Origin of the sequence: Pseudanabaena sp. lw0831 (genome assembly GCF_016584665.1) — a bacterium.
Lineage (GTDB): Bacteria > Cyanobacteriota > Cyanobacteriia > Pseudanabaenales > Pseudanabaenaceae > Pseudanabaena.
This window is the reverse complement of the sequence record NZ_BBJB01000044.1, coordinates 1-57,671: the sequence shown is the minus strand read 5'-3', so window position 1 is coordinate 57,671 and position 57,671 is coordinate 1. Positions and strand designations below refer to the sequence as shown.

The 57,671-nt window shown below is 43.2% G+C and carries 46 protein-coding genes and 1 pseudogene (1 of these 47 running past the window's edge); 27 read left to right on the top strand and 20 right to left on the bottom strand.

The features are described from left to right. The 3 genes from APA_RS07545 to APA_RS07535 all read left to right on the top strand — a co-directional run. Positions 1 to 905: the 3' portion of an aspartate carbamoyltransferase catalytic subunit gene (locus APA_RS07545; protein WP_201321675.1), read on the top strand. Its footprint begins 64 nt before the window's first position; only the last 905 of its 969 coding nucleotides appear in the window; the start codon falls outside the window, past its left edge; its stop codon occupies positions 903 to 905. 29 nt (positions 906 to 934) lie between these two features. After that, positions 935 to 1,726, top strand: coding sequence for an RNA methyltransferase (locus APA_RS07540; protein WP_236579446.1), 792 nt, complete (start codon positions 935 to 937; stop codon positions 1,724 to 1,726). Between the two features lie 67 nt (positions 1,727 to 1,793). After that, the gene (locus tag APA_RS07535) at positions 1,794 to 3,368 is read left to right on the top strand and encodes a serine hydrolase (RefSeq protein ID WP_201321674.1); all 1,575 of its coding nucleotides are present in this window, start codon (positions 1,794 to 1,796) and stop codon (positions 3,366 to 3,368) included. 119 nt (positions 3,369 to 3,487) lie between these two features. On the opposite strand, the gene APA_RS07530 is transcribed toward APA_RS07535, so the two are convergent. Further along, positions 3,488 to 4,048 (bottom strand): thioredoxin domain-containing protein, encoded by a 561-nt coding sequence (locus APA_RS07530; protein ID WP_201321673.1) that lies wholly within the window; start codon positions 4,046 to 4,048, stop codon positions 3,488 to 3,490. Positions 4,049 to 4,277: 229 nt separating this feature from the next. On the opposite strand from APA_RS07530, the gene APA_RS07525 reads away from it, so the two are divergent. Further along, positions 4,278 to 5,759 (top strand): MFS transporter, encoded by a 1,482-nt coding sequence (locus APA_RS07525; RefSeq protein WP_201321672.1) that lies wholly within the window; start codon positions 4,278 to 4,280, stop codon positions 5,757 to 5,759. Positions 5,760 to 5,830: 71 nt separating this feature from the next. Here the strand turns inward: APA_RS07525 and APA_RS07520 are convergent, their stop codons facing one another. The 8 genes from APA_RS07520 to APA_RS07485 all read right to left on the bottom strand — a co-directional run bounded on the left by APA_RS07520 (position 5,831) and on the right by APA_RS07485 (position 14,249). Next, entirely contained in the window at positions 5,831 to 7,909 is a 2,079-nt protein-coding gene (locus tag APA_RS07520) for a ribonuclease catalytic domain-containing protein (protein WP_201321671.1), read from the bottom strand. Positions 7,910 to 8,070: 161 nt separating this feature from the next. Beyond that, positions 8,071 to 8,250, bottom strand: a complete 180-nt coding sequence (locus APA_RS07515) for a hypothetical protein (protein ID WP_201321670.1) — start codon at positions 8,248 to 8,250, stop codon at positions 8,071 to 8,073. 339 nt (positions 8,251 to 8,589) lie between these two features. Beyond that, the gene (locus tag APA_RS07510) at positions 8,590 to 9,456 is read right to left on the bottom strand and encodes a hypothetical protein (RefSeq protein ID WP_201321669.1); all 867 of its coding nucleotides are present in this window, start codon (positions 9,454 to 9,456) and stop codon (positions 8,590 to 8,592) included. A gap of 61 nt (positions 9,457 to 9,517) precedes the next feature. Then, on the bottom strand, positions 9,518 to 11,551 hold the full coding sequence (locus APA_RS07505) for a ribulose bisphosphate carboxylase small subunit (protein ID WP_201321668.1): 2,034 nt from the start codon (positions 11,549 to 11,551) through the stop codon (positions 9,518 to 9,520). A gap of 195 nt (positions 11,552 to 11,746) precedes the next feature. Next, complete coding sequence (locus APA_RS07500) at positions 11,747 to 12,055, bottom strand: EutN/CcmL family microcompartment protein (RefSeq protein ID WP_103669540.1); 309 nt, start codon at positions 12,053 to 12,055, stop codon at positions 11,747 to 11,749. Between the two features lie 118 nt (positions 12,056 to 12,173). Next, positions 12,174 to 12,515, bottom strand: a complete 342-nt coding sequence (locus tag APA_RS07495) for a carbon dioxide-concentrating mechanism protein CcmK (protein WP_009625736.1) — start codon at positions 12,513 to 12,515, stop codon at positions 12,174 to 12,176. A gap of 115 nt (positions 12,516 to 12,630) precedes the next feature. Further along, positions 12,631 to 12,939, bottom strand: coding sequence for a carbon dioxide-concentrating mechanism protein CcmK (locus tag APA_RS07490; protein WP_009625737.1), 309 nt, complete (start codon positions 12,937 to 12,939; stop codon positions 12,631 to 12,633). A 563-nt stretch (positions 12,940 to 13,502) separates the two neighbouring features. Further along, positions 13,503 to 14,249 carry a carbon dioxide-concentrating mechanism protein gene (locus APA_RS07485; protein WP_236579445.1) on the bottom strand — a complete coding sequence of 249 codons (747 nt, stop codon included), beginning with the start codon at positions 14,247 to 14,249 and terminating at the stop codon, positions 13,503 to 13,505. A 352-nt stretch (positions 14,250 to 14,601) separates the two neighbouring features. Between APA_RS07485 and APA_RS07480 the strand changes: the two genes are divergently transcribed. Further along, positions 14,602 to 15,609: a PleD family two-component system response regulator gene (locus APA_RS07480; RefSeq protein ID WP_201321667.1), complete on the top strand. Its 1,008-nt coding sequence runs from the start codon at positions 14,602 to 14,604 to the stop codon at positions 15,607 to 15,609. A 30-nt stretch (positions 15,610 to 15,639) separates the two neighbouring features. Here APA_RS07480 and APA_RS07475 read toward each other — a convergent pair whose 3' ends face one another. After that, entirely contained in the window at positions 15,640 to 16,416 is a 777-nt protein-coding gene (locus APA_RS07475; RefSeq protein ID WP_236579444.1) for an ATP-binding cassette domain-containing protein, read from the bottom strand. A gap of 97 nt (positions 16,417 to 16,513) precedes the next feature. On the opposite strand from APA_RS07475, the gene APA_RS07470 reads away from it, so the two are divergent. Then, complete coding sequence (locus APA_RS07470; RefSeq protein ID WP_201321666.1) at positions 16,514 to 17,563, top strand: FecR domain-containing protein; 1,050 nt, start codon at positions 16,514 to 16,516, stop codon at positions 17,561 to 17,563. 126 nt (positions 17,564 to 17,689) lie between these two features. Further along, complete coding sequence (gene lipB / locus APA_RS07465) at positions 17,690 to 18,376, top strand: lipoyl(octanoyl) transferase LipB (RefSeq protein ID WP_201321665.1); 687 nt, start codon at positions 17,690 to 17,692, stop codon at positions 18,374 to 18,376. Between the two features lie 46 nt (positions 18,377 to 18,422). Here the strand turns inward: lipB and APA_RS07460 are convergent, their stop codons facing one another. Both APA_RS07460 and APA_RS07455 read right to left on the bottom strand, forming a co-directional pair. After that, positions 18,423 to 19,043 carry a PIN domain-containing protein gene (locus tag APA_RS07460; protein ID WP_201321664.1) on the bottom strand — a complete coding sequence of 207 codons (621 nt, stop codon included), beginning with the start codon at positions 19,041 to 19,043 and terminating at the stop codon, positions 18,423 to 18,425. After that, positions 19,036 to 19,389 (bottom strand): STAS-like domain-containing protein, encoded by a 354-nt coding sequence (locus tag APA_RS07455; protein ID WP_201321663.1) that lies wholly within the window; start codon positions 19,387 to 19,389, stop codon positions 19,036 to 19,038. The genes APA_RS07460 and APA_RS07455 overlap by 8 nt, the downstream gene beginning before the upstream one ends. A gap of 158 nt (positions 19,390 to 19,547) precedes the next feature. On the opposite strand from APA_RS07455, the gene APA_RS07450 reads away from it, so the two are divergent. Next, positions 19,548 to 20,414, top strand: a complete 867-nt coding sequence (locus tag APA_RS07450) for a hypothetical protein (RefSeq protein ID WP_201321662.1) — start codon at positions 19,548 to 19,550, stop codon at positions 20,412 to 20,414. A 71-nt stretch (positions 20,415 to 20,485) separates the two neighbouring features. On the opposite strand, the gene infB is transcribed toward APA_RS07450, so the two are convergent. After that, the gene (gene infB / locus APA_RS07445) at positions 20,486 to 23,917 is read right to left on the bottom strand and encodes a translation initiation factor IF-2 (RefSeq protein WP_201321661.1); all 3,432 of its coding nucleotides are present in this window, start codon (positions 23,915 to 23,917) and stop codon (positions 20,486 to 20,488) included. Between the two features lie 521 nt (positions 23,918 to 24,438). Here infB and lepA point away from each other — a divergent pair. Then, positions 24,439 to 26,250: a translation elongation factor 4 gene (gene lepA, locus APA_RS07440; protein WP_201321660.1), complete on the top strand. Its 1,812-nt coding sequence runs from the start codon at positions 24,439 to 24,441 to the stop codon at positions 26,248 to 26,250. Positions 26,251 to 26,300: 50 nt separating this feature from the next. On the opposite strand, the gene APA_RS07435 is transcribed toward lepA, so the two are convergent. Continuing rightward, positions 26,301 to 28,724 (bottom strand): CHASE2 domain-containing protein, encoded by a 2,424-nt coding sequence (locus tag APA_RS07435; RefSeq protein ID WP_201321659.1) that lies wholly within the window; start codon positions 28,722 to 28,724, stop codon positions 26,301 to 26,303. A gap of 128 nt (positions 28,725 to 28,852) precedes the next feature. On the opposite strand from APA_RS07435, the gene APA_RS07430 reads away from it, so the two are divergent. From APA_RS07430 to APA_RS07355, 16 genes are all read left to right on the top strand, one after another. After that, positions 28,853 to 32,668 (top strand): filamentous hemagglutinin N-terminal domain-containing protein, encoded by a 3,816-nt coding sequence (locus APA_RS07430; protein WP_201321658.1) that lies wholly within the window; start codon positions 28,853 to 28,855, stop codon positions 32,666 to 32,668. Between the two features lie 95 nt (positions 32,669 to 32,763). After that, positions 32,764 to 33,345 (top strand): Uma2 family endonuclease, encoded by a 582-nt coding sequence (locus APA_RS07425; RefSeq protein ID WP_201321657.1) that lies wholly within the window; start codon positions 32,764 to 32,766, stop codon positions 33,343 to 33,345. A 34-nt stretch (positions 33,346 to 33,379) separates the two neighbouring features. After that, entirely contained in the window at positions 33,380 to 35,992 is a 2,613-nt protein-coding gene (locus APA_RS07420) for a CHAT domain-containing protein (RefSeq protein WP_236579443.1), read from the top strand. 344 nt (positions 35,993 to 36,336) lie between these two features. After that, the gene (locus tag APA_RS07415; protein WP_201321656.1) at positions 36,337 to 37,086 is read left to right on the top strand and encodes a DUF928 domain-containing protein; all 750 of its coding nucleotides are present in this window, start codon (positions 36,337 to 36,339) and stop codon (positions 37,084 to 37,086) included. Positions 37,087 to 37,119: 33 nt separating this feature from the next. Continuing rightward, positions 37,120 to 39,240 (top strand): ATP-binding protein, encoded by a 2,121-nt coding sequence (locus tag APA_RS07410; protein ID WP_201321655.1) that lies wholly within the window; start codon positions 37,120 to 37,122, stop codon positions 39,238 to 39,240. A 428-nt stretch (positions 39,241 to 39,668) separates the two neighbouring features. Continuing rightward, positions 39,669 to 41,000, top strand: coding sequence for a DEAD/DEAH box helicase (locus tag APA_RS07405; protein WP_201321654.1), 1,332 nt, complete (start codon positions 39,669 to 39,671; stop codon positions 40,998 to 41,000). Positions 41,001 to 41,137: 137 nt separating this feature from the next. Then, positions 41,138 to 43,363, top strand: coding sequence for a PAS domain S-box protein (locus tag APA_RS07400; protein ID WP_201321653.1), 2,226 nt, complete (start codon positions 41,138 to 41,140; stop codon positions 43,361 to 43,363). Between the two features lie 271 nt (positions 43,364 to 43,634). After that, a complete protein-coding gene (locus tag APA_RS07395) occupies positions 43,635 to 43,886 on the top strand; it encodes a hypothetical protein (protein WP_201321652.1) in 252 nt (83 codons plus the stop codon). Beyond that, positions 43,877 to 44,314 carry a putative toxin-antitoxin system toxin component, PIN family gene (locus APA_RS07390; RefSeq protein WP_201321651.1) on the top strand — a complete coding sequence of 146 codons (438 nt, stop codon included), beginning with the start codon at positions 43,877 to 43,879 and terminating at the stop codon, positions 44,312 to 44,314. Before APA_RS07395 ends, APA_RS07390 begins: the two co-directional genes overlap by 10 nt. A 287-nt stretch (positions 44,315 to 44,601) precedes the next feature. Next, on the top strand, positions 44,602 to 44,793 hold the full coding sequence (locus APA_RS07385) for a hypothetical protein (protein WP_201321650.1): 192 nt from the start codon (positions 44,602 to 44,604) through the stop codon (positions 44,791 to 44,793). A gap of 369 nt (positions 44,794 to 45,162) precedes the next feature. Then, positions 45,163 to 48,078, top strand: coding sequence for a tetratricopeptide repeat protein (locus APA_RS07380; RefSeq protein WP_201321649.1), 2,916 nt, complete (start codon positions 45,163 to 45,165; stop codon positions 48,076 to 48,078). A 91-nt stretch (positions 48,079 to 48,169) separates the two neighbouring features. Continuing rightward, a complete protein-coding gene (locus APA_RS07375; RefSeq protein ID WP_201321648.1) occupies positions 48,170 to 49,132 on the top strand; it encodes a protochlorophyllide reductase in 963 nt (320 codons plus the stop codon). 165 nt (positions 49,133 to 49,297) lie between these two features. Then, positions 49,298 to 50,122 carry a hypothetical protein gene (locus APA_RS07370; protein WP_201321647.1) on the top strand — a complete coding sequence of 275 codons (825 nt, stop codon included), beginning with the start codon at positions 49,298 to 49,300 and terminating at the stop codon, positions 50,120 to 50,122. Between the two features lie 288 nt (positions 50,123 to 50,410). Next, positions 50,411 to 51,349 carry an Hsp33 family molecular chaperone HslO gene (hslO, locus tag APA_RS07365; protein ID WP_201321646.1) on the top strand — a complete coding sequence of 313 codons (939 nt, stop codon included), beginning with the start codon at positions 50,411 to 50,413 and terminating at the stop codon, positions 51,347 to 51,349. Positions 51,350 to 51,448: 99 nt separating this feature from the next. Next, positions 51,449 to 52,324 (top strand): S-methyl-5'-thioadenosine phosphorylase, encoded by an 876-nt coding sequence (locus tag APA_RS07360; RefSeq protein ID WP_201321645.1) that lies wholly within the window; start codon positions 51,449 to 51,451, stop codon positions 52,322 to 52,324. Positions 52,325 to 52,345: 21 nt separating this feature from the next. Continuing rightward, positions 52,346 to 52,957, top strand: coding sequence for a hypothetical protein (locus APA_RS07355; protein ID WP_201321644.1), 612 nt, complete (start codon positions 52,346 to 52,348; stop codon positions 52,955 to 52,957). 74 nt (positions 52,958 to 53,031) lie between these two features. On the opposite strand, the gene hemE is transcribed toward APA_RS07355, so the two are convergent. Continuing rightward, on the bottom strand, positions 53,032 to 54,069 hold the full coding sequence (gene hemE / locus APA_RS07350; RefSeq protein WP_201321643.1) for a uroporphyrinogen decarboxylase: 1,038 nt from the start codon (positions 54,067 to 54,069) through the stop codon (positions 53,032 to 53,034). Positions 54,070 to 54,424: 355 nt separating this feature from the next. On the opposite strand from hemE, the gene APA_RS07345 reads away from it, so the two are divergent. Continuing rightward, positions 54,425 to 54,856 carry a cytochrome c gene (locus APA_RS07345; protein ID WP_236579442.1) on the top strand — a complete coding sequence of 144 codons (432 nt, stop codon included), beginning with the start codon at positions 54,425 to 54,427 and terminating at the stop codon, positions 54,854 to 54,856. 27 nt (positions 54,857 to 54,883) lie between these two features. Here APA_RS07345 and rph read toward each other — a convergent pair whose 3' ends face one another. Continuing rightward, complete coding sequence (gene rph, locus APA_RS07340; protein WP_201321642.1) at positions 54,884 to 55,600, bottom strand: ribonuclease PH; 717 nt, start codon at positions 55,598 to 55,600, stop codon at positions 54,884 to 54,886. A 207-nt stretch (positions 55,601 to 55,807) separates the two neighbouring features. On the opposite strand from rph, the gene APA_RS07335 reads away from it, so the two are divergent. Beyond that, positions 55,808 to 56,476 carry a hypothetical protein gene (locus tag APA_RS07335; protein ID WP_236579441.1) on the top strand — a complete coding sequence of 223 codons (669 nt, stop codon included), beginning with the start codon at positions 55,808 to 55,810 and terminating at the stop codon, positions 56,474 to 56,476. A gap of 6 nt (positions 56,477 to 56,482) precedes the next feature. Here the strand turns inward: APA_RS07335 and APA_RS07330 are convergent, their stop codons facing one another. From APA_RS07330 to APA_RS25730, 4 genes and pseudogenes are all read right to left on the bottom strand, one after another. Further along, positions 56,483 to 56,743 (bottom strand): Txe/YoeB family addiction module toxin, encoded by a 261-nt coding sequence (locus tag APA_RS07330; RefSeq protein WP_142656287.1) that lies wholly within the window; start codon positions 56,741 to 56,743, stop codon positions 56,483 to 56,485. Further along, positions 56,743 to 56,961, bottom strand: coding sequence for a hypothetical protein (locus APA_RS07325; protein WP_201321641.1), 219 nt, complete (start codon positions 56,959 to 56,961; stop codon positions 56,743 to 56,745). Before APA_RS07325 ends, APA_RS07330 begins: the two co-directional genes overlap by 1 nt. Positions 56,962 to 57,079: 118 nt before the next feature. Then, the gene (locus APA_RS07320) at positions 57,080 to 57,400 is read right to left on the bottom strand and encodes a helix-turn-helix domain-containing protein (RefSeq protein WP_190352400.1); all 321 of its coding nucleotides are present in this window, start codon (positions 57,398 to 57,400) and stop codon (positions 57,080 to 57,082) included. Further along, positions 57,397 to 57,671 (bottom strand): annotated as a pseudogene (locus tag APA_RS25730) (type II toxin-antitoxin system RelE/ParE family toxin); the annotation flags it as partial. The pseudogene APA_RS25730 and the gene APA_RS07320, both read right to left, overlap by 4 nt.

Sequence of the window (57,671 nt, the reverse complement as noted above, 5' to 3'; positions counted from 1 at the left end):
ATGAAACAGTCTTACAAACTGCCGTTAGCTTCTTAGAAGTGTTATCACGCCGCAATAAAAAAGTGCCAACCTTGCAGAGCAAAGTTGTCGCCAATTTGTTTTTTGAATCTTCGACTCGTACTCGCAACAGTTTTGAGCTTGCCGCCAAGCGCCTCTCAGCCGACACCTTAAATTTTGCTCCAGGTACATCTGCACTCACCAAGGGCGAAACGATCCTCGATACGGCGCGGACTTTTCTTGCCATGGGGACGGACATTATGGTGATTCGCCATCAGTCAGCAGGTGTGCCTTTAGCGATCGCCCGCGATATGGATGCCCTCAGTGGCAAAGTGGCGATCCTCAATGCTGGTGATGGTAAGCATGAACATCCATCTCAAGCATTGCTCGATCTGTTAACTCTCTGCATGTATCTCAATCCCAAAGCTCCGACCGCTAAAGATCTAAAGGGCAAAAAAGTAGCGATCGTTGGCGATATTTTGCATTCACGGGTAGCGCGATCGAATCTCTGGAGCTTGCTTACCAATGGTGCAGATGTGCATCTAGCAGCACCGCCAACATTATTACCACCAGAATTTGCCGAATATGGCGCAAAAATTCATTATTCCCTTGAGCCTGCTCTTGAGGATGCTGATTTTGTGATGACTTTGCGCTTGCAAATGGAGAGGATGGGACAGTTCTTAATCCCCAGTTTGCGGGAATATCATGCGCGTTATGGCATTACTCGCGATCGCCTAGCCAAATGTGCACCGAATGTCCAAGTGTTGCACCCTGGTCCCGTTAATCGTGGGGTGGAGATTAGCTCTGACCTGATGGATGATCCCCGCTTGAGCTTGATCGATAAACAAGTAACTAATGGTGTCGCGATCAGGATGAGCTTGTTGTATTTACTTGGCACAGCAATCTAGTCATGAAAGCATCGCTTTGCGGAGCTTTCATGAGTTTGAGTAATGTAGAACTTGAGGCTATGTCAAATATCAGAATTGTGTTAGTCGAGACGGCGGGAGCGCGGAACCTTGGCTCAGTGGCAAGGGTGATGAAAAACTTTGGACTTACGGATCTGTGGTTAGTAAATCCGCAATGCGATCGCTTTAGTGATGAAGCACAACACATGGCAGTCCATGCCCCAGAAATTTTAGAAAATGTAAGGATTGTTGATAGTTTGCCATCTGCATTAGTTGGTTGTCATCGGGCGATCGCCACCGCAGGTCGCATTGACGAGGGCGAAATGAAAGTGACTGATCCCAAGCAAGGTTTGGGTTGGTTAATGCAAGCTAAAGTCAGTGCGATCGTCTTTGGTGCAGAGGATCGTGGTTTGAGCAATGCCGAAATCCAGCATTGCCAGCAAGTGATGCGAATCCCCGTCAATCCCGAATATCCTTCGCTGAATTTGGCGCAGGCAGTTGGTATTTGTTGCTACCAACTACAACTGATCAAAGAAAGTATCAAGGAACATTCCCCATGTCATGAAAATTTGACTAGCCAAATCGCGCAAGATTTGATAGAGTCAGCACCCATAGACCTTGCTACACGCGCAGACCTAGAAGCTTGCTATCAGCAACTTGAAGCAGTATTACTGAAGATCGGCTATGTTTATCCACATACCGCCGTTCATCGATTGCGAAAGTTTCGGCATATCTTTGATCGGGCAAATCTTAGTCCATCGGAAGTAGCCATGCTGCGAGGAATTTTGCGCCAAGTTAATTGGGCTACGGCTCATCTGGATTAACTAGTCTGTAGCGAAAAAAAGTTAATCGGTTAGTAGAGACATTTTTGTATCGGAGTTATAAATAGCAGTGGAACCAAGAAACTTTTCATCGCCTGACGCTACCGAAAAAAGTCGAGAAGCGCGTTTAAATAAGTTGCGTGAGCGTCGCGCCAAGGCTGTGACAAGCAATAGTGACTCTGTTCTTCGCCCAATTAATTCTGAATCCAAAAGTCGTCTTGGGCGATCGCCTGAACCAACGAGATCGCCTGAACCAATCATAGACAATCGATTAAACAATCGCTCAGATCGTCACTACGAAGGGCGGATACCTGAGAATAAGGTCAAGCCATTGCCAAGCCGCCAAGGATTCGTCGAGGCTCGCACAGAGCTACGTCTCGATCATCGCCCTGACAATAGAACTGAGCTAAGAACACGCAAGAAATCTAATGGGAGCAATAATCGGACGATCCCGATTAAGTCACCTATCAAGTCTTTTGGGTGGCAAGTCTTACGTCTCGCGATCGCTGGAATTGGACTGAGCGTGATCGCAGGGACAGCCATCTCTTTCTGGCAAAATCAGCAATCTATTGCCGCAAAGACTAATCCGACAGAATTGTTAGCCAAAGATGATCCAAATAAATCTCAAGATCTTGTTCCCCTTGACCTCAAAACTGAGGCAACGCCATTGCTGAGTAAAATCAAGGACTTAGCAGCTAAAGAAAAAGATCTTTCCATGCAAATGATGGTGGTCGATCTCGACTCTGGAGCATATGTACAAGTTGGGGCTAATCAGTCGATCGCGTCGGCTAGTACCATCAAAACCCCAATTTTAGTTGCTTTTTTCCAAGATGTTGATGCGGGGAAAATTAAGCTAGATGAGCAGCTAGAGATCACTGCCGATGTCAAGGTGGGGGAAGCGGGTGATTTTCAACTTTTACCAACAGGCACAAAAATCTCGGCTTTAGAGACAGCGACACAAATGATCGTGATCAGTGACAATACTGCGACCAACATGATCATCAAACGATTAGGTGGGTTTGCAGCTCTTAATCAGCGCTTCAAATCTTGGGGGCTAAATAACTTAGTGGTGAATAACCAACTGCCAGATCTAGAAGGGACGAATTCAATTAGTACCCAAGATATGGTGTCGTTATTAGCGATGCTGGATAAAGGTAAATTGATCGAGCCACGCAGTCGCGATCGCTTCATGGATATCATGCGTCGGCCTGTTACTAACACTCTCTTGCCTAAGGGTATTGGCGCAGAGGCAAGAATCATCCATAAAACAGGGGATATTGGCTCAGCCGTTGGAGACGCGGGCATTGTTGATATGCCTAATGGTAAGCGCTATGCGATCGCGGTGATGGTCAAGCGTCCAGACAACGATCAACGAGCTAATGAGTTGATTCGTCAAGTTTCTCGCGCAACCTATGACTATTTCCTTGGTGGTGGCAAGTTACCCGCAAACAATAGTAATTCTGCTCCTAGTAATTCACCCGCGAATTCTACAGAGTCGGCTAGTCCTAGCAACAATGGTAATAGCGTTATTGAAAATATTACTATTCCTCTACCAAATGCCGCTCCTAATTCCTCTCCAACAAATACCCCAAGGACATCACCCAGTTTGAACAACCCATCCGAATTAACTCGCCAAAACCCATAATTTATAAAAAGAAGGCAAAAAGCGCCTTCTTTTTATAAATTCAAACGAATAGCGGCGCTTCGCGCCGCTATTCGTTTATTGGGCATAAAAAAGAAGACACGCTTTGCATGTCTTCTTTTTTATGCATGGTCTCGTGGTTGAGAAATATCTGCGGCTTTAGGTTCAGAGACGGGCGAAGTGCGATCGCTACTAATACTATTGTGAGGCAAAGGCTGTTTGGCGATCGCCGCTTCGATATTCTCCGCCATAATTGCGCGAGGAACTGCGCCCGTAGTATCACCGATCGCTTGATTGGCACGATCTAAAAAAATAAATCTGGGAATCCCATCAACGCGATATTTGGTGACCTCTGGCAACCATTTCGTGTTGTCCACATTTAACATCACAAAATTCATGCGATCGCGATATTCCTTTTCCAGAGACAAATTATCTGCCGCCATTGACTGACAACTGGAACACCAATCCGCATAAAACTCGATTGTGGTGGGCTTGTCATTTGCCAAAGCTTCATCAATGGGAAGCGCCGCTGCCGCCACTGCATCCAATGATGTACTACTATGCTGGGCTTGAAACCCAAAAAATAGGGCTGTGGTCAGCAGGATAGCGGCGATCGCTACTAATAAATTTCGCAATTGATTAGAACTAGCAGGCGTTGAACTACTTGGATTTTCTGGATTCATAACAATAACTTACGAAAATTACTATTCCCATTATGCCGAGCAAGGTTTGAACCCTGCGATTAATAAGGAACCAGTTTTTGTGGCGCGGTTTCGCCGCGCCACAAAAACTGGTTCCTTATTTTACTGCTAGTCCCTTTGCTCTATGCTATAGCAATTCTAAATGAGTTATGAGAGGCTCACCCACAGGGTGAGCCTCTCATAATTTAAACTTGAAATTAAGCAATCAAACATGAGTAATTCTGAGAATTCTTTTGATTCATCGCAATATGACCTCACGCAAGCCAAACTAACTTTTAGTGAAAAGCTCGCCTATGGTGCGGGAGATCTCGGTACTTCGATCACCACCAATCTGCTCTCATTCTTTTTATTATTCTTTTTTACCAACGTTGCAGGACTCGATCCCGCCCTCGCAGGATTGGTGTTATTAATCGGCAAAATTTTTGATGCGATTAACGATCCGATTATCGGTGTACTTAGCGATCGCACCAAATCAAAAATGGGAAGGCGATTGCCTTGGATGATCTACGCAGCGATTCCTTTTGGCTTGTCATTTTTGGCGCAGTGGCTAGTGCCTAGCACCGACAAAATGGTTCTTTTTTGGTACTACGTAGTCGTAGGTATCGTGTTTAACACCTTCTTCACGGCTGTTAACCTTCCCTATACCGCCCTCACGCCCGAAATCACCCAAGATTACAATGAACGGACTAGTCTGAATACCTTTCGGTTTACCTTCTCGATTGGCGGCAGTATTGTTTCTCTTTTTATTGCCCAATTGATCTTTGCATTCTTTAAAGATCCAGCCCGTCAAGCTGGCAGTTGTAATGCGGGTGGGATGCAATATATTGTGCTGGGTGCAGTCTGTGCGGTTATTTCCAGCGTCTCGATTTATTGGTGTGTTTGGGGAATTAAAAGAAGAGCGATCGCTAGCGATCGGCATCGACTCCATAATGAATCTCTTGATGCAGATACCGAAGAACTGAGCTTCTTTGAGCAATTAAAAATAGTCTTCAACAATCGTCCATTTTTATTCGTGATTGGAATTTACTTTTGCTCATGGCTATCGTTACAGATCACGGCTTCGATCATTCCCTATTTCGTCGTGAATTGGATGAAGATGCAAGAGAGTGATTTTATTCTCGTAACGATCGCAGTTCAAGGTACAGCGCTGTTAATGTTGCCAGTATGGAGCGGAATCAGCAAAAGATTTGGCAAAAAAGCTGCCTATTTCATGGGTTCAGGAATCTGGATTATTGCGCAAGCAGGACTATTTTTCTTGCAAGAAGGGCAAGTTGTGCTGCTATATATCCTAGCGGTTATGGCGGGCTGTGGCGTTTCCACCGCCTATCTCATTCCTTGGTCGATGATTCCCGATGTCACGGATCTTGATGAACTAGAAACAGGTCAGCGCCGCGAGGGGATTTTCTACGCCTTCATGGTACTGTTGCAAAAGTTTGGACTAGCAGGTGGTTTATTTCTACTAGGGCTTGGTTTGTCATGGGCAAAATTTCAAGAGAGTGTGCCTTGTCAGCCTTTGCCAACTCAGCCAGATTCAGCTCTATTTGCGATCAGAATTGCGATCGGACCCTTGCCAACAATCGCCTTGGTAATTGGCTTAGGCTTGGCATATTTCTATCCGATTACTCATGAAGTGCATACAGAGATATTGATGCGTCTTGCGGAAAGGAGAAGACAGCAATCCGAACAACAATAAATTTTTAAAGGTGTTGCAGAGCAACACCTTTAAAAATTTATTGTTGTTCGGGTTTGAGCGCAAAGCGATTTTTAAGTTGCATACTCAGATTCAAGGCGATCGCTATCTCGCTCCATTTCCATTTCTAAAACTGAGGTGGATTGCTGCGCCTCTAGAAAATAAATAATGTCTTTACGAGGATCAACTTCACCAGTTTTGATCCGCAGATTATCTCCAACTTGAATCTGGCGAGTAATTCGCATCGGTAACTTCAAACCTAAGTCTTCGATTAAGACAAGAGCCAACTTCTCATTTTCGCGCAACCAGTCCAGCATCAAGGCTTCCCATACTACATCCTTGTTACGGCGCAAATACTCTAAGCTCCAATAACGCACCGACTGCTTCTCAACCTGATTTGCATCCCAAATTGCAGGTTCGATCGCCTGCAAAATTGCCGTGAGCATTTCCGCCGTAAAGGGCAAAGGCTCTTCGAGTAAGAAAGCTTTGATTTGCCAATGGGCGAGTAAATCGCTGTAACGACGGATCGGGGAAGTTACTTGTGCATAGGCATCAAGTCCCAAACCTGAATGGCGCGAGGCATATAGTCCTAGGGAACCTTTAGTCATACAGCGACAAATCGCAAATTCACGCACGGGGCCTGAAGGTAATTGCATCAATGTATCGAGGGGTGGCAATTCTGGCTGCTCTTGGTAGCGATAGGGGATCGGAATATTATTAGTTTGCGCGAATTTGGCGGCAACCTCACCTGCAAGGATCATCATCTCAGCAACCAGTTGACGCGAGAAGGTATCCTCCATCAGTTCCAAGGTCAGGCGATCGCCGTCTTTAGAATCAACCTTAACGCTGGTATCGGGCAAATGAATCTCGATCGCACCCTGCTCAACTCGCCATTTTTTACGAAGACGGGCAAAATCAGCAAGGCGTTCAAGATCGTCTTCCACTCCCAGTTGCAGCATTTCTTCGACATCTTCATAGGTGAGCCGATAGTTCGGCTTCACCAAACTCGCTACAATCTCGTAATTTGCGATCGCGCCCACTGCATCAAGATCAACGGCGAAGGAGATCGCATGACACACTTTACTCTCGATTAAGCTCATTGGTCCCGTGGCTAATTCCATCGGAAACATCGGGATCACACCCGTTGGCAAATAAACACTTGTACCGCGCTTACGAGCATCTTTGTCCAAAGCACTTTCAGGATCAAGCCATCTCGTCGGATCGGCAATATGAACCCAGATACGTTTACTACCATCTGCTAGCGTCTCAATGCTCAGTCCATCATCAATTTCCGTGGTGCTGATATCGTCAATCGTATAAACATGCAGATGTGTGAGATCTCGCCGCAAATGCTGCATGTTATCGGGAATTGGATCGGTGAAGCATTCTTGGGCGGCAACAATTAATTCATTTGCAAACCGAATCGGAATTTGGCTACGCAGTAGATTTAGATTTTCATGTTCGCTCCAAATGCCGAGATCGACGAGCATTTGAAATGCAGACTGTTCATTCTTAGAGCGCTTAGCAAAGCTCAGTAGTTCTTGGGCAGCAGCTTTGTCTGAGGCTTCATCACCATGAAGAGCGTAACGCTCTAAACAATCTAACCGACTGCGATCGCTAGTTGTCCATGTCACGTCAGCACCTGAAAGTTTATCAGCGATCTTTTGCTGAAACTCTTCAATCAACTTAGCGCGTTGGGCAGCAGCTTCCGCTTGATGTTTTAGCTCTGAAACTTGAGAAAGCGATCTCGGTTCAAAGAGATCGCCTTTTTGCTTAAAATAAATTTTGTCATTACTAAGTAAGCAATAGGAAGCGTAAGAAGTAACAGGCGATAATTCTGAGAACAGAAGATTAGCAAGATCGCTGGGGCTAGTCGCTTGGTTATCTTCAATCAAAATCTCCCATGCGACTTCGAGGCTAGAAGGATCGAGAAATTTTTCGATTTTTTGCAAAAATGAGGGGATTTGCAGATGGGTGAAACTTTTGCTTTCACCGTTAGCTTTAATTGTGTAATTAATTTCGCGGGGATGGATGGTGTGGGTATTGCCATTTTCATCGATCGCTTGAAAATGTTTTTTACCTTCTGGGCGATCAATTACGACAAGGCGGCGATCGCCATGCAATTTCACTTCGACTAGCGTACCTTTTTCCAAAATTGCCCCTTGTCCACCAAAGCCAAAAATTTTCTTTAATATTCTACCGTTTTATATAGCTGCCGCTATACAAAACCTAAAAACTAGAGGTGGCGCGACGCGCCACCTCTAGTTTTTTATCAAGTAAATGCGGCGTGAAGTACTGCCTTTACTTGATTGAGTTAGACAATTTCATATTGCATAGTGTCGGCAATCGCACCAACAGCCGAAGCGGCGATCGCGGGTTGATAAACACTAAATGCTTCTAATGTTGATTTTACTGGTTGTTTTGGAGCTGCAAGCATAGCAGTACCCAAAACCAGCAAGGCAATGCTAGATTTAAGGCTAAAAATGCTACTCATCTTCATATTCCTCCAACAATCTTGTCCCAACGAACGCAATGACTTAAATTTGAGTCTTTTTGTTTCCTTTTCCTTAGCTGAGCTGCATCTATAAACTTGTTTCACACCGACTAATTGCAAAGTTAATCGCAAAGTTAATCGCAAAAAATCACTTTGCTTACATTCATGATAGTCGCTAAAACTAAATGAGAGTGTAATTTTGATATCAAGTTTGTGGTGATCATCGTCACATATGGCGATCTCGCTATAAGTTAAGCCATAAAGCCCATAAAGTAGTGCAAAACAGCTCTTTTTACTTTATGGGCTTTATCAAAAAGTGCAAAGCTCTAGATGGGTGATTTAGTTTTGTGGATAAAGTCTTTTGATGAAGCGATTAATTTGAGCTTGAGCATGTGCCTTCGCCTGTGCAGAATTAGCAGTTGCAATTGTTGAAATATCAGTTCCTGTATGATTTATGGCTGAATTAAGTTGATCATTATCAGCAACCTCAGCATCTTCTAATGACTGCTCAGCGATCTCGTCAGTAGGAATTTCCACCTGAGTTTCTGTAACTGTACGCTCAACAGAATTGGCGATGACACTCTCAGAAGTTGCTGTGACACTTGTATGCACATAGGTCTCTGTGGTCGATCGCTCAACAATATTGTCAGAAATACCATTTGAAGCATTTACATTTGCTTGACTAAAGCCGATCGCCTGTCCGAGATTGTTGACTAAAGGCTGCGCCGATGAATAGGTATGTGTAAACGCATGATTTGTCGGTGAATGATTTGTTGGTGAAGTGTAGTTATTGTTAATCTCTAATTCTTGAGCGATCGCAGGACTTGCCTCTTTCTCGATCGCACTTTCCTCCAACCCACTGATCAAAGAACAAGGCGGCACGATCGCCCCTTTCGCAATTACGGCTCGTACAATCGAACTCGAAGCGCCAATACAAGCACCTTCCCCAATTTTGCTAGTACCATAAACCAAAACCCCAGCCCCCAAATTTGCTCCAGCCCCAATTTCTAATAGCCCACCTTGGGCATGAAGTACGGCTCCCATCCCAATACAAACACCCGATGCGATCGTAATCCTTCCACCCTGATCCGCTTGAATTAATACGCCCGATGCGATCGCGGCTGTCTGATCGATTACTACATCTCCACAAACATAGGAGCGAAAATCTCCGATCGGTTCTAAAGGTGGTAAGTAGTTCGATTGCATGATCTTTTATTCTCTAATTCATAAAACAGAGAACCTCGCAAAGCGAGGTTCTCTAAACACGCTATTTCGCAGGGCGGTGAATAATGCCTTCAAATACGCGACGCTTTGCCTTGGTGTCAATGCCAAGCAAACGTACATATTCATCACCATGCTCAGCCAAGCAAGCCTCCAAAGCCCGAATTACTTCAGACTCATTCGATGCTGCGATCGGTGAGCAGCTAAACCAAGAGCTAGTGCGGAAATGACGCTCATCGGCATGTTCAGTACCAATACGATAGCCCTGAGACAAAAGTTGACGAATACGCGACATCATGTCAGCGCTAATCTTTCCGGCACTGCCACCACCATAAGAACTATTGCTAGAGTTGCTAACTTTAACCGCCGTGCGAGTTGCGGTAATCGATTGACCGCCTGGGCGATGTACTAACAATTCAACAACGCGGCGTTTTGCTTTAACATCAACACCAACTAGACGGACATATTCATCACTATATTCAGCAATGTAATTTTCTAAAGCAGCGATCGCTGCTGGTGCATGTTTAGCTGTAATGGCAGGCAGAGTCTGCCAAGAAGTTGTACGAAAATGACGCTCATCAGCATGTTCAACACTAATGCGATGACCTTGAGCCAAAAGCTGACTCACTGTTGTTGATAAGTCATTAGCAACACCCTTACCATTGGTGGCACGAGGAGCACTATAACTCGCTGTGCCATTTCCATTAGATTGAATACTCACAGCTTGGCTATCAGCACGTTGAATGATGACTTCAAGAACGCGGCGCTTTGCCTTAGGATCGACACCAACCAAGCGGACATATTCTCCTTCATGCTCAGCAAGAATAGTATTTAATGCAGCAATCACTGTAGATTCGTTGGATGCATCGATCGCCGGGCCAGTCATCCATGCTGCGGAACGGAAACGACGTGCATCAGCATACTCAGTACTGATGCGATAGCCTTGAGCAAGCAATTGTCTCACTTGACCTGAAATATCAGCACTGGCAGCACCATTCGAGGTTGCTTTGGATGCGCTATAGCCATTGCTAGATCCATTACTGGATGTTGCATTACTGATTACCGCAGGCTTATCACTGGGGCGCTGAATAATAGTTTCTGAAACACGTCGCTTTGCTTTGGGATCAACCGCAACTAAGCGGACATATTCGCCTTCATTTTCAACTAAAGCAGCTTGTACAGCGGTAATTACTGTTGTAGCTTCAGATGTATGTGGAATAGCATGAGATTGCCAAGATCCACTGCGGAAGCGACGTACATCTGCGTACTCAACTGCTACATGGTAGCCCTGACCTAAAAGTTGTCGTATTTGCTGCGCTAAATCCCCATTCATAGGTTCGTTCCTCTGTGCGTTTGTATTTGTGCTTGTAAAATTTATCTTGGTCTGATTTGTCTGGTTAAAATCTTGCGTATTAATTTGTGTACTAACGCTAGCGCTTGGTTGTGGCGAGTTCTGTTGTTTTTGGCGAATCGGTGTAATGCAGGCAATATCAGCAGCACAGCGATAACCCTGCCTCAAGGACTCGTTGATACCGACAACATGACTCGCAAATTTTTGGTCTGACTCCCGCACATTTGGTAGCAGATCTGCTTGTTGCTGCGTTGTAATCACTGCACCAGAAGGAACATATTTACCCGCAGGAATTTCTACATCTTGGACTAGAGCATGTAAGGAAATAATGCAGCCGTCTCCGACTCGCGCATTAAATACCGTCGAGCGGAACCCGATAAAGCAATTATTGCCAACAAAAGCTGGCCCATGGATTAGAGCCATGTGCGTGATTGAGGTGCTATCACCAATCCAGACGGAATATTCTTTGCCGTCGTCGCCAGCCACACGACCTTTTTCTAAGCCATGAATAACTACTCCATCTTGGACGTTCGTACTATTGCCAATATGAAAAGGATTACCCTCATCGGCACGAATCGATGTACCAGGGGAAATCAAAACATTAGCGCCGATGTAAACGTCGCCAATCAGATTGGAAAAAGAATGAACGTAGGCGGATGGATCGATTTGGGGTTCTGCCAAATTCCTAGACCAAGGTGTAGGGGGGGCAGCAAAGATACGAACTACCATAGTGAAACTGCACTTTTAAGATTTACCTATATCTTGATTGTCAAAAATCGAGAGTATAAGAACTTAAAAGCGCTCCTCCAAATAACAACTTAAGCTACAACGTCGGAGAACTATTGTTTACTAGCGCTGATTGCCAAGTACTTAGAGATAAATATCAGCGACAAATAATTATTAACAAATAATTAATAAATGTCGCTATTGCATTCTCTCGCTGTATTTTTTGCTGTAGAGAGTGCGATCGCTCAGGCTAACTGTGTCGATAATGGCGATTACTGCCGCATCAATCGGACGGTTTTCACTGTCTCGCACCTGTCTTGCGCCACTACCACGGGTAAATAGCACCCACTCATCTACGCCAGCACCAACTGTATCAGTGGCAACTTCATAATCTGGGAGTAGCTGCCCTTGCAGATCAACAAGTTGCAAAAGCAGAAACTTAGTCCCAGACAAATTTGACTCTTTGTAGGTACTGACGACCGTACCGTAAACCTTAGCGATTTGCATATTGTTATAAGTACGTGGACAGATGCGAAAGCAAACAAGTGGATCGCTAAACTAAATCGGCACACTAAACCAAAAGTGAAAGGCAAAGCGAAAGGCGATCGCGCTAGTTAAGTCCTAACTATGGACGGTTCATAGGACGGATGGAGTTGACATTGTCACGGAACTGCTCAACTTCTTCGGTGTAGCGAATAGGTAGAACATACTCAAGGTTTTCGTGAGGACGCGCAATGATATGTGTGGAAAGTACTTGTCCGCCGTTTACACGTTTGACGGATTCAGTACCTGCGGCTACTGAAGCTTGTACTTCGGATACATCGCCCCGAACGATCACGGTGACGCGACCACTACCGATCTTTTCGTATCCAACTAAGGTTACGCGAGCTGCCTTGACCATGGCATCTGCTGCTTCTACAACGGCAGGGAAACCAAGGGTTTCAATCATTCCAACTGCGATCGCCATAATTCATGTTCTCCTAGAAAAATAAATAATGAAATTAATGAAAATTTAGTCTTTCGATACTTTTTTTTGAAAGTCTTTTTGAGACAATCAGTAAAAGCAATCAAATAAAACAAGTCTAAAAAGCAAATTGTTCTACTTCTCGCGTATAGCGAATAGGTAGTACATATTCTAGGTTTTCGTGTGGTCGAGCAATGGTGTGAGTCGAAACAACTTCGCCCCCATTAACCCGATTTGCACCTTCAACACCAGCAGCAATGGATGCTTTCACCTCAGAGATATCACCTCTGATGATGACAGTTACTCGTCCACTACCAATTTTCTCGTAACCCACAAGGGTGACACGAGCAGCTTTGACCATGGCATCAGCCGCTTCTACAATTGCGGGGAAGCCTCTAGTCTCGATCATTCCAATAGCGATCGGCATAATTTAAGCCAGTATCCTTACGACTCTCTAAAAAACTGAAGTTCTCGCGGTTGTATCTATCAAAAGATGTAGATGCACGAGCGCAACTATTGATCTTAGCTACGATCGGTTCGCTTGAAACATCAAATTTCAAATTTTTAATACAAAATAAAAATGAGATGACGATTGGCGCACTTTTGAAGCTACTTTTTTGGAGGTAGCTATTCGCAGCTAATTTACAGATATTTTTTGACTTGTTGTTGTAATTTATTACTTAAATAGTTATTAAAAAAATAATATATAAGTATTTATTACTACAGACATAGCCTCTCTAAATCTGAATAATCAGAGAAACTGAATAATATTAATATATTCAACTCTATCTTTATATCTACGATAACGAGTGGCGGTACATTTGACAATATAAGCCGTCATGATAAATCTAAATAGTGGATATAATCTGGGCTTATTCCCTTGACAAGGGAGTAGTTCAGGCTGCAACTTCACTTGCTGTAATATTTTGCAATCAAGCATTAAGCACTAAAACAAATAGCAATAAATCAATAATTTATTTTTGTCAGCGGTTAGCGATCGCCGATCGAAATAGTTTCTCCTTCGGCAATCTCTAGATTAGGTAATTGTACTAATTCTCTTTCTTGTTCCTGTAAAGCAATCATCGGAATATTTACAGGTATTGGTGATTCGATCCAATATTCTGAAGTCGGCAAGGTTTCTTCGAGATCGTCAAGAGGACGAGGAATAATCATCAATGTATGAAACTCGCCAATGCGCTCGGCTTCATACATTCCAGCCTCAATCGCGATCGCTACATCAGCGACGTTACCGCGAATAATTGCTGTACATAGTCCTGCGCCGATCGTTTCATAGCCTGCTAGATGCACATCTGCTGACTTCAACATCATGTCGGCAGCTCCCACCATCGCTGGGAATCCGCGTGTTTCTAGCAACCCGATCGCCTGATTGCTCAGACGGCTATAGCGCCCATCGGTTAACTGACTAAGGCGGGTGCTAATTGGCAAAATCGCCTCTAAATTGGGATAGGGCCGGGCAATCACAATCGTGGAGACTAATTGTCCAAATTCTCTCGCAGTTTCTGCACCAGCCTCAACTGCCATGCGGACATCAGTAATCTGACCGCGCACGATCGCCGTACAAAAGCCATTACCAACTTTTTCATATCCGACCAGTCTCACAGTTGCCGATTTGAGCATCATGTCAGCAGTTCCCACGATCGCAGGGAAACTAATAGTTGAAACCATTCCCAAAGCACTTCCTGAGAGATCGATTCTTTGAGATTCACTACTAGACATTAGCTAACACAATGATTAAAAAAATTTATGATGAAGCCTAAAGCAATCAACACTACTCTGTATCTTAACTGATATGGCAATTGCTAGAAACCCAAAGATGAAAGGCGGCGCGGAGCGCCGCCTTTCATCTTTGGGTTTAACGTGGCGATACCTATAAAATCAAAGACCAGCCCAATCCATATTGAAACCGATTTTTACAATGAGAATTGCCATTACAGTTATGCTTAGATAAGCAGTGCAGTAAGCAATGTTTCGGATATCTTTGAGATATGGAGTGATTAGGCTCTGAAAACCCATACTATAGAGCAATAAATTTTAATACTTGAGTTCACAACGGTCTGAAGATAGGAAAATGCAACTGCCTGAAGCCTCACCTAAAAAAGAGTACGTCCTAGTTATAGATGATACGCAGCCTAACTTACATTTACTAATAACTATGTTGACACGTAGGGGTTATGAAGTAATTGGTATAAGTGATAGCTTAAAGGCAGTTTCAGCCGCACAGACTGAAATGCCTGACTTGGTAGTTTTAGATATTAATATGCCCAATATGAATGGGTTTCAGGTCTGTGAACAATTAAAATCTAGTGATCGCACCCGTGATATTCCCGTAATTTTTATTAGTGCACGGGACGAAGTTTTAGACAAAGTACAAGCATTTGCAGTGGGCGGCGTTGACTATATTACTAAGCCATTTCAAATTGCGGAAGTACTTGCCCGAGTCGAGAATCAGCTTACATTGCGAAGATTACAAAGACAGCTACAAGAACAAAATGAACGACTCAAGCAAGAAATTAATAGTCGGATTATTGCAGAAACCTTACTGCAAGAGGCTAATGAAAAATTAGGGCGATTGGTTAATTTAGATGGTTTAACTCAGCTTGCTAATCGCCGCTGCTTTGATGAGTATTTAGAGCAAGAGTGGCAGAGACTAGCAAGAGAGCGTTTGCCGTTATCTTTGATCATGTGTGACATTGATTTTTTTAAAAACTATAACGACACTTATGGGCATGTGGCTGGGGATGATTGTCTACGCAAAGTTTCACTTTTGATCAAGCAATCTGTAAATCGTCCTGCGGATTTGGTAGCGCGTTATGGCGGCGAGGAATTTGTGCTGGTGTTGCCGAATACTGACATAGAAGGCTCTATCGCAATTGCTGAGGTTATTCGGCAGGGCTTACAAGAGTTAGCGATTCCCCACGAAGATTCAGCTGTTAGTCAGCTTGTGACCCTAAGTATGGGAGTAACTTCTTTGGTTCCTGTGACCGATTCCCACCCTTCAGTGTTACTTACGGCTGCCGACTATGCGCTATATCGAGCGAAAGAGCTAGGCAGAAATCAAACTTATCAAATTGGCTAAACAAAAAAAGTGGCGCTTCGCGCCCTTTTCTTAGAATTCATCGCTTTGCGACGCACTAGAATCGCGCCTCAACAAATTATCAATATCCTGCCAATTAACAAGACTAGCGATCGCATCTTGGACTAGCTGACCTTTGTGTAAACAAATTAGGCGATCGCACCATGTTTGAACTAAATCAAGCTGATGATTGATCATCACCACCGTTACAGGTTGCGGTAATTGGGTTAACTCAGTTAAAACATCTAGTAATAAATGCGATAAGCCGCGATCTAAAGCTGATGTAGGCTCATCTAGTAATAGTATTTCTGGCTCCATGACTAAGGCTCTGGCGATCGCTACCCATTGCCTTTGCCCAAGCGATAACTCTAGCTCTGTGCGATTTAGTAATTTGGGATCAAGCTGCAATTTGTCTAGCCATTTTTGCGATCGCGCGTCAATTTCAGTCTGAGTGAAATTTTGCAGCTTTAAAGGATAGGCGATCGCTTCGGTAACCGTCATTCCTAATAAACTCGGCTCCTGTGGAACCAGCAACACTCGCCTCCGCAAAGTTTGAATTGGCATGTCTTGAATATTTTTGCCATTCAAGAAAATCGTCCCCACCGATGGATCGGTTAAACGATTGAGCAGACGCAAAAATGTCGTTTTCCCCGATCCCGTTGCGCCAATTAACGCAGTTTTGCTTCCTTTGGCGATCTCGACAGAAATATCCATCAAAAGTGTGCGAAATTTAGTTTGATAGCTCACTTGATTTGTAGCGATCGCCACAGTTTCAGGAAGTATCTGAGACGGCAATGAAACCTTTTGCATAATGTAACTGTCTTTTCGATTAGCGATCGGGAAATTGGGACGCAGCCTTGAATTTATTAAACCCTTTCTCATGCTCAATTAGGGAGAACAATCACATATGTATTTATGGAACCTTTTCAAGAAATTGTCACAAAAGCTTGTTAGACAGCATCGCCAAAAGCAACTTGCTTTTTTCTTTGTAGGGGTATGTATTTTCGCCTTAGCTGCCCCACAACTGGCTCCTGCTTCTGCTCAATCAACTCAAGCAACCGTTCAGGAGATACTTGATGGCAATCAAGTGTTTATTCAAAATAAGAAAGCATCTCTCAATGATGTAGCAAAACAGCAACAGCAAGTTCGCACGGGCAACTCTAGAACAGCACTTTTGTTTAATACTGGTGCTGTAGCTCGGCTATCAGCTAATTCAGTGCTAAGTATTGGCCAATGTGCTCGACTCAAGCGAGGCACAATTTTAATCAATGGCGCTGTTAATGCTTGCTCCTCTTCGATTACGACAGGTGTACGTGGCACAACTTATTTACTAGAAGTGGATGAGTCAGGCAATCAACAGGTCAAAGTGTTAGAGGGCGAAGTTGTGGTCAAGCGCAACGCAACTCCAATAATTGATGAAGATGATCAACCCACGCCAGAAACTAAACCCACTGATAAGCCGACAACTAAACCCACCGATCCCAATCCAACAATTCCTCCAACTCAAAAACCTAACGTCACTTCTCCAACTACCGCTCCAAAGTTTAAACAATTTTCTGTTCCATCTCCAACGGCAAAACCTCCTATAAACCCTCCAAACAAACCTCAGAACGGAAAACCTGTTGAGCCATTAACTGGTCAACCAGCTAATGACAAACCTATACTTCAAATGGAGAAGCCGATATCGCCTGCGAAGCAACCAGATGAAGTTGTTTTAAAGGCTGGTGAAAAGCTTGAAGTAGATCTTGGCGGAGCTTTAGGGATCATCCAAAAACTTAGTGAAAATGAATTTTCGGGATTGCTTAAAGGCAACTTATTTGAGGGCTTTACTAGTCAAATACCTGGGATAGACAAAGTTCGAGCTTCATTTGAAGGTCTTTTCCCAGGCGTAAACTTCCCAATTTCAATTCCTGGTATTCCAACTCCAAGTATTCCTGGGTTTAGATTACCATTCTAAGTACTTCGGCATAATTAACAAACCGAGAGGGTATAGGGCGATTAGAGAGCACCTTATACTTAAAATAAAAAGCACCGACAAGGTGCTTTTTATTTAGCTGTTCAGGATGTTATTCAGGATTTTGAGATGCGCCGAACTTGTTTGCTTTATCAAAGCGATCGCCCGATTCCATACCTCAGTGCATGGCAGTGGCAAAAGCAATTGGTTGAGGAGCGCAAACAAGCTAGACGTGAGGGAATTGATTTACCTGATGTGTTATTACTAATCGAACATCCCGCCGTTTATACGCTGGGTCAAGGTTCTAGTTTAGAGTTCTTAAAGTTTAACCTTGAAGACCATAATATCGAATGTCATCGCATTGAGCGTGGTGGCGAAGTTACCCATCATGCGATCGGGCAATTGGTAGCTTATCCAATTTTAAATCTTGACTATCATCAACATGATTTGCATTGGTACTTGCGCCAACTTGAAGAAGTAATCATTCAAGTATTAGCTAAATTCGGGTTATCTTCGCAGCGCATTCAAGGGTTAACAGGCGTTTGGATAAATAAATCTGGACAAAATCAAAAAATTGCTCAAGTTGGAATTAAAGTCAGCCAATGGATTACGATGCATGGCTTTGCGCTGAACGTAAATATGGACTTATCAGGTTTCGATCGCATTGTGCCCTGCGGAATTACCGACTGCCAAGTTTGTAACCTTAATCAGTTTGTTCCTGATGTGAGGGTTGAACAGGTAAAAATTGCGATCGCGCAAACCTTTGCCCAAATATTTAACTTAGAAATGCAGTTGCCTTTGAGTACTTCTCTTTAATCCAGAATTATTTGCCAGTCAGTAAAAATGACGGATACACAAAAAGCTATCTAGTGACTAATTTATTTTGAGATCGTGCTTCGCCTAAGACTGTTGAGTTAGCTGTAAACACTTGAATATTAGGGACTGTCACATAATCACTATCATCTGTAATCACCTTAGTAATGCCTTCGTTTTCCATAATTTCAAGGATAAAGAGATCATAGCCATCTACCATCTGGCTGGCAAAGCGATTGATTGCACGATCGGCGATTGCTTCATAAAGTGATAGTGCTAGAGGCTGAGCATCTCCTTTGATCTGCTCCCATACAACTTTTACTTCATTTGCAATATTGATGCGGATTCTTGGATGTAACCGACGAAAATCTTTTCCTTTTAGCTTAGGTGTACGACCAACGTTGAAAATGTTTCGTTCGGTAGTTTCAATGATATGTGCTAATTCAGGAAGCAATAATTCTGAGTAGCATAATGTTGCAGCATTCGTTAAAGCACCAGAAATGTAGTCTGGATAGTCATTGAGTTGATATGGCTGTGCTGTGTGACTTGCATTTGAGTAGGCTAGCCAATACCAAATATTGGTATCAACAAAAAAGATGTCCTCTTTTTGAGGAACATCTAATGTGATATCTATAACATCGGCTTGAATTCGATACGACCCACTAGGCATAGGAGAATTGCTCTGACATCACACTATCTACTGCTTTGCGGTAGTTTTCATCGGCATAATAAAGCTTGGCACTTTCTATGACTTGGGCATTCACACGTTGACCAAGCTCGTCTAAGTTCGTGAACTTTAAAGATCTCGCGATCGCCTCAGCAGGAATGTCACGGAATAACTGCCCGATCGCGATGTTAAAGAAGATGCTCAAAAATCGATATGTGCCAGCAAAGTCTAGCTCAACTTCTTTGCCTGACTTGAGTATGGGGTAGATTTGTTCATATAGCTGTGTAGCGTGTTTAGCTGCAATGCAGTTTGCGCCACACAGATCGTAAACTTTGATATAAGTAGCCATTGCGATCGCTCATCTCAATATATGAATCTATGTATGATATTAGCTTTATAGAATGATCATTGCAAAATATTAGCGGATAACATTTTTTGTTTATTTCAGTATGATCGTGTCTAAAATATCAACAATACCAACACCTCAAAACAACGATTTATTTTAAAATGCTAACCTCTAAAAAGAAATATTGCTGTATTGCCACTTATCCCTTATCTCCTAACTCAATTTTACGTAGACTTCGCATAAAAGATGCAGTAATCGATGAAGAAGGGCTTACAAAACTTTTTGAGAATAATGAATATAAACTATTAGCCAAAAATGATGCTAATGGAGAAATTGATGCAGTTATTTATAAATCTGATCAAGAAGAAATCGATTCTGCTAAATTTGAAAAAAAAGCACTGAAAGTAATTGAAGAATCTCTAAAATGCTTACAGATTGCTTTTCTCTCCATAAGAAATCAGCCTAGATACATCGCAAAAAAAAGTGATGGGCAGCAAATTTCTATTGATATATTAGATTATGAAACTAACCTTAAAGCATGGTTACCAGAAACAATGATGCTGGTAACTAGCGGGAGAGCGCTTAACAACCAACTCTATTATGGATCTTTACAAAAAATTGTTACGGTTCTAACAGTGATAAATTGCGAAAACAATGACAAAATTAATGAGTATATTGCTCGATTTGTGAGTCTTGAGAATCTAAGCAGCGATCCAGTTCTTCACCTTATTACCCTTTATTCTCTCTATGAATATATTAATAAAAATTCAAGTCAATATTTAGAAAATTTATTTAAACAGCAAGGGATTGAGGAAAGATTTAGATTTACTAGAAATTTTGCTGCACATGGAACCGTTGGAGAAAGACAGAATGTTAAAAATTTTCTAAAAGATAGTTTAGGTGAATCTCAACAAGACTTCTATTCATTTGATCGATACAATCAGTCTCATATAAATCTCATCAATCATGTTATTAGCGAGTATCAAGTCATAATTCATGATTATTTAAAAGAACAATTAGGAATTTGAAAATCCATGTAAAATATAATATTTACAAAGTTAAAAAAAGCACCCCTAGGGGCGCTTTTTTATTGTTTCTGCTACGAAGTAGCTAGCGTGCGACGCTTCGTGACCATACGGAAGGCTTCGATGATATCGCCCTCTTTCCATGTAGAGAACTTAGCAAGAGAGATGCCGCACTCAAACCCAGAGGCGACCTCCTTGGCATCATCCTTAACTCGTCGGAGCGAGTCAAGTACAGCCGAATGTACAACCTCATTGCCGCGTTTGACACGGACATTACAGTTGCGGAGCAGCTTACCATTCTGGACATAGCATCCAGCCACAGCGCCCTTACCGATCGCAAAGATGGCGCGAACTTCAGCTTGACCAAGGTATTCCTCGACCATTTCAGGATCGAGTAAGCCTTCCATCGCATCTTGGATATCTTCCAAGAGCTTATAAATGACGTTGTAATCACGGAAATCAACACCCATCTCATCAGCAGCCTGTCTTGCACCAGGAGCCATCGTAGTATTAAATCCTAGGACAACTGCCGAGCTTGCTGCCGCCAAACTGATGTCGTTTTCGGTGATTTCACCAGGAGCCGAGAGGAGAATGCGGAGTTGGACTTCGCGCTGAGGTAGATTGGCAAGTGAACCCAGAATTGCTTCGAGAGAGCCTTGGACATCTGCCTTGAGAATAATATTGAGTTCCTTGAGAGCGCCTTCTTTGACCTTTTCTGACAAAGTACCAAGGGTGACACGACGGGAAGCCATTGCTTGTACCAAGCGAGCTTGACGTTGATCCATCGTGCGTTGATCAGCGATCGCCCTAGCCACTTTTTCATCAAGGTAGACTTCAAACTCATCACCTGCCGCAGGGACATCACCCAGACCGAGGACTTCCACCGCAAAGGATGGCGAAGCTTTATCAACACGGACACTGCGATCGTCCACCATGGCACGGACTTTACCAAAGGCAGCACCAGCGACGAAGATGTCACCAACGCGCAATGTACCGTTTTGAACTAGCAATGTTGCCACAGGGCCTTTAGCCTTGTCGAGGTGAGCTTCGATGACCGTACCCTTAGCGGTACGGTTAGGGTTCGCCTGTAAATCTTCAACTTCGGCAACCAGCAAGATCATTTCTAGCAAGGTATCAAGGTTCTCGCGACGAATCGCACTTACAGGAACCATGATTGTATCGCCGCCCCATTCTTCAGCAACAAGAGCATATTCGGTTAGCTCTTGGCGAATGCGATCGGGCTGAGCTTCAACCTTATCAACTTTGTTAATAGCAACAACGATTGGCACTTTAGCAGCACGAGCATGGCTGATCGCTTCAATGGTTTGAGGTTGAACACCATCATCGGCGGCAACAACTAGTACAGCAATGTCAGTAACCTTCGTACCACGCGCACGCATGGCAGTAAAGGCTTCGTGCCCAGGGGTGTCAAGGAAGACGATTTGTTGTTTAACGCCATTATGCTCAACATCAACGTGATATGCACCGATATGTTGAGTAATACCACCCGCCTCTCCTTGAGCGACTTTGCTCTTACGAATTGCATCAAGCAAGGTGGTTTTACCATGGTCAACATGTCCCATGATTGTGACCACTGGAGGACGGCGTTGCAGTTTATCAAGGTCGCCAGCATCAATCATTTCCGTCTTGAGTGCAAGCTCGACGACTTCAGGAGCATGGACTTCATAGCCCAATTCCGCCGACACCATTTTGGCAGTACCCACATCGAGGGTTTGGTTGATATTCGCCATGATCCCTTTCATAAATAGGGTGCGAATTACCTCTGTCTCTGAAAGGACTAACCGTTTGGCTAGTACAGCAACGGTCATACCCTCTTCGATTTCTACCGAGGTTGGTTTCTCAGGAATAATTTCGACTTGTTGGTGACGGCGATCGCGACTTGGTGCAGATTTTCTACCCTTTTGAGTTGGTTTAATGTCGGCAGCCATGGTTGGCTTCGATGGCACTGCTGCTGCCTTAGGACGTGCCGCAGGACGCGCCAGCGACAAACTGATCTGTGCTAGCTCAGCAGCTGCGTCAGCATCAGCCCCATCTTCATCTTCATCAGCAAAGTCGCGTAGATAGCGCTTGGGCTTATTCAGACGATTCTTTTCTTTAAGCTCTAGTAAATCCTTTTCTTCTTCTTCTTTGGACTTACCTTTACGCTTACTACCTTTGCCAGGCAAAGTTGGTTTTTCGAGAAGTTCTGGTAACGCAGGATTAAATCCACCTGCCGCTTCGGGCTTCTTGCCACTCTTGTCAGCGATTACAGGCTTTTCAGGCGCACGCATCAAGGTTGGCATCGGTGGACGCAAATTGTGCGGCGGTTCTGTTGGGGCAGTGATCCCACGTTCGATTAGTACCGAGTCTTTGACTAACTTCGGTCCACGGCTTTGAGGTCTACCACCAGCAGGGGCAGCTTGCTGTTCCACAGGTTTGTTCAGTTTTGGCTTTTCAGGCTTGTTTACCTTAACCGTTTCTGGATATTCCTCGCCCGTGCTCTGCTCGGTTCTGTCTTGCTCAGACTTACTCTGATTGGCTTTCGCCGAAATTCTTGACTCATCTGAAGGTTTTGCAGCAGGAGGTTTGGGCGCAATGACGGCTTTAGGCGCAACAGCTACAGGAGGCTTAGGTCTCTCTGGTGCAGCAGGCTTATTCAATTTGACCTGAGGTGGCGACACACTTACTAAGGATTGCTTCGGCACAGCAGGAGGACGCTCAGCTTTTTCTGCTTGTGGTCGCTCAGCTTTTGGAGTCTCTTTACGGGGTGTTTGTTCTTTAGGTGCTTGTTTGGATGGGATGATCTTTGCCGTTGTTGGCTCCTCAACTGAGATCTTTGCAGGGAGAGATACAACCGCCTTTTCAGATGATTTGGGTGAGGCTAGCGGCGTAATTAATTCTGTTTTTGATTCTGCTGGCGATGCTGGCTGAGAGTCTTTAATCGGTTGGGGGTTTACTGGTGGGGTCAATGCTGTTTCTAAGGTCAATTCAATTTTGGGCGCAGGGTTAGGTTCGGACTGTTCACCTTCTGAGACAGAAGGACGGCTGGGAGGCTTGACTAATGAAGAAGCAGGGGGCATGGGCAGGGGAGGGTTAATAACAGCAGTTTTAGCAGGAGTTTCTGAGCTAGGCTCAGCGATCGCACTAGGTGAGTTAAGAGGCGGATTTATAGAAGTTGTAGCTCCTACATTACCAGAGACAGGTGGAGTATTGAGACGAATTGTGGGCTTGGTAACCGCAAGAATTTGCTGCTTAGCAATACGAGCATCGGATTCTTTGATCTTTGCTGCTGCTGCAGATTTCTTCTCGGAAGCCCTAGGATCGGCAGCTTTATGATGATATTGAGGGGCTTTGATGCGTACCAACTCCGCCTCTGATTCTGTAATTGTACTACTATGACTTTTAACAACTATATTTAATTGCTCACATACCGCGATTACATCTTTGGTGTCGAGATCTAACTCTCGTGAGAGTTCATATAGTCGAACTCGATTGCTTATACTCATTGCTTACTCTGCCCTGCGTAACTGTTGTACACGATGAAGTTGAATTTACATAGAAGTTGCTTCCTATCTTTTGCTAGGTTGAATTACATTGACTGAATTACATTGACCATAGTTAATCTTAGAAGCGCCTAGCTATTCCTGCTGAACAGGCTAGCGAGTAGGTTTCAATTTTTAAATGAAACTACTATAGCTATTATTACTCATACAATCTAGTAATATGAGAGGTTAGCTAATTTGGCTCACAAACCTTGGCAAAATCTCACTCAGTTTACTAGCTCTTGTACATTACTCCTAAAACATAGGTTTTGAGAAGAGATTTTTTATGTATATGGCGCTTTGTGTGAATAATTGGCTCAGATTTTTGAAAACCCCTGCTTTATGTAGCTTTGCCTAAAAAATCAATGGGCTGATTAAATTTATAAATCCCTAGCTAATGAATTTAAGTGCATTAGCATTGTTACAGTTATTTACACTACTTTAATTTAAGGTAGGATCGGACAGTCTCGCAGCATTGTGATTTTATGACCAACGTACCCGTCTCTCGCATTCGCAACTTTTCAATCATTGCTCATATCGATCATGGCAAGTCTACGCTTGCCGATCGCTTGCTGCAATTTACAGGCACAGTGGCGGATCGAGATATGAAAGCGCAATTTCTCGACAACATGGATCTTGAGAGAGAGCGGGGGATCACAATTAAGTTGCAGGCGGCGCGGATGAACTACCAAGCGCTTAATGGTGATGAATATACAATTAATCTGATCGATACCCCAGGACATGTGGACTTTTCCTATGAGGTATCGCGCAGTTTGGCGGCTTGTGAAGGGGCCTTGCTAGTAGTTGATGCGTCGCAAGGGGTCGAGGCGCAAACTCTGGCTAATGTCTATTTAGCATTAGCAAATGATCTGGAGATTGTCCCCGTACTAAATAAGATCGATTTACCAGGAGCAGATCCCGATCGCATAGCCAATGAAATCGAGCAGTTAATTGGTTTAGATTGCTCGACAGCAATTCGAGCATCGGCAAAGCAGGGTGTTGGGATCAGGGAGATCCTTGAGGCGATCGTTTTGCAAGTGCCACCGCCAAAAGATACGGTCGATCAACCATTACGAGCCTTAATTTTTGATAGTTATTACGATGCTTATCGCGGAGTAATCGTTTATTTCCGTGTGATGGATGGCACGGTCAAAAAAGGCGATCGCGTTAAATTCATGGCTTCAGAGCAAGAATATGTCATCGATGAGCTTGGTGTACTTGCCCCTGGGCAAATCCAAGTTGATGAATTACATGCAGGTGAAGTGGGCTATCTCGCCGCTGCGATTAAGACGGTTGCTCATGCGCGGGTTGGTGACACTATTACTTCAGCACTCGACTCAGCACCAGAGCCTTTTCCTGGTTACGAAGAAGCAAAACCAATGGTTTTCTGCGGCATGTTTCCTACTGATGCCGATCAATTTGAGGAACTGCGCGAAGCCCTCACCAAGCTAAAGCTCAATGACGCATCTCTAAATTATGAGCCAGAAACCTCGAATGCGATGGGTTTTGGGTTTCGTTGTGGATTTTTGGGAATGCTACACATGGAGATTGTGCAAGAGCGTCTCGAACGAGAATACAATCTCGATCTAATTGTGACTGCGCCATCAGTAATTTATCGGGTGACAACAAATACTGGTGAGATCCTGATGGTGGATAATCCTAGCGAGTTACCGCCGCCAAACTCTAGACAATCGATAGAGGAGCCTTATGTCAAGCTAGAAATCATGACTCCACAAACTTACATTGGCACTTTGATGGAGTTGTGCGTAGCAAGACGCGGCATTTTTGTGGATACGAAATACATCACCACAGAACGGGCAACTTTAATGTATGAGCTGCCATTAGCCGAAATGGTAACTGATTTCTTCGATCAGATGAAGTCGCGCACGAAGGGATACGCCAGCATGGAATATCAAGTGATTGGCTATCGTCCTAACGATCTGGTACTTGTTGATATTCTCGTTAATGAAGAACCTGTGGATGCCTTGGCTTGCATTGTTCATCGTGACAAATCCTATAATATCGGTCGGGCTTTGGTGTCTAAGCTCAGAGAGTTAATTCCTAAGCAACAGTTCCAAATACCAATTCAAGCTGCGATCGGGACAAAGATCTTGGCGCGGGAGAATATTTCAGCTTTGAGAAAGAACGTGTTGAGTAAGTGCTACGGTGGTGATATTTCTCGAAAGAAGAAGTTGTTAGAGAAGCAGAAGAAGGGTAAAAAGCGGATGAAGTCGATTGGAACCGTGGAAGTTCCACAAGCAGCGTTTATGGCGATTTTGCAATTGAACGGTGATTAAACCCCAAAAAGACACAGCGCCCGCTATGCGGGTGCTGTGTCTTTTTGGGTTTATAATTCTAAGTTGAGTGGTAAGGCGATCGCAAACTTTGTGCCTATACCAACTGTACTTTCACAGAGAACGGTTCCTTTCAAGTTCTGTGTCACAAGGTTATAGATAATATGCAGCCCTAGACCACTGCCACCTCTATCTCTCGCTGTCGTGAAAAAAGGCTCAAAAATTTTGTCTAAATTCTCAGATGGAATGCCCTTGCCGTCATCGGAGTAGGTAATTAGAACTTTGTCATCTTGCTGAGCAATTTCAAATTGCAACTGTCCAGCTTTATCTAAGTCATGATAGGCATGAGTAAGGGAATTTATCACTAAATTTGTGATAATTTGCGAAAAAGCCCCTGGATAACTTTGCATAGCGATCGCATTATCACCAATGACTTTAATTTGATGTGGAGTATTTTGGATTTGTGGGGCTAAGCTAATCAGAATCCTCTCGATATAGTCTTTCACTTGAAAGGTACGCTGTTCTAAACTGGCTTGATCGACAGCAACTTGCTTAAAGTTTTGGATGAGTTCGGCGGCGCGTTGTAAGTTAGCCAATAGAATTTCACTACTGCTTTTGGATTTTGCTAAATATGCTTGTAAGCTAGATTTCTTTAGTTCACCGAGATCAAAAGATTCCTTGAACTTATTTGTCGCATTATCAAGAATGGAAGCCGCCATTAAACTATTACCAACTGGGGTATTCACCTCATGGGCGATACCTGCCACCATACTACCGAGCGCAGCATACTTTTCTGACTCTAATAGTTGCTTTTGGGTGTTTTTTAGTTCATCTAAGGTGCTGGCTAGTTCGACATTTTTTTGATAAATTGCAGCTTCTGCGCGTTTGCGATCGCTAATATTGCGAATCATAAATAGTACTTCGTTGGTTCCACTAACGACAATGCGCACCTCTTCATCTTGGCAATTGCCATTTACACATATTTGCTGTTCATAAATTTGTATTTTCCCCGTAACTATGGCTTGATGTATATAGAAAAGTTGGCGATCGCTAACTTCGGGCTGTAGAATTTGGGAAATATGCTTCCCAATATTCTCAAAATCGGGATACAGCAACTCAATGTCATTTTCATAGTTAACCTGACCAAGATAGATTCCATCCACACTGACATGAAACATCAAATCAGGAATAACGGAAAGAATAGCCCTTTTACGAGTTTCACCAGCACTGAACGCTGTATAACCCGTGACTGCGATCGCTGAACTAAATAGTGCTAATAAAGTAGGAACTATAGGCATCCACCATCCCCACAAAAATGCGATGTAGCTTACAGTAAATAACCCTCCGCCTAATCCAGAAATCGTCAGGATTTTCCAAGGTAGACGAAAAGCAAGTTTTGATGATGTCAGTATTCTTTTGTATCGTTTATTGTTGCCCAATAAACCACCGATAACCGCCCAGATAGCAATCCACAATGATTCGGTTAATTTCGACCAAACTTGTAAGATGGGTCGTCCATCAAGGGCGTTAGCGATTAATTGACTGGCAATATTTGCATGAAGAATTACGCCACTAGTTACAGGAAAAGGATTACCTAAGGTTGTGCTGTTATATGGGGTAATAAAGTAATCAGTGTTACTTTCTGCGGTAATTCCGATGATAACAAGGCGATCGCGAAATATATCCTGAGCAGTATTTCCATTGAGTACATCACTTAAAGAAACTGTGTGAAAGCCATCCTGAAAATTACGGAAATTTGATAGTATTTGATAGCCTCCCATTCCTTGCCGAACATAACCGCCATCATTTTCAACGATAGGAGAAAATATTGCTTTTCCTAATTTATATTGCTGCGTTTTGGGATTCACAACTTCGAGACTAATATTCTCTTTCTTGAGATATTCGATAGCTAATACGGCACTCAAACTGGTAATAGTTTTACCCTGTTTGTCCTTAAGCGACAGCAGGATACGGCGAATCTTCCCATCGCCATCGGGAAGAAAATCATTGGCAGCTACTTGATTAAGCTTTTCTAGAACAGGAGAAGCGGCTACATCACTCCCATCTTGATTAACGATCACCTTGCGGATGCCAACTAGATTTGGGGTCGATGCAAATATGTTTACTAGTTGTTGATATTCAGAACCATATTGCATAGGCACTGGCAGATCTCGATAGATATCTAGCCCGATCGCTCTGGGTTGCTGTTGCTTAATTAAATTTAAGAGCTTGGCAAGCGTTGCGTCAGAAATAGGAGAACCAAACTTCTGAATATCGGGTTCATTGATGGCGACAACCACAATGCGATCGTCAATGGCTTCTGATGGTCGCCATTGAAAAAACAAGTCATATACAGCAAGTTCTAATGGTTGAAAAATTCCCACAAAGCGCATTCCTAGTAAAATCCCCGTTGTCGCGGGGACAACAACCAAAACTCCACGCAATTTCCAAATTATTTTTTTTAGATTGATCCACATATCGATTATTTTGTAGGGCTGATGCACCCGCGATCGCACTTTACTTTAGAGCGAATTCGCAACTATGCTATAACAGAAATCTCTTCTGTGTAACATCAGTTAAATAGTTTTTAAGCGGGACTTAAAACATGAAACTTTCTCTTCGCTATATCAGTTCGACAAGTGTATTTACTCTCAGCTACTTCACCGCAACACTTTCGGCTATGGCGCAGATCCTCCCAGACAACACTTTACCTGTAAACTCTACAGTTACAACCAGTGGATTAATCCAAACAATTGATGATGGAACAAATAGAGGGATTAACCTCTATCATAGTTTTCAAGATTTCTCGGTTCCGACAAATAATACCGCCTATTTTAATAATGCTTCAAATATTCAAAATATTGTGACGCGAGTGACAGGTAGCTCCGTCTCAAATATTGACGGGATGCTCAAAGCCAATGGCAATGCGAATTTATTTTTGCTCAATCCTAACGGGATTATGTTTGGGGCAAATGCAAAGCTAGATATTGGTGGAACTTTTGTTGGCAGTACGGCAAATAGTTTCAAGTTCTCCGATGGTAGTGAGTTTAGCGCCACTAATCCCCAAGCACCGCCATTGCTGACTACGGATATTACAATGGGATTGCAATATGGCACAAGCAATACTGGAGCAACTATTAGCAATCGCGCTAATCTCTCTACGACACAAGATTTAGTTTTAAATGCTGACAAGTTGGATTTGCAGGGGCAATTACAGGCAGGTCGAGATCTGATTTTGCAAGCCCAAGATATGGTGACGATTCGCGATAATACTGCCAGTCGGTTTGTGGCAGTGTCTGGTAGAGATCTGCTTGTGCAAGGAAATCAATCGGTTGATGTTTTTGCTTTAAATCATCCTAGTAGTGGGTTTTGGTCAGGTCAGAATATGGTGTTGCGATCGCAAAATCCTGTGATTGGTGATGCTCATTTTTATGCTGGTGGGAACTTAAATATCGAGAAGTTGAATGGAACTATCGGTGATTTGCTCAGTCCTAACGATCCAGTGATTTTGGCTAATGGCAATGTGACTTTAGGTAACTACACTGGAGCATCGCTGCATATTTTAGCGGCGGGAAGCGTCACGCTGGGAAATGTCACGATTAATAATAGAGGAACTGTTAATACTACGATTAATCCCAGCAATACAACTCTATTTAATGCCACTAAGCGTTATGCGGATTTGGCAACATTTAGTTTGACTGACTATCAGGCAATTAAGAATAATAATGGCTCAATTCAAGATATTGTGCCATTACAGACTCCGATTACGATTGATGGTAGTACTAAGGCAACTTTGGATATAAGAGCAGGAGTGGATTGGTCAAAATTAGGTGGGTTGCCTGCTAGTCCCATGGTTTCAGGTGCGATCGCACCTGTTCCTACCTATGCAAATCCTCCTGCTAGAGCCGATATTACGGTGAATGGGAATATTCGTGTGAGTCAACCAAGTGGATTAGTATTCTTAACTAACCAGTTCAATCCCAATACCTTACAAGGCAAAATTTCCACTCAAGAAATTAATACAGGGACGAATGTTGTTGGGGCTAATGCTGGTGATATTCGAGTCTATGGTCGCGGCGATATTACCCTGAATTCAAACCTAATCGCATACTCGGAGCCTGGTTCTGGCAATGCAGGAAATGGCGGTTCAGTCGCGATTTCTTCTTATTCTGGCAATATTACGATGAATTCTGAATTATACACTGACTCCTTTACACTCACAGGCAATACGGAGAATGGCGGTGCGATTTCATTCTCTTCTTATTTGGGCGATATCATATTAGACAACCTATACTTTGAATCATCCTCATTCTCTTACTCTGGCAACTCAGCCAATGCAGGAGCAGTTTCCCTAGCTTCTTACTCAGGTAATATCACGATCACTCGTCCAATCTGGAAATCACCCTCCGTTTCGTTAGCATTAGGTCGTTCTGGTGATGGAGGAGCAATTTCTTTTGCTACTTATTCTGGCGATATTACGATTAAAGAAGTTAGAAGTTTCTTTGGAGATGTTGGGACTTATTTAGATGCTGGTACTTACTCAGGCTCTAGTTACTCTGGTAATGGTGGAGCAATCTCTTTAGCTTCCAACTCTGGCAACATTTCACTAATCAATGCGCCATTAAACTCATCTACGGCTTCTTATTCATCCTCAAAGTTAGATCATTCTGGAAATGGCGGAGCAATCTCTTTAGCTACTTCTTTAGGGAATATTACCCTGAACGATTTGACGTTGTATTCGTATTCATTCGCGAGATCCGCAAATTCTCGAATGGGCGGAGCAATTTCTTTATACTCTGATTCTGGCAATATTGCGCTGAACAATTCGACATTGTCAGCATACTCGTTAGCCTCATTTGCCAGTTCCCAGAATGGGGGGGCAATATCCATCTCTGCACCCAAAGGTAACATTACGAGTGCCCTAACAAGTTATATATTGTCTTTCTCAATTTCAGCAGCAGGTTTCAAAAGTGGTAATGGTGGTGAGATCACCTTAACAGCAAAAGATCAAATCCGTAATCTTGCACTCTTTACCTCATCCGCCTTTGGTCAAGCTGGCGCAGTAAACATTAATGGTCTAGGTGATTTGACGATCGCATCTCTTCAGGTGATTACCAGTAAGACCGTAAATTTCCCTAGACGCGCCTATGATATCAACGATCCCAACACTTTCATCACCACTATTTTTGGATCTGGACAAAATGGGCGATCGGGAGATGTAATGATTAAAGGGTTAGGCAATCTCACCTTTGACAATACCCTGATCGTGAGTACGACCCAAGGGCTTGACCCTGCTGGGAATATTTTGATCGCTAGCCCTGCGGCGATCTCCTTCCAAAATAACAGCCAAGTCCTGAGTAATACCAGTAGTCTCGGTAGCGCTGGAAATATCACTGTTGTCGCAGGAGAGCGCATCACCTTCAAAGATAATAGTCAAATTATTGCTCAAACTAGTAGCAGTGGAAAAGCTGGCAACATCGGACTGATTGCAGGAAACTCGATCCTCTTTACTGCGGGTACTGGCTTATTTGCCAATACCACAGTAGGTTCTACAGGAGATGGCGGCAATATTGCGATCGATCCACAGTATGTCACCCTTCAAGATGGCGCGACAATCGCTGTCGGCAGTCTTGGCTCAGGGCTGGGCGGCAACATCACTATATTCGCCAATAACCTCTCGCTTTTGAATGGTTCCTCCATTACCGCCTCAACCGCTAGCACCAATGGAGGCAATATAAATTTGAATGTTCCATCTATATTGCTTTTACGCTACGGCAGCAATATCACAACCACCGCAGGTACAGCAAATGCAGGAGGCAACGGTGGCAATATCAATATCAAAGCAGGTTTCATCGTTGGAGTAAAAGGCGAAAACAGCGATATTTTTACTAATGCATTTACAGGTAACGGCGGCAGAGTTACTATCACCACTAACGGCATCTATGGACTAGAGTTTCGTCCTCAACTAACAGGTTTTAGTGACATTGCAGCTAGTTCTCAGTTTGGTGTGCAAGGAAATGTCATCGTTACCACTCCTGAAATCGATCCAAGTCGAGGATTAACTACGTTACCGCTTAATCTTATCGATTCATCGAAACAAGTTAGTCAGAGCTGTGCGGTGGGAGGGAAGTTATCTAATCGTGAAAATCGCTTTACGATCGCAGGTAGAGGTGGCTTACCAAAGAGTCCTACTGATGAGCTTTCCAGTAATCAGCCTCTTGTGCAGCTAGCTGAAATCGTACCAAGCAGCACCAATCAATTCTCGGCAATAGAACAGAATCAAGAGGTAAAGAACGCTTCTCCCAAATTTATTGTCGAGGCAAATGCGATCACTAGAGATAATAACGGCAGATTGCAGTTAGTTGCTGCTTCTAATCCACTCAGTCCCTCCATCCCTCAGCTTGCTTGTGCGAACCAATAAATTTTTGGAAAGTGTCGCTTGGCGACACTTTCCAAAAATTTATTGGTTCGGGTTTGAGTGCTAAAATATGGATATTGCTTCTCGGAGTGAAATCTATGACCGCCTATACAGTCAATCTCGATCCAATTATGAAACTGACCAGAGAGCAGTTTTATGAATTATGCGCGGCAAACCCAGAACTTAAACTAGAACGGAACCCTCATGGAGAACTCGTAATTATGTCCCCCACTGGTGGCGAAACAGGTGCTTGGAATTCAGATATTACAACTGATTTAACACTTTGGAATCGCCAAAGTGGCATAGGGAAAGTATTTGACTCATCAACTGGATTTGCCCTTCCTAAAGGTTCCGATCGCTCTCCTGATGCTGCATGGATACCGATCGCTAAGTGGAATGCGCTGACACCTACACAGCGGAAGAGATTTTTGCCATTATGTCCCGATTTTGCGATCGAACTATTATCGCCAAATGATTCATGGATTAAAAGCTTAGCAAAAATGCAGGAATACCAAGACAACGGCTGTCGTTTGGGTTGGCTGATCGATCCTGAAAGTAAGCGCGTTGCTATTTATCGTCTGGGTAAATCCGTCGAGATTCTCGAAGCCCCACCAAGTTTGTCTGGGGAAGAAGTTTTAATCGGATTTGTGCTGAGTTTAGAAAATATTTGGTCTGCGTAAATCCAATCTTAAATAAATATTACAGGGAATATCCATGTTCTTTTGGGAATCCATCTCGAATCTAAAACCCAAAAACAGTAAATTCCTTCGCTATGTCAGTCTTGGAACTTGTGCAACTATACTCGCACTAATCTTAGGATGGAATGCTCAACCCAGTATTGCTAATAATCCTCCAAAAGCCTCAACTGATATAGTTCTTACTCAAACTGGAAGTGATAAACCTGCAACTCTTGTCCAGAGAGGCAAACAGTATTTCCAATCAAGTCAATATGCCAATGCGATCTCGACTTGGAAACAAGCTGCTGATATTTATGTAAAACAAGGCGATCGCCTCAATCACGCCATTGTTTTGCAAAATCTTGCCTTAGCACATCAACAACTCGGTCAATGGAAAGAATCCGATCAGGCGATCGCCCTCAGCATAGAAATCCTCCAATCCGATTCGCAACAACCAAAATTATTAGCACAGGCTCTCAACATTCAAGGCAACATTCAACTCGCGCAGGGTAAAGCTCAAGATGCATTAACAATTTGGCAAAAGGCAGCAGCAACCTACGAGCAGTTAGGAGACAAGGACGGAGCCATTCGCAGCAAGATTAATCAGAGTCAAGCCATGCGATCGCTAGGTTTATATCCCAAAGCTAAAGATATTCTTCAGCAAGTCCAAATAGAACTTAAAGAACGCCCCAAATCCTCACTCAAAGCAGCTAGTCTACTTAATCTTGGCGACACCCTGCGACTGAGCGGAGATTTTAAAGAAGCAAAAATTGTATTGCAAGAAAGTCTAGAAATTGCTAAAAAGCTCAATGACTCTTCGATCATAGCCGACGCTCTCCTGAGTTTAGGAAATACCACCTATAGCGCGAAACAATCCGCCGAGGCAATCGGCTACTATCAGCAAGCCGCGATCGCTGCTACATCTCCGATCCAAAAAGTCCAAGCTCAACTCAACCAACTTCGTCTTCAGATTGAAGCGAAACAGCCTGAATCGGCACAACTATTATTAACAGATCTGCAAACGCAACTATCAAGCCTCCCACCGAGCCGAGCCTCAGTATACGCAAAAGTAAACTTTGCCCAAAGTCTGGTTAAGCTTAATCCTACATCAAGCGATCGCCAAACCTCCGCCCAGTTCCTCGCCACATCTGCTCAACAAGCAAAAGAGATGGGCGATCCGAGAGCCGAGTCCTATGCGATCGGATATCTGGGCAACCTCTATGAACAAACGCAACAGTTTTCAGAAGCCCAAACCCTTACCGAGAAAGCGCTCATTCTCGCCCAAACCAATAATGCCTCAGATATTGCCTATCGCTGGCAGTGGCAACTCGGACGAGTACTCAAATCTCAAGGCGAAAATTCCAAAGCGATCGCCACCTATAGCGAATCTGTGAATACATTAGCTTCAATTCGTGGCGATCTTGTCTCCAGCAATGCAGACATTCAGTTTTCCTTCCGTGATAGCGTCGAACCAGTCTACCGTCAGCTTGTCGCCTTACTTCTTACTCCAGAAAATGGCAAACCAGTCAGCCAAGAAAATCTCAAAGCCGCTCGTAAAGTAATTGAATCTTTACAACTTGCCGAACTAGATAACTTTTTCAAAGAAGCTTGCCTCGCAGGGATGGCTACCCAAGTTGATGAAGTTGATCCACAAGCTGCTGTCATCTACCCGATCGTTTTGCCTGAGAGTCTAGAAGTTATTATTTCACTTCCAGATCGTTCTTTCCTTCACCGTACAACTAAAATCTCTCAGGACAAACTAGAAAGTCTCTTGAGTGAATTACGGCGATCGCTACGTCGAACATCCCTTGAGACGGATATTCAAGATGTGTCAGAAAAAATTTACAACATACTAATCGGTAAAGAAACAGAATCTATATTAGCTAAGAAAAAAATTAAAACCTTAGCATTTGTTCTTGATGGTTCTTTGAGAAATTTGCCTATGGCAGTACTCTATGATGGACAACAGTACTTGATGGAAAAATATAATCTAGCAATCACCCCTGGGTTACAACTCATCGATCCTCGTCCACTCAAGCACCAACAACTAACTGTATTTGTCGGAGGATTGAGTAAGGAAACCCAAAACTTTAATGCTCTACCAAATGTCGAAAGAGAGATTCAGCAAATAGCGACCCTTGTATCAGCTCAAACACCATTACTCAATGAAACGTTTATTAGCGAGTCTATTCAAAAACAAATTAGTAAAATCCCCTATAGAGTAGTTCATCTAGCTACTCATGGTGAATTTAGCTCTGATGCCGAAAAAACCTTTATCTTAACGTGGAATAATCGTCTGGGAGTCAAACAATTGGGGGAATTGCTGCAATCTAGAGAACAAGATAGTCGTATTCCCATTGAGTTATTGGTACTCAGTGCTTGTAAAACCGCGAAGGGAGATAATCGAGCCGCATTAGGACTAGCAGGAATGGCTGTGCGATCGGGAGCAAGAAGCACGATCGCTAGTTTATGGTCAGTTGAGGATAGTGCCACAGCGACATTTATGGAAGACTTTTATCAAGAACTAGCGACTCTCGGCACAACTAAAGCCAATGCTCTGCGAAAAGCTCAGCTAAGCCTTCTCAAAAATCCGCAGTTTACTCACCCCTTCTATTGGTCTCCATTCGTTTTAGTCGGGAACTGGTTGTAACCCAAAAAAATAAGATAGCACGAAGTGCCATCTTATTTTTTTGGGTTTTAAAAAACTGCACCCCTCACTGTGCGGGCGATGCAGTTTTTCGCTCTGGTTTTTCAATTATGCCAAGGTACTTAATATAAAAAAATAAGTAACATATCACTTGATATTCATTACAGTAATTTATGATTAAGAGATCAACAATAAATTTTTTGAAAGTACCGCTTTACGACACTTTCAAAAAATTTATTGTTTTGAGCTTGAGCGCAACGCGCCGTATGTCGTTTTATTTCAATGCTTCTAATTTAGTCCACTGGGAAACTTGCAGTTAGTCAGTTACTGCTTATAGGAATAAAGCTATGTTCTCTAAATATTTTCATCGATACTTTGTCCTCTTGGCGATCGCAATACTCTGGGAGATCACCACATTCTCCATTTTTTCGGCAAGTGCTAACGTCCAAATATTTGAGCCTCCGACAAGCAACCCTGCCCCAAAAACGACCATTGGCGGTGGAAGGCGGAGTAATGATGGACAATGCCTGAAAAATCGAGATGTTCAAACTAGAGAGGACAAAACTAAAAAATCTTTAGAACAACAGCTTACTCCCATACTCCCGCCTAACAAATTTGGGCTTACAGTCTCATCAAATCCGACATTTTTTGCATATATTCCCAAAACCTCTGCGATCGCAGTGGAGTTCACCCTTGAAAATCAGCAAGGCAAGGGCATCGCCCGCAAGACTGTCACGCTCACTAGCACACCCAGTATCGTCAATGTTCAATTTGAGAAAACACCCCTAGAAGTTGGAAAAGATTACAAATGGCTGATCTCCGTCATCTGCGAAACTGGCGATCCTGAAGATACTTTTTCAGAAGGGATCATCCGTCGTATCAAACCCGAATCAACTTTGCTCAGCAAATTAGAGAAAGCGAACGCGATCGAACGAGTATCTCTATATGCAAAGTTTGGAATTTGGCATGAAGCAATTTCTAGTCTTGCAAGTTTACTTCTGGCTCAACCCAATAGCCCCGAACTAAAGACGAGTTGGCTAACTTTGCTCAAGTCCACTAGCTTAGAATTCATAGCAAATATGCCTCTCACCAAATGATTATCACTATCAAATCATTTATGAAATAGAAAAATGCCTATAGATTCCAAAGATTCCGACGAGCTAATTTTTATAGCAGAAAATGAGGAGTTATCTTTTGTAGATGCAAAACCCAATATTAGTGAGGTGGGCTTTGCCCACCTCACTAATATTGAGTTTAATTTAATTAGCGATCCTAACGAATCTCAAGAAATATTTGAATTTACGTCATTACTGAACAGATCGACATGGCAGATCTTGATCTGTGATGATGATCGTTCTGTCCATGAAGTTACCAAACTTGCCCTAGAGGGATTTAAGTTTGCAGGCAAAGAATTAGAGATAATCTCTGCCTGCTCGGGTGCTGAAGGAATCAAGATTATCGCGCAAAATCCTGACATCGCGGTGATCCTGCAAGACGTGATCATGGAAACCAATGACGCGGGTTTGCAAGCTGTCAAATATATCCGTGAAGTTTTGCAAAATCAACTTGTACGGATTATCCTCCGTACAGGTCAGCCAGGAGATTTTCCTGAATCTTCGGTGGTTATAAACTATGACATCAATGACTACAAGTCAAAAACAGAACTGACCGAGCAGAAACTATTTACAGCCCTAATTTCTAGCCTCAGAGCATACAGCAGCATCGTAAATCTTGCAGAAAGTCGTCAAAAGTTGGCTACCTTAAACAAACAACTCTATCAATTTAATCAGAATTTAGAAAAGATTGTCCAAGAGCGCACCATTGAACTCGAAATTGCTAAAGAAGCCGCAGATAGTGCGAATAAAGCGAAAAGTCAGTTTCTTACCAATATGAGTCATGAGCTGAGAACTCCTCTTAATGGAATTCTTGGTTATGCTCAACTTCTAAAACTGAGTGATGACCCAGTTAAACATCAAGATGGATTAAATGTCATCCAGCGTAGCGGTCAGCACTTGCTGACATTGATTAATGACATTCTCGATCTGTCCAAAATTGAAGCAGGTAAATTAGAGATCGATCGTGACATGTTCCATTTAGATGAACTTCTCAAGGGTCTGATCGACATGTTTAAGGCTCAGGCAATCAATCAAGGCATAGAGATTATCTATAAGATTATTGGACAAATTCCCAAGCTTGTTTATGGTGATGCCAAACGGCTGCGCCAAGTTTTGTTTAATCTAGTCGGCAATGCCATCAAGTTCACAGACAAAGGGATTGTGACTCTGACGGTGCAAAGTCCTAGCGACAACAAAATTCGTTTTGATGTAATCGATAGCGGTGTGGGGATCGCCCCAGAGGATTTACCGATAATATTTCAATCCTTTGAACAAGTCGGCGATCCTATAAAAATGCAATCAGGAACTGGATTGGGGTTGCCAATTAGCAAGCGCCTCATCGAGATGATGGGAGGAGAGTTAAATGTAACAAGTACCCTAGGTCAAGGTAGTACTTTCTGGATTGAAATTGATTTACCTACTTACGTAAATCCGAAAACGACAGAGCAGCTCCAACAAAATGTTGAAATCATCGGTTACAAGGGCAAAAAACGTAAAATCGTCGTGGCGGATTCAAAACAATTAGACCGTGATTTAGTAGTAGATATGCTCTCTCAACTTGACTTTGACATCATCGAATCTGAAGGCGATATTGATATTTTCGATAAAACATCAGCAAACATTCCTGATTTGCTTTTACTAGGCTTGAAAAATTTAGATGATGCTAGTTGGGATATTCCCCGCAAAATCCGACAGACTCCTATGCTTAAGGACACTGTCATAATTATGTTGTCGGAAGATGTAATTGAAGGCGATCGCCAGAAATGTATAGAAGCGGGTTGCGCTGACCTTCTTGCTAAACCCATCGCCATGAAACCGTTAATGGATATAATTCAAGCAAATCTGGGGTTAGAGTGGGAGTACTGCTATTTTGCGTCCTCTGAAGTTTCCTCTCAACCATCTTTAGCAAGTCAAGCGATCGCAAACAACATCTTGCTACCCTCTCGACAAATCATATTGGAGCTAATAGAACTAGCGGAGACAGGCAATTTAGACTCTCTACAAAAGCGTGTAAAGGATTTAGAAAAGTATGACGATGGACTGAAGGCATTTACTGGGGAAATTCTAGAATTAGCAAGAGGTTTTCAACTTCGCAATATTTTAAATTACCTCAATAAACTGATGGAGACTTGCTGAGCCAAAAACCAATTTCGGTATTTTTAGCGCCTGCGGCGCTAAAAATACAAAAACCAATTTTTTGAAAGCCCGCCGTAGGTGGGCTTTCAAAAAATTGGTTTTTGTAATGAGAATTACTGCCCCAATCATCGATTTCACTATAAATCGCCAACCTCTGCTAGAATCTAAACCTACAGTATCTGCTCCCAGTTATTGATACTGCTGACTCGTTAAATTCTCCTGTCTCTGCTCCATCTGACACCAATTTCAAGAATGGCTTAGCCATATTTGAAGCTTTAAAATCCCTCTGGGTAAGGTTTTAGATTCTTAGAAATGTCGCAACCCTCTAAGAATTGGTATGAATGAATTGGCACGAATAAAAATGGCAACATTAACAGCGACAGACTGATAAAAATACGACACAAAACCGACACACAATTTGGAGTTCTATGTCTTTCTCAGCCCTTGGTTTGTCTGATCAAATCGTCCGTGCTGTCACTGCACGCGGCTATACTGAGCCTACACCGATTCAGTCACGGGCGATCCCCGTTGTTCTTTCAGGTCAAGATTTATTAGCTGGCGCTCAAACAGGTACTGGCAAAACCGCAGGATTTACATTACCGATCTTGCATTTACTATCTAACAAGGTCGTCAAGCGATCGCCAACGGGAAAAATCCCAATTCGGGCGCTGATCCTCACACCCACCCGTGAACTCGCCGCTCAAGTCGAAGAAAGCGTGCGGATGTATGGCAGACATTTACCACTGCAATCAATGGTGATCTATGGCGGCGTTAACATTAATCCCCAGATCAACCGCCTCAGAGGTGGCGTAGAGATTTTGGTGGCGACTCCAGGACGATTGCTAGATCATGTGCAGCAGGGTCGATTGGATCTATCCAAGGTAGAAATCTTGGTATTAGATGAAGCCGATCGCATGTTGGACATGGGCTTTATTCGAGATATTCGTCGGATTCTTGCCCTATTACCAAAAGAACGCCAAAATCTCTTGTTTTCGGCAACTTTTTCCAACGAGATCAAATCCTTTGCCAGTACTTTACTCAATCAGCCTGTAATGGTCGAAGTTGCTGGTCAGAATGCCACAGCTGATCTAGTTACTCAGAGGATTTTTCCTGTCGATCGCGATCGCAAACGGGAATTGCTAACCCATTTGATCAAGACTCATAGCTGGTATCAGGTCTTGGTATTTACACGTACCAAGCATGGAGCCGATCGCCTAGTGAAGCAGCTACATCAAGATGACATTGTGGCGATGGCAATTCATGGTAATAAAAGTCAAGCCGCTCGTACTCGCGCCCTTGGCAAGTTTAAAGATGGCAGTTTGCAAGTATTAGTCGCCACAGATATCGCGGCGCGGGGCTTAGATATTAGCGAGCTGCCCCATGTAGTCAACTACGAGTTACCGAACGTCCCCGAAGATTATGTACATCGGATCGGACGCACAGGACGCGCTGGCTCGTCAGGTGAGGCGATCTCGCTGGTATGTGTCGATGAGCGCAAGTTCTTGTCAGATATTGAGAAATTAATCAAGCGATCGCTGCCCCAAGAAATTATTGCTGGTTTCGAGCCTGATCCCCGTGCCAAGCCTGAACCGATCCAAGTGGGACGACAATCTAAGCATCAGCCTCGACGTGGTGGACAAAGCGATCGCAATTATGCGGGGAAACCGTCATCAGTGACTGCGCCAAGTAAATTGCCAAGTAAACCTCAAAAGCCACAGCCTAATAAAAGTATTACTACCAAATCTCGAAATCCAAATTAATAGTAAAGCTCAAAATGGCTAAGCCATTTTGAGCTGACCGCTGTGCAAAAAGCAGAAAACCGCCTTCTCCATACCTCTGGCATTTATGTTGCTATACTATATAAGTCTTAAAAGACTGGTTAAAACATGGATCGTATATGGGAATGCACCTTTGTCTGGAATTGATTGCAACCTCGATTCAGCAACTGCATGAGCTAGAGCATATTGCAGCATCACCTATATCATCTTCTATCGAAATCGAGACAAGAAATCTCAATCTAGAAGATGCTGGAAATGTTTTGCGAGCTAGCTTAACAGAACTAGAAGTTTGTCAGCGATCGCTTACGGGAGAATTAGAGCGATATCGGGAACTGTTTGACTTTGCTCCTGACGGCTACTTTGTTACTGATGCTAATGGCGACATTACTGAAGCCAATCGTGCGGCTACTCTGATGTTTGGTTCACAGCCGATTGGTCAAAACTTAGAAAACTTTGTCTATCCCTCCTATAAAGAACAATTTCAAAGACTATTAGGTCAACTACAACGTGGTCAAAACATCAAGAGTTTGGACTTTCGGATGCAGTTTCCAACTGGACAGCCCTTTGATGCAAGTTTTACAATTATCAGCATTCGTGTACCGCTAGATGGAAGGGTAACTGGACTAAGGTGGTGGATTCAAGATATTACCCAGCGAAAGCAAGAAGTTGATAAGTTGCAACAGTCTCATCAGCGGTTAGAGATTCGAGTTGCCGAAATGAACGCCAAACTCAACCTGATGGATCGTCAAGTTCGTGTAGAAAGAGAAGAACAGCGCCGTATTTCTCGTAATCTTGCTCATAATGAAGCCAAATTGCGGGCTATGATGCAGCATTCTTCAGATATCGTAAATATTCTGGATATAGATACTACTATTAACTATTGTAGCCCCGCGATCTTTAGAACCTTAGGCTATATGCCTGAAGACGTGATGGGCAGCAAATTTATTAGCTTTATCCATCCAGAAGACCTACCAATTTTTCAAGATTTTTTAACTCAATCAGTGGATGCTTTGTCTGTATCAACACCGATAGAGATGCGTTATCGGCATATCAATGGAAATTGGGTTTATTTAGAATCAGTTTGTTGCAATCTTTTGCAGGATGCAAATGTGCAGGGCTTAGTAATCAATTCTCGAGATATTACGGAACGCAAGCGCACGGAAACAGCACTGCAAGATAGCGAACTTAGACTAGCAGCGATCGCATCGAGTATGCCTGCAACTCTCTATCGTTTATCAATCAACTCTGGCGGAAAAATTTCCATTCCATTTATCAGTGATGGTCTAATCGATCTGGTCGGCATCTCACCAAGATATGTTATTTCTTCCCCATACCAAGTATTAGATCTCGTCCATCCTGAAGATGTCGATCAATTTAAAGCTCTAATCAAAGCTGGTTTTGACAAGCTTGCTACTTTCCGTCACGAATTTCGGGTTATTACGATCTCTGGTGAAGTGAAATGGGTACAGAATATTACCCGTTATTATCGTATCGATTCGGAAACGATATTTGCTGATGGAGTATGTATCGACATTAGCGAAAGAGGCGAGGCTGAATCTAGTCTACAAAGGACAAATGAACTATTACGAGCAGTAATCAAGGCTGTTCCTGTGGCGATTGATATTGTCAGCCCTGAAGGAAAAGTTTTATTATGGAACGCAGCCGCAGAAAAACTATTTGCTTGGAATACTTCCACTGTTGTCGGTCATCCTGTTCCAAGTGTTCCTGAGTCTCAAGCGTTGGAACTACAAGCAATGATTCTCGATACGCTAGCGGGTAGACAGATCGATGGTTTCCCAATGACTTTTCAACTTCGTGATGGCAGTTGGACTAATGTGAATGTATCAACTGTCCTCGTCCACGATCCTCATGGCAAAATAGTTGGGATATTACGGATTATTGATGATGTAGGCGATCGCAGTTCAATTAAAACAGATCATAATCAGAATCTTCGGTTTGAGCAAGTCCAGAGCACATCACTCATTCACTCAGGGACAGAGGCGATCGCTAATTTTGTGACGCTCAATGCTAATACCTTGCTCAATCAATACAAAATCGGTCAACGCAATTTTGCGGGATTGAATTTGCGTGGGGCTTATTTGGTAGAGGCTGATTTACGGCACGCAGATTTCAGTGGTGTGGCGCTCAATGGCAGTAATTGTAGCTATGCCAATTTCCAATCTGCAAATTTGCGCGGTGCTGATTTGCGGGGTGCAAACTTCCAATTTGCGGATTTACAACAGGTGGATTTGCGGGGCGCTGATCTGCGGGGTGCTGACTTGCGAGATGCGAATACCACAGGTTCTATTCTTGACGATAGTAATGTCATCGAGAACAACATGTAGGGGTTTAGCATTTGCGCCGCAATATTCAAACTCCTCACCAGAAATCTCGATCGCAAATGCTAAACCTCTTCGCTCTCGCAGATAAATTGTGTCTACGTTATGAGGTTTGGGTGATCGCAATACCGTTTTGCGATCGCGTTGATATGCGTAAATGGTGGCGGTAACGCTACGCCCCCTAAGAGATTTTGTGGTTTCTTGCAGAGATAAATCGACTGTAAAAGAAATGATATAATGCTGACATGGAATCAGCCCTATCAAATCCTCAGAAAAAATGGTTGTTTTACAGCTTGATGATGAGCAAGTAATAGAACTCGTAAATCAGCTTTCTAATGAGAAGCAATTACAGTTATATAAGCTATTAATTAAAAAACGTCGCGATCGCTGGATTGAGTTATCTAATATTGGACAGACTGGAGCAAGACGTGCGGCTAGCGATCGCGGTTTGGTTTGGGATTTGCTAACTGAAGATGCGCGCGAGGACTTTGTAAATGAGCTAGTTCATGAGGATAGGGTGTGCGCTTAGTCGTAGTTTTTGATACGAATATTTTGATCTCGGCACTTCTTTCTACTGGTAGTAAACCCGACTTATGTATCAATCTTGCGAGGAATGGAGAGATTGAATCTGTCACTTGTGACGAGATCCTCAGCGAATTTCAGCAAAAGCTTGTTCAAAAATTTCATTACCCTGTTTCAGATGTTCAAGATGTGATTGATGAGATAGTTAGCTTTTCTCGGATAGTGGTTATTCCTAATACATTGCAGGTTGTTGAAGCCGATCCGAAGGATGACATGATTGTTGAATGTGGGGTGGTTGGCAAGGCTAGTCATATTGTCACGGGCGATAAGCGACATTTACTTCCGATGAAGCGATACCAGAATGTTGATATTGTCACGGCAACAGATTTTTTGACCATATTTTCAGTAAACCCAATTATCGCCAACAATTTGTAGGGGTTCAGCATTTGCGCGACTATTTCTAAACTCGTCTCAGAAAATCTCTGTATGCAAATGCTGAACCCTCTTTGCTCTTGACGATAAATTGTGGCTGCGTTGTCAGGTTTGGGCGATCGCATTACCGTTTTGCGATCGCGGTAATATGCGTAAATGGTGGCGGTAATGCTTCGCCCCCTACGAGATTTGTCTTAATTGCAGAGATAGATCCCCGACTTTTTTTGTGCCTAGCGAAACTAATTGGTGAATGCGTAGAAAAAGTCGGGGATCTGAACTACGGGGAATAGGTGATTTTGGATTTTGGTTATGTTTTTTGTAACAATCGCCTGTTTTGGGGAATATCGCTTTATGCTGGCTGTTGGGCAACTGCGGGTATTGATGTAAATGTGAGGATGTGGACGATGAATAATGCGATCGGTATTGCGATGTTAGCTTTTTTGTCTTGTTTGCCGATGCCGATCACGATCGCTAGCGTCTAGCGCAAACAGCGCAAGATTACGTTTTGGCTTACTCCATTGACGTAGTTGTTGTTGCAGCTAAGAATAGAGGCAGGGCATTTGCATAAGAATTTTTGTTGAGGAACTACCCCTGTTAAGGTGACTAACGAGCTTGCGTGATTCCATCGATATAGATCTGTAAAACATCATGTCAAAAGTTCAAGAAAATGGATTTCTGAAGGCTGAAACAACCAATTTACGTTCGCTATTTTTGCACCTTAACAGGGGTAGTTGAGGAACCTAAGCATTTCATGTTTTACCTCTTCTTCGTTTCCTCGCTCATAATGAGAATTCATATCTGTTAATGATTTCAAGACTTTTCTAGATCACTAAACTAAAAATAAATAGGTTATGGCTTCTCGGATCTACTTCTTTACAATTGCTTGTCTGACAGCGCTGATTATTGGTGCTTTTGGAATGATATTACCCAATGACGTAAGTCTTGTAACTATCGAAGCAAGGACATTACAGACTCAAAATGGGGAAGTGCAAAAGTTGATAGTACAAGGAAACCAAGAATATAGACGCAGTGATTACAAAAAGGCTATCCAATCTTGGCAAAAATTACTAGAGATGTACAAAGGAGAAAACAACCTCCTTAGAGAAGCTAGTCTAATAAATAATATGGGTAAGGCTTACCGTAATTTAAGCGAATACAAATTAGCTCTGGAACTACATCAACAATCTCTATCCATTTGTCGAAAAGTTAATATCCAGAAAGATAAATCACAAGCATTAATTACTTTCAAAATTTTTTATAAAAAACTAATTGAGTCTCAGCAAGCTTTTGCATATCATCAGCAATCGCAAGATTTAAATCAACAGCTTAATAGCTTGGGTTGTCAAGCCGAAGCTCTCAATAATATCGGTAGTGTCTATGGTGACTTAGGAGACTTTCATAAATCTATAGATTTATCTGAACAAGCCTTGTCAATATTTCGACAAATTGGCGATCGCATGGGGGAAGCTAGAGCGCTAAATAGTTTAGGAATTGTCTATGACTATGCAGGTAAGTTCCGAGAGAGTCTTATCTTCTATCAACAAGCGCTTACAATTTTCAAACAACTTGACGATCGCCTAAATGAAGCAAAAATATTGAATAACTTGGCACTCGTACAGCGCAATTTAAGTCAATACCAACAAGCGCTCTCTCTTTCGCAACAGTCATTAGCAATAGCTAAACAAATTAACGATCTTCAAGGTGAAGGAAATTCATTGGGGACATTGGGATTTATATACCGTTATTTGGGACAGAATCAAAAAGCGATTTCTTTTTACAAACAGTCCCTCAATATATCGAAACAGGTTGAAGATCGTCAGAGTGAAGGATTAAGTCTCAACGGGATAGGGCTATCTTATCGAAATTTGGGACAATTCGAGCTATCTCTGAAGTCCTACCAACAATCTTTACCCATCTTTCGACAAATTGGGGATTTGCAGAGCGAGGCTAACGCATTGAATAATATGGGCAATGTCTACCAAAATTTAGGGCAATATCAGAGTGCAATTGATCTTTATTTTCAGGCTCTAAGCATCAAACAAAAAATCAAAGACTTACAGGGGCAAGCTAGATCGTTAAACAATTTAGGTAATGCTTATAACAATCTAAATCAGTATGCTGGAGCAATTGATTACTATCAAAAATCTTTAGTCATATTTAGGCAAATTGGTGATCGAGAAGCTGAAGGAAGAGTCTTGAGTAGTTTTGGTTCTGTTATTTCTAAACTTAACCAACCCGAACTAGCGATCCTCTTTTACAAACAATCCGTCAATGTCAGAGAGTCCATTCGCAAAGATATACGTGGACTCAGCCAAACAGAACAAAAATCATACTTAGCAACAGTTGAAAAAACTTACCGCGATCTCGCAGATCTTCTTCTCAAACAAGACCGCATTCTCGAAGCCCAACAAGTCCTCGACCTGCTCAAAGTCCAAGAACTAGGCGAATACCTCCGTAACGTGCGCGGCAACAACCAAACCGCCCAAGGCATTGACCTTCAACGCCCCGAACAAAACATCATCGCCCTCGCCAGTGAACTCAACACTCTCCAACAAAAAGACCGAGACAACAAACTCAGTGAAGCCCAACAACAACGCCTTGCCCAGCTAGTCCAAACTGAACGCGATCAAAACAAGCAATTTAATTCCTTCCTAAATAGCCCCGAAATAAAAAAACTGATTGCCGAATTGCGCCGTGTTGAAGAACAACAAAACCTCAACCTCGCCAGTTATCGCAAACTCCAAAAAGATGTTCTTTCTCAAGTTCCCAATGCAGTCCTACTCTATCCCCTGATCCTTGACGATCGACTCGAACTAATCATCATCAATGCCAAAACCCCACCCCTGCGCCGCACTGTCAAGATCAAACGCGAACAACTCAATCAAGAAATAGTTGACTTCCTTAGCGACCTGCGCGATTCTGGCTCCGAAGACGTTAAAGAACCTGCCAAAAAACTCTATAAATTGCTGATTCAACCATTTGAAGCAGAGCTACAAGAGCTAAAAATTGACACGATTATTTATGCCCCAGACGGACAACTGCGTTATATTCCTCTATCGGCTCTCCATGATGGCAAACAATGGCTAGTCGAACGCTATCGTATTAACAATATCACCGCCGAATCTCTCACCTCCTTTGCTCCGAAACCACTTGCAAAACCACGCATTTTTGCAGGTGCATTTGGTGGCAAGTCAGGCGATAAAACCCGTGCAGGATTCGATGGCTTACCCGCCACCATCACCGAAGTCCAAAAAATTGCCAGTCTTTTCCCAAATACTACTACCCTCACAGAGGTATCCTTTAGCAAACAAATCACCGCAACCAAAGCTAACTCCCATACAATTCTACATCTCGCTACTCATGGAGAGCTATCAGTGGGAACTCCTGAAGATTCTTTCATTCTTTTTGGCAATGGCGAAAAAGCGACGATTAGAGAGATTCAAGATTGGTCACTGAGTAATGTGGATTTAGTGATCCTCAGTGCTTGTCAATCAGGTATTGGCAGCAAGTTAGGCACTGGTGTCGAGATCTTAGGATTAGGCTATCAAATGCAAGCGGCAGGAGCAAGAGTTGCGATCGCATCTCTCTGGAAAGTGAATGATGCTGGTACACAAGCACTAATGGAAGCATTTTATGGGGAACTTCAAAAAGGTAATGTCACGGTTACTGAGGCATTACGCAGAGCGCAAGTTTCTTTGATTAAATCACCAAAATATAATCATCCAAATTATTGGTCAGCATTCTTTGCGATCGGTAATGGGCTGTAATATTCGCAGAGCAAAGCTTTGCCTCCCATTTGTCTCTTAATCCCAAATCACTGTAAAATTCTAATCAAAGTATATAGATTAATTCTTAAAAATGTCACAGTATCACAAGCCTACAGTTATCATCACAGGCGCATCTTCAGGTGTTGGACTATGGTCAGCCAAGTCAATGGCAGACAAAGGCTGGCATATCGTCATGGCTTGCCGCAATATCCCCAAAACTGAAAAAGCCGCCGAATCCGTCGGTATTCCTAAAAGTAGCTACACAATCATCCAAGTTGATCTTGGCTCCCTAGTTAGTGTGCGCGAATTTGTGGCTAAGTTCCGAGCAACAGGAAGGCCCCTTGATGCCTTGCTATGCAACGCCGCGATCTATATGCCTTTGCTCAAAGAACCATTGCGATCGCCTGAAGGATTTGAGTTGACGATGACCACCAATCACCTCAGTCATTTCCTCCTCTGCAATCTGCTATTAGAGGACATGAAAAAATCCACCCATCCCGATCGCCGTATGGTCATTTTGGGAACAGTCACCCACAACCCAGACGAATTGGGCGGCAAGATTCCCCCACAGCCAGACCTTGGCAATCTCGAAGGTTTTGAGAAAGGATTCAAACCTCCGATTTCTATGGCAAATGGCAAAAAATTTGAACCTGTCCGTGCTTACAAGGAGAGCAAAGTTTGCAATATCTTGACGATGAGAGAGTTGCACCGTCGCTATCATGAATCCACAGGGATCACCTTCACTTCCCTCTATCCAGGTTGTGTTGCCGATACGCCGCTCTTCCGCAATCACTATCCTCTCTTCCAGAAGCTATTCCCATTGTTCCAAAAGAACATCACTAAGGGATATGTCACACAGGAGCTATCAGGTGAAAGAGTTGCCGCTGTTATCGCCGATCCTGAATACAAACAGTCAGGAGCCTACTGGAGTTGGGGCAATCGTCAGAAAAAAGATGGTAAGTCTTTTGTGCAGACAGTCTCTCCTCAAGCTCGTGATGATGCTAGAGCTGAACGCATGTGGGACTTGAGTGCTAAGTTGGTCAGACTTGTGTAGCTAAACCTCAGCATAATTAAAAAACCAGAGCCAAAATGTGTACCGCCCGCTACGCGGGCGGTACACATTTTGGAGTTTATTATTTCGTTACTAAATTTGTAACCACTAAAAATTGCAACGTTACTTAGAGTAAATTGAGAGTAATAGAAATTTGAGGCTTCTCATATGCTTACCCCATCAAACCTGCGAATTTTGGCAATTTGTTCTGTATTGGTTGGCGGGCTGGTTATTGCTGGTTATGCTCGTTCGACTGAGTCATCAGCGATTTCTAATCGTTTAAGTGATGAGAAGATCGGAAATAACACCACACAGCCAATATCCTCAGTACCATCAAGACCTTATATCCCTCAAAATTCGGCTGTATCGATCGCCATTAACCAGAACGGGAATATGCGCCGAGCCGACCCTAGGGGCTACATCAATGTTGGTATTCGTGAAACCTACAAGATTGAAATTAACTCACCTAGTTACACCAGTGCAGTTAGCGTGAAAATCGATGGTGTTTCCATTATTGATGGGTTGATCTGCGATCGCTCTGTCATCTTGGAGCGACCCCGCGCAATCGCCAAGCAATTTATTGTTTTAGAAGAAGGTAACCCAGGGCTAGATCGAGATGGTGGAATCAATAACCCCGATCTAGGTTTAATCGAAGTCACATTTAGACCAATCAAACGCCGAGCAGCGATCGCGCTAGAGCCATTACCTAGAACTCAAGAGTTTCCTCCATCAGCTTCGGCCCCGTCCAGAGATGAAGCTTCCAAATCGAGAGCCAGTGAAAATCGCAGTAATGCCGTGGGAACTGGTTTAAGTGGTAGTTCCTCTCAAGATTTTGTAGCCACAAATGATTGGGTAGAAGCCCCAGAAATTGCCCCCACTGTTACAAAAAAATATCGCTTAATAGGATTGCGTGCGCCAGATCCTGTAACGCTTCAAAACATGAATCAGAACAGACCATCAGAGATTGTCGATTCAGCCCCCCCCAGACTTTAATATAAGAAAGTTGCGGCACGAAGCGCCGCAACTCTACTTTGTTTTTTGAGGTTTGTTTTTTGAGGACAGTAAGGTTTTACGAAAGTATGGAGAGAATAAAAACAATGCAGCAAAAAAAACACAGTGCAGAATTCAAAGCCCACAAATATGGGAATTAAAAAATAAACTCTCCATGTTATACCAAAGCTCAAAATGGCTATGCCATTTTGAGCTTTGGTATAACATGGAGATCTAGATCAGGTAATGCCTGTGCTGCTCTATTGAATACTCAACCGTTAGAAAAATTTCATGAACGATCGCTTAATTCGCGCCCTCACCGCCGACGGCAGAGTCCGTGTCATTGGCGTGAATATTACCCAATCTCTCAATGAGGCTCATCGCCGCCATCAGCTATCAGCGGTCGCCACGGCAGCACTCGGTCGTGCTATGGGGGCAAGCTTGTTGCTTGCTTCAAATATGAAGCAACCTCAAGCCAGAGTAAATGTCAGAGTGGCTGGTGATGGTGGACTAGGTTTAGTATATGCCGATGCAGGATTTGATGGGACAGTGCGCGGTTTTGTCACCAACCCCCAATTTGCCTTGCCTCCCCTTGCTGATGGTCAACAAAACGTTAGCCAAGGTGTTGGGCATACAGGCTTTTTCAAAGTTATGCGCGATGTTGGCTATGGCGAACCCTACAGCAGCACCGTCGAATTAATTGCGGGTGATATCGCCAATGATGTTGCTTGGTACTTAGCTTCTTCTGAGCAAACTTATTCTAAGCTCATGCTTACGGAAATCATTGAGCAAGATCGTGACGATGCTCCTGTAAAGTTTGCCGCAGGAATCTTATTGCAGATTATGCCTAAAGCCACCCTTCGGGCAGCGAAGACCGCGAACCTTTCTCAAGAAGATTTACTGAGCCAACTGGATGCCAAAAGTGATCCGCAAAAATTCAAGGATTTGCTGATCCAAGGCAAAGCGATCGCAGAGGTGATGACCGAGATATTTGCCGATATGCATCTAGATATTTTGCCAATGAGTAAAGATGTCACATTTAATTGCCCTTGCTCCCTCGATCGCGTGTTAGCAGCGATGAAAATGTTTGGCGAAGAAGATTTGCGATCGATGATTGCTGATGACAAGGGTGCAGAAGCAACTTGTCATTTCTGTGGTGAGATTTACCACGCCACCACTGAGCAGTTAAATGGTTTACTTGCAGATTTGCAAGTTGAGGCAAAAGCCTAATTAACAAGAAGTCTCGCACAGCGAGACTTCTTGTTAATTAGGCTTTATGGTAACTTCACTTCTAGACGCTTCTCATAAATTTGCATAATCCTAAAACTTATGACAGTTAACGCACAAATTGGCATTATTGGCGGCAGTGGACTCTACAAAATGTCCGCCCTGACTGATATTCAAGAAATTAATATTGATACTCCCTTTGGCAAAACTTCAGATGCATTTATCTATGGCAAATTGTCTGGAACCCCTGTGCTATTTCTGGCGCGGCATGGGCGATCGCACCATTTGTTACCCTCTGAAGTTCCCTATCGGGCAAATATCTATGCGCTTAAAAGTCTAGGCGTGGAATACATTATTTCCGCCTCAGCCGTTGGCTCGCTACAAGAATATGCTCGACCTCTAGATATTGTGCTACCCGATCAGTTTATCGATCGCACCACTAGCCGCACCTCGACATTCTTTGGCGAAGGTATTGTTGCCCATGTTGCCTTTGGCGAGCCAATTTGTAAATCATTGCTGTCAGTTGTTGGCTCTGCTGCGGATGGGGTCGATTTAGGAAGAAATAAAGTTCATAAGGGCGGCATTTATCTCTGCATGGAGGGGCCAGCTTTCTCCACTAAAGCTGAATCTTTGCTCTATCGTAGTTGGGGCGCAAAAGTAATTGGCATGACCAACCTCACCGAGGCTAAGCTTGCCCGTGAAGCGGAAATTGCCTATGCCACGATCGCATTGGTCACTGATTATGATTGCTGGCATGATGATCATGAAAGTGTAACTGTGGAGATGATCATCCAAAATTTACATAAAAATGCGGTCAATGCTCAAACCGTAATTCAAAATGCCGTGGCAAAAATTGCAGCTAATCCCCCTCGATCTGAAGCTCATCATGCTTTGAAAACTTCGATCTTGACGGATTTGAGTAAGGTATCTGGAGCAAGTCGCGATCGACTAAAAATGATTTTGCAAAAGTATCTTTAAATCTTGTCAACTGTAAATTTTATGAATGAATCGATCAAAGCAACTCGTGCAACTATAGAGATCGGCACTTTATCCGTCGATGCCTTTATGTTGCCCGATGGTAGTTATCGGATGTCTCTCAGTCAAGCTGCTGAATGTATTGGCAAACCTGCCAGAGGCACTTTCGATTTTTTGCAATCAAAAGCCTTTAAACGTTTGCTAGGAGAGGTGCAAGGCACTTTCGGCTTTTTGCCTAGCGATTTTCCTGATGACTATAAATCAGAAAACTTTACCGTTGAAATTGGTGACGGCAGTTCACAAGGTCAGACCCGAATTCGAGGACTACCTTTAGAATTAGTAGCACTTTATTGGGCTTGGGAAAGCTTTCGCGGTAATCGTTTAGCCTTAATGATGACAGTTATTCTAACCTCTGAATCTTTAGAGCGTAGATTTGACAATGCTTTTGGGATTACCCGTACTGAACAGGAGCGAAATGCTCGCTTATCTCAAATAAATCAGCAATTGGAAAAGGCTCTTGCTATTTTGGGAGAAGGTTTTGCGCTCGATGATGATGTGCGTCGTGAGCGTGATTATTTTGAGTCCGTGCTTAAACAAAATGGTATCGATCCCTATAGTTTGCCTAGCGATCGCTAAAATTACAGCGCAAAGCGCTGTAAAAACACAAAAAAGCCTCGCAAAGCGAGGCTTTTTTGTTAGAGATACTTTTTTTAAGAGCCGAGTCCTTTGACGGTATCAAAGAAGAAACGGGCATTATCTTCAGGAGTGGTGGGCAAAATGCCATGTCCAAGGTTCATGATATGTCCCTTGTTTCCAGCTTTGGCGACAACTTCGAGAATACGATCGCGAATATAGCTTTGCTCAGCAAATAAAACGCAAGGATCGAGGTTGCCTTGTACAGGAACGTGACGACCAATGCGATCGCGCGCGTCAGCCATGTCAACTGTCCAGTCAACACTGACAATATCCACACCAGACTTAGGCATTAGGTCTAGGACACCCGCACTACCACTAATGTAAAGGATCAGTGGGGTATCAGGATACTTTGCCTTGACCTTATCGACAACCATCTTTTGGTAAGGCAGTGCAAAAGTTTTATAATCAGTTGGGCAAAGATGTCCTGCCCAAGAGTCGAACATTTGGACGACTTGAGTACCACACTCGATCTGGTGGATCACATAAGTACCGACCATTTCGGCAATTTTAGTCAAAAAGCTATGGATGATCGCTGGTTCTTTATATGCCAAAGCTTTGATTACAGAATAATCTTTAGAGCCTTTGCCTTCAACTGAATAGGCTGCTAATGTCCAAGGTGCGCCCACAAAGCCCAGAATAGTCGCTTGATCTTTAACTTCTTCTTTGATCGCGCTTAAAATCTTACGAATAAAGGGAACGGCGGTGTCGGGATCAAATTCGATGAGGGCATCAACTTGAGCTTGAGTCCGAATTGGCGACTCGATGATTGGTCCACGGCTTTCGATGATGTCAAAGTTAATGCCGATACCTGTAAGCGGAGTGAGGATATCGGAGAACATGATCACGCCATCGGGTTGGAAAGCGCGAAATGGTTGCAAAGAAATTTCAGCAGCGAGTTCGGCAATCTCCGATCGCTCTCTAAATGTGGGATATTTTTCGCGCAAGTCACGATACACCTTCATGTATCTTCCTGCTTGGCGCATCATCCATACTGGTGGACGATCCAGTACTTCACCTCTTGCTGCCCTTAGCAAGCGATCATTTCCTCCCATAATCAACTCTTTCCTGTGTTTTTAAACTTTTTTATGATTGTGCTTTTGAATTATAGAACGTGACGTACCAGACACCAATAAAGTCAAGTGGGGCGCTTGTCACCCCGCTTGACTTTCGTTACTGCTAAATCCTAGAGGTAGCCATTGGTTCATGTCTAAATTTAGGCTTTATTTAATTTCCGATTGTGATTTGATTACTTATACTTTCTTTAAGATATGTTATTAATACTTAAGCTATAAAAATCAAGAATCAATTTTTTGGTAGCGCGGCAAAGCCGCGCTACCAAAAAATTGATTCTTGATTAAACCTTACTAAGTAAAAGTTTTGGCGAAATAATGGCTAGGTTTAAAAACAGTGATTAATGAAGGGGCAAATTTGACAAAGGTTACTGATGTTGTAGATACGACATCAGATCAAGCATCGCGATCGCCTGAGACAAATTCGTCTCTGAAAACTGGGATATGGATCGCTGTCACTTTTGTTATCGTCGCGATCGCAATTGTCTTGTGGGTATTGCGTCCACCAATCGATCAATATACTCAATCGGTTTTAAATCTATCGGGCGATCCCGTGCAGGGACGTTCGATTTTTGTGATGAATTGTGTGGCATGTCATGGTCAATGGGGGAATGGCAAAGTGGGTCCCAGTTTGCATGGTGTATCCGATCACAAGTCTGATGTGCGTCTAGTCCAACAGGTTGTAAGTGGTGAAACTCCACCAATGCCACAGTTTCAACCCAACCCTCAAGACATGGCAGATTTGTTGAGTTATCTCAAACAATTATAAAAAAAGCGGTGCTTCGCACCGCTTTTTTTATAATTGGATTTGTAGTAATTCACCGATCCCTTTTTCGGCGACATCTAGCATTTGATTAAGCTGCGATCGCGAGAATGTATCAGATTCGCCAGTGCCTTGCACCTCGATCAGTCTGCCAGTGCTGTCCATGACCACATTAAGATCAACGCTTACAGCAACGTCTTCTTTGTAATCCAGATCCAAGATTGGTTTCCCATCCAATAAACCCACAGATACGGCTGCTACAGCGTTACGAATTGGTGATTTGGTGATTTTGCCTTCAGCAAGTAAGCGATCGCAAGCTGCTTTTAAAGCCACAAACCCACCAGTAATTCCACCAGTGCGCGTGCCACCATCCGCTTGCAGCACATCAATATCAACCGTAAATGTATAATTTGTGATCGCGGACATATCTAATGCGGCTCTGAGACTGCGACCGATCAACCTCTGGATTTCTTGAGTGCGTCCCGATAGTTTCATAAATTCACGCTGTTGACGCGGAATTGTTGACGCAGGCATCATCCGATATTCTGCAGTCAGCCAACCTTGATTACTACCAGTTAAGAATTTTGGTACACCTTCCTCAATGGAAACGGTACAGATCAATTGGGTATCACCAAATTTTGCCAACACTGAACCCGCAGGTGCTTTGGTAAAATGCCTCTGCAAATGCACAGGGCGCAGTTGATCCCAATCTCTCCCATCAGGACGTTGGATAATAGGTAAATCTCTCATGATCGCGGTTTGACTGTTTGTAAAATCTATCCAATCATATCGCAAGCAGTTGCTTCTATCAGTTGCAGCCATTAGTGCTGAAGTACCGCACTTTCTCAAAGATAGGCGTGCATATCTTTGAGAAAGTGCGACAGCGCGGGGATATGAGTCGCCCAAAGTTGGAGATAAGCAACCATCACAAATTTAAGCCATAAAACTTTTCCCGATTTGCTCAGAGCCGATTTTACCGCAGGGATGGAGACGACTTTGGATGAGATCTCGGTGGGTAAGTTGGATTGGCAAAGTTATTTGATTGGTTGGCATCAGTCCTATTTTCAGCCGATATTGGCACGGGCTTACACAAATCTCGGTGCGGATTTACAGCCAAGCGATCGTAAAAATGAGCTTTCGGATGTAGCTTGTCCGACTTGTAATCATCCTCTCAGTAAGATTCCTTCTCAGAAGGTGAGTGGTGGGCATTTTCTCAAGTGTGAGCATGGCTGTGAGAATCTGGTCATGTTTTGGAGCGATCGCCGTAATCAGTGGGAGATTCCTCAAGCTAAGAGTGAGAATGCAGCAACGGCGGAGGTGACTAGTTTTGCTTGTCCTGTCTGTGGTAAGCCTTTGGCTAAGTTTCCCTATGCGAAGGATGGTGTGGATAAGGTGATGTTGAAGTGTGCGGATGCTCAGGCACGTCAACGCAAGGATCATGCGGATGTGGTCTTTTTCTGGTCTTCTCAGGAGAAGTGGTGGTCGAAGAAGTTTGGCGATCTGGATGAAGCGGCTAAGCCGATTTTGGGTAAGGCTGCAACTGGGAAGGAGAAGAAAGCTGCTCAGGGGAAGCCAAAGCGATCAAGTAAAGTGGCTAAGCCTAGTCCTAAAAAGCGGGGCGATTGAACAAAGCTATTCGTAATGACTCCACATCCGATAGATTTTGATCAATTTTTCTGATTCAAAGATTTCGTAAACTATCCGATGCTGTTTGTTGATGCGGCGACTGATTAGCCCTTTCATGTCTCCTTTTAAAAATTCATAATCTGGGGGATATTGCAACGGATCTTCTTCAATGATTTTGATGAGTTGCAGAACTTTGGGTTTCAATCCACTGGAAGCAAGCTTTTTGGCATCTTTTTGAGCTTGCGTCATGAAAATTATTTTGTACATTACCAATCCAGTTTATCTAGAGTTACGCTTTGTTCAATGGGTTCAGTACGCGCTGAATTGATACTTTGAACCATTCCTTCAATTCCTCTGAGATATTCATCATCGCTGACATAATCGGATTGGTCTAAAATTTTAATTTCGTCTTTAGAGAAGCGATCGAGTAACCATAGAAATTTGTCGCTAACGCTATCATCAATTTGTAGGGTGATTGTCCGCATAAGTTGACTCCTAATTTCTCTGTATAAGTGGCTTGTATATTGAGGTTTATATTTTATCATCTCTGCTCTGAATGGCGGTAACAGCGATCGCCTAGACATTTCTCAAAAGCAACACATTTCACGATTCTTGATAATCACTAAGAAGGATCGGTTCTTTGTTAGGTACTCTGACGATAATTTCGATGGTTCCACCTAAAGCATTTACCACGGCTCGAAGTGTATTGAGTTCCAGATTTTGTCTGCGTTCGAGCTTAGATATGGCTGGTTGCTGTACTTCAAGACGTTCGGCTAGTTCTGATTGAGATAAACCAAGCTTTTCACGCAGATGTCTCAGGGTAATTTCTTCAAGATGAATTTGCGAAGCTCTTATTTCAATAAGTTCTTGACGCTCTCTTGGAAGTTTGTTCAATTCTTCGGATAGGGTTGTATATTGGGTCATTTGTTTTCTTCCTTCAGTATTTCCAGATATTTTCTGTACCGTTTATCTGCGATCGGAATATTTTCCTTGTACCAGCGTTTGTTTCCTGTTTTGTTGCCACCAACCAGCAACACGGCTTGGCGTTTGGGATCGAAGGCAAATAAAATACGCCAAGGTTCTCCTTGATATTGAATACGAAGTTATTTCATATTCTGAAATGCAGATCCTTCAAGGGTATCAACTCGCGGTCTACCAAGTTTTGGTCCAAATTCTCCCAACACACTTAGCACCG

Excerpts from the sequence above, each read along its gene's own strand:
- APA_RS07540 (WP_236579446.1), top strand. The coding sequence starts at position 935 with ATGAGTTTGAGTAATGTAGAACTTGAGGCTATGTCAAATATCAGAATT.
- APA_RS07420 (WP_236579443.1), top strand. The coding sequence starts at position 33,380 with ATGTTCTTTTGGGAATCCATCTCGAATCTAAAACCCAAAAACAGTAAA.
- APA_RS07410 (WP_201321655.1), top strand. The coding sequence starts at position 37,120 with ATGCCTATAGATTCCAAAGATTCCGACGAGCTAATTTTTATAGCAGAA.
- lepA (WP_201321660.1), top strand. The coding sequence starts at position 24,439 with ATGACCAACGTACCCGTCTCTCGCATTCGCAACTTTTCAATCATTGCT.
- APA_RS07480 (WP_201321667.1), top strand. The coding sequence starts at position 14,602 with ATGCAACTGCCTGAAGCCTCACCTAAAAAAGAGTACGTCCTAGTTATA.
- APA_RS07485 (WP_236579445.1), bottom strand. The coding sequence starts at position 14,249 with ATGTCTAGTAGTGAATCTCAAAGAATCGATCTCTCAGGAAGTGCTTTG.
- APA_RS07415 (WP_201321656.1), top strand. The coding sequence starts at position 36,337 with ATGTTCTCTAAATATTTTCATCGATACTTTGTCCTCTTGGCGATCGCA.
- APA_RS07430 (WP_201321658.1), top strand. The coding sequence starts at position 28,853 with ATGAAACTTTCTCTTCGCTATATCAGTTCGACAAGTGTATTTACTCTC.
- APA_RS07325 (WP_201321641.1), bottom strand. The coding sequence starts at position 56,961 with ATGCGGACAATCACCCTACAAATTGATGATAGCGTTAGCGACAAATTT.
- APA_RS07500 (WP_103669540.1), bottom strand. The coding sequence starts at position 12,055 with ATGCAAATCGCTAAGGTTTACGGTACGGTCGTCAGTACCTACAAAGAG.
- APA_RS07495 (WP_009625736.1), bottom strand. The coding sequence starts at position 12,515 with ATGGCGATCGCAGTTGGAATGATTGAAACCCTTGGTTTCCCTGCCGTT.
- lipB (WP_201321665.1), top strand. The coding sequence starts at position 17,690 with ATGCGCCGAACTTGTTTGCTTTATCAAAGCGATCGCCCGATTCCATAC.
- APA_RS07460 (WP_201321664.1), bottom strand. The coding sequence starts at position 19,043 with ATGCCTAGTGGGTCGTATCGAATTCAAGCCGATGTTATAGATATCACA.
- APA_RS07505 (WP_201321668.1), bottom strand. The coding sequence starts at position 11,551 with ATGGTAGTTCGTATCTTTGCTGCCCCCCCTACACCTTGGTCTAGGAAT.
- APA_RS07360 (WP_201321645.1), top strand. The coding sequence starts at position 51,449 with ATGACAGTTAACGCACAAATTGGCATTATTGGCGGCAGTGGACTCTAC.
- APA_RS07330 (WP_142656287.1), bottom strand. The coding sequence starts at position 56,743 with ATGTACAAAATAATTTTCATGACGCAAGCTCAAAAAGATGCCAAAAAG.
- APA_RS07375 (WP_201321648.1), top strand. The coding sequence starts at position 48,170 with ATGTCACAGTATCACAAGCCTACAGTTATCATCACAGGCGCATCTTCA.
- APA_RS07370 (WP_201321647.1), top strand. The coding sequence starts at position 49,298 with ATGCTTACCCCATCAAACCTGCGAATTTTGGCAATTTGTTCTGTATTG.
- rph (WP_201321642.1), bottom strand. The coding sequence starts at position 55,600 with ATGAGAGATTTACCTATTATCCAACGTCCTGATGGGAGAGATTGGGAT.
- APA_RS07435 (WP_201321659.1), bottom strand. The coding sequence starts at position 28,724 with ATGTGGATCAATCTAAAAAAAATAATTTGGAAATTGCGTGGAGTTTTG.
- APA_RS07510 (WP_201321669.1), bottom strand. The coding sequence starts at position 9,456 with ATGCAATCGAACTACTTACCACCTTTAGAACCGATCGGAGATTTTCGC.
- APA_RS07490 (WP_009625737.1), bottom strand. The coding sequence starts at position 12,939 with ATGCCGATCGCTATTGGAATGATCGAGACTAGAGGCTTCCCCGCAATT.
- APA_RS07395 (WP_201321652.1), top strand. The coding sequence starts at position 43,635 with ATGGTTGTTTTACAGCTTGATGATGAGCAAGTAATAGAACTCGTAAAT.
- APA_RS07425 (WP_201321657.1), top strand. The coding sequence starts at position 32,764 with ATGACCGCCTATACAGTCAATCTCGATCCAATTATGAAACTGACCAGA.
- APA_RS07380 (WP_201321649.1), top strand. The coding sequence starts at position 45,163 with ATGGCTTCTCGGATCTACTTCTTTACAATTGCTTGTCTGACAGCGCTG.
- APA_RS07530 (WP_201321673.1), bottom strand. The coding sequence starts at position 4,048 with ATGAATCCAGAAAATCCAAGTAGTTCAACGCCTGCTAGTTCTAATCAA.
- APA_RS07400 (WP_201321653.1), top strand. The coding sequence starts at position 41,138 with ATGGGAATGCACCTTTGTCTGGAATTGATTGCAACCTCGATTCAGCAA.
- APA_RS07470 (WP_201321666.1), top strand. The coding sequence starts at position 16,514 with ATGTATTTATGGAACCTTTTCAAGAAATTGTCACAAAAGCTTGTTAGA.
- APA_RS07475 (WP_236579444.1), bottom strand. The coding sequence starts at position 16,416 with ATGCAAAAGGTTTCATTGCCGTCTCAGATACTTCCTGAAACTGTGGCG.
- hemE (WP_201321643.1), bottom strand. The coding sequence starts at position 54,069 with ATGGGAGGAAATGATCGCTTGCTAAGGGCAGCAAGAGGTGAAGTACTG.
- APA_RS07525 (WP_201321672.1), top strand. The coding sequence starts at position 4,278 with ATGAGTAATTCTGAGAATTCTTTTGATTCATCGCAATATGACCTCACG.
- APA_RS07455 (WP_201321663.1), bottom strand. The coding sequence starts at position 19,389 with ATGGCTACTTATATCAAAGTTTACGATCTGTGTGGCGCAAACTGCATT.
- APA_RS07515 (WP_201321670.1), bottom strand. The coding sequence starts at position 8,250 with ATGAGTAGCATTTTTAGCCTTAAATCTAGCATTGCCTTGCTGGTTTTG.
- APA_RS07355 (WP_201321644.1), top strand. The coding sequence starts at position 52,346 with ATGAATGAATCGATCAAAGCAACTCGTGCAACTATAGAGATCGGCACT.
- APA_RS07320 (WP_190352400.1), bottom strand. The coding sequence starts at position 57,400 with ATGACCCAATATACAACCCTATCCGAAGAATTGAACAAACTTCCAAGA.
- hslO (WP_201321646.1), top strand. The coding sequence starts at position 50,411 with ATGAACGATCGCTTAATTCGCGCCCTCACCGCCGACGGCAGAGTCCGT.
- APA_RS07405 (WP_201321654.1), top strand. The coding sequence starts at position 39,669 with ATGTCTTTCTCAGCCCTTGGTTTGTCTGATCAAATCGTCCGTGCTGTC.
- APA_RS07450 (WP_201321662.1), top strand. The coding sequence starts at position 19,548 with ATGCTAACCTCTAAAAAGAAATATTGCTGTATTGCCACTTATCCCTTA.
- infB (WP_201321661.1), bottom strand. The coding sequence starts at position 23,917 with ATGAGTATAAGCAATCGAGTTCGACTATATGAACTCTCACGAGAGTTA.